At 72.3% G+C, this 57671-nt stretch carries 44 protein-coding genes and 4 tRNA genes (1 of these 48 running past the window's edge); 31 read left to right on the top strand and 17 right to left on the bottom strand.

Going from position 1 to position 57671, the window contains the following annotated elements:
* A protein-coding gene (locus tag AB0C21_RS33835) for a sensor histidine kinase (RefSeq protein WP_500209766.1) crosses the window boundary here: on the bottom strand, window positions 1-2359 show its 5' portion. The gene continues 89 nt to the left of window position 1, outside the view; only the first 2359 of its 2448 coding nucleotides appear in the window; the start codon lies at window positions 2357-2359; its stop codon lies beyond the left edge, outside the window.
* Between the two features lie 480 nt (window positions 2360-2839).
* On the opposite strand from AB0C21_RS33835, the gene AB0C21_RS33830 reads away from it, so the two are divergent.
* Window positions 2840-4354: a M20/M25/M40 family metallo-hydrolase gene (locus AB0C21_RS33830; protein ID WP_500209764.1), complete on the top strand. Its 1515-nt coding sequence runs from the start codon at window positions 2840-2842 to the stop codon at window positions 4352-4354.
* Between the two features lie 98 nt (window positions 4355-4452).
* Here AB0C21_RS33830 and AB0C21_RS33825 read toward each other — a convergent pair whose 3' ends face one another.
* Window positions 4453-5283, bottom strand: coding sequence for an LLM class F420-dependent oxidoreductase (locus tag AB0C21_RS33825; RefSeq protein WP_149263263.1), 831 nt, complete (start codon window positions 5281-5283; stop codon window positions 4453-4455).
* A 61-nt stretch (window positions 5284-5344) separates the two neighbouring features.
* Here AB0C21_RS33825 and polA point away from each other — a divergent pair, with 61 nt between their 5' ends.
* The 3 genes from polA (at window position 5345) to AB0C21_RS33810 (ending at window position 10136) form a co-directional block, all read left to right on the top strand.
* Window positions 5345-7978, top strand: coding sequence for a DNA polymerase I (gene polA, locus AB0C21_RS33820; RefSeq protein WP_500209762.1), 2634 nt, complete (start codon window positions 5345-5347; stop codon window positions 7976-7978).
* A gap of 94 nt (window positions 7979-8072) precedes the next feature.
* Window positions 8073-8573, top strand: coding sequence for an inorganic diphosphatase (locus tag AB0C21_RS33815; RefSeq protein ID WP_500209761.1), 501 nt, complete (start codon window positions 8073-8075; stop codon window positions 8571-8573).
* Between the two features lie 12 nt (window positions 8574-8585).
* Window positions 8586-10136, top strand: coding sequence for an FAD-dependent monooxygenase (locus AB0C21_RS33810; RefSeq protein WP_500209760.1), 1551 nt, complete (start codon window positions 8586-8588; stop codon window positions 10134-10136).
* On the opposite strand, the gene AB0C21_RS33805 is transcribed toward AB0C21_RS33810, so the two are convergent.
* On the bottom strand, window positions 10130-11611 hold the full coding sequence (locus tag AB0C21_RS33805) for a phytoene desaturase family protein (RefSeq protein WP_500209759.1): 1482 nt from the start codon (window positions 11609-11611) through the stop codon (window positions 10130-10132). The two genes, AB0C21_RS33810 and AB0C21_RS33805, sit on opposite strands and share 7 nt — an antisense overlap.
* 79 nt (window positions 11612-11690) lie before the next feature.
* Here AB0C21_RS33805 and AB0C21_RS33800 point away from each other — a divergent pair, with 79 nt between their 5' ends.
* Entirely contained in the window at window positions 11691-14531 is a 2841-nt protein-coding gene (locus AB0C21_RS33800; RefSeq protein WP_500209758.1) for a hypothetical protein, read from the top strand.
* 15 nt (window positions 14532-14546) lie between these two features.
* Here AB0C21_RS33800 and AB0C21_RS33795 read toward each other — a convergent pair whose 3' ends face one another.
* Together AB0C21_RS33795 and AB0C21_RS33790 are read right to left on the bottom strand one after the other, a co-directional pair.
* Window positions 14547-16226 (bottom strand): ArnT family glycosyltransferase, encoded by a 1680-nt coding sequence (locus AB0C21_RS33795; RefSeq protein ID WP_500209756.1) that lies wholly within the window; start codon window positions 16224-16226, stop codon window positions 14547-14549.
* A gap of 74 nt (window positions 16227-16300) precedes the next feature.
* Window positions 16301-17962, bottom strand: coding sequence for an alkaline phosphatase family protein (locus tag AB0C21_RS33790; RefSeq protein WP_500209755.1), 1662 nt, complete (start codon window positions 17960-17962; stop codon window positions 16301-16303).
* 197 nt (window positions 17963-18159) lie between these two features.
* Here AB0C21_RS33790 and AB0C21_RS33785 point away from each other — a divergent pair, with 197 nt between their 5' ends.
* On the top strand, window positions 18160-18765 hold the full coding sequence (locus tag AB0C21_RS33785; RefSeq protein ID WP_500209754.1) for a dihydrofolate reductase family protein: 606 nt from the start codon (window positions 18160-18162) through the stop codon (window positions 18763-18765).
* On the opposite strand, the gene AB0C21_RS33780 is transcribed toward AB0C21_RS33785, so the two are convergent.
* A complete protein-coding gene (locus AB0C21_RS33780) occupies window positions 18725-18946 on the bottom strand; it encodes a class II fructose-bisphosphate aldolase (protein WP_500209753.1) in 222 nt (73 codons plus the stop codon). The genes AB0C21_RS33785 and AB0C21_RS33780 overlap by 41 nt on opposite strands.
* A gap of 576 nt (window positions 18947-19522) precedes the next feature.
* Between AB0C21_RS33780 and AB0C21_RS33775 the strand changes: the two genes are divergently transcribed.
* The 11 genes from AB0C21_RS33775 (at window position 19523) to AB0C21_RS33725 (ending at window position 33079) form a co-directional block, all read left to right on the top strand.
* Entirely contained in the window at window positions 19523-20284 is a 762-nt protein-coding gene (locus tag AB0C21_RS33775; RefSeq protein ID WP_500209752.1) for a DeoR/GlpR family DNA-binding transcription regulator, read from the top strand.
* Complete coding sequence (locus AB0C21_RS33770) at window positions 20281-21654, top strand: 6-phospho-beta-glucosidase (RefSeq protein WP_500209750.1); 1374 nt, start codon at window positions 20281-20283, stop codon at window positions 21652-21654. The genes AB0C21_RS33775 and AB0C21_RS33770 overlap by 4 nt, the downstream gene beginning before the upstream one ends.
* On the top strand, window positions 21651-22847 hold the full coding sequence (locus tag AB0C21_RS33765) for a carbohydrate kinase family protein (RefSeq protein WP_500209748.1): 1197 nt from the start codon (window positions 21651-21653) through the stop codon (window positions 22845-22847). Before AB0C21_RS33770 ends, AB0C21_RS33765 begins: the two co-directional genes overlap by 4 nt.
* 61 nt (window positions 22848-22908) lie before the next feature.
* On the top strand, window positions 22909-24267 hold the full coding sequence (locus AB0C21_RS33760) for an extracellular solute-binding protein (RefSeq protein ID WP_500209746.1): 1359 nt from the start codon (window positions 22909-22911) through the stop codon (window positions 24265-24267).
* Between the two features lie 90 nt (window positions 24268-24357).
* On the top strand, window positions 24358-25329 hold the full coding sequence (locus AB0C21_RS33755) for a carbohydrate ABC transporter permease (protein WP_500209744.1): 972 nt from the start codon (window positions 24358-24360) through the stop codon (window positions 25327-25329).
* Complete coding sequence (locus tag AB0C21_RS33750; protein ID WP_149263274.1) at window positions 25326-26117, top strand: carbohydrate ABC transporter permease; 792 nt, start codon at window positions 25326-25328, stop codon at window positions 26115-26117. Before AB0C21_RS33755 ends, AB0C21_RS33750 begins: the two co-directional genes overlap by 4 nt.
* Window positions 26118-26136: 19 nt before the next feature.
* Window positions 26137-28827, top strand: coding sequence for a sugar-binding protein (locus AB0C21_RS33745; protein WP_500209742.1), 2691 nt, complete (start codon window positions 26137-26139; stop codon window positions 28825-28827).
* 151 nt (window positions 28828-28978) lie between these two features.
* Window positions 28979-30097, top strand: coding sequence for a S1 family peptidase (locus AB0C21_RS33740; protein ID WP_500209740.1), 1119 nt, complete (start codon window positions 28979-28981; stop codon window positions 30095-30097).
* Window positions 30098-30147: 50 nt separating this feature from the next.
* Entirely contained in the window at window positions 30148-30774 is a 627-nt protein-coding gene (locus AB0C21_RS33735; RefSeq protein ID WP_500209738.1) for a G5 domain-containing protein, read from the top strand.
* 94 nt (window positions 30775-30868) lie between these two features.
* A complete protein-coding gene (locus AB0C21_RS33730) occupies window positions 30869-31438 on the top strand; it encodes a TerD family protein (RefSeq protein WP_149263278.1) in 570 nt (189 codons plus the stop codon).
* Between the two features lie 6 nt (window positions 31439-31444).
* On the top strand, window positions 31445-33079 hold the full coding sequence (locus AB0C21_RS33725) for a TerD family protein (protein WP_500209736.1): 1635 nt from the start codon (window positions 31445-31447) through the stop codon (window positions 33077-33079).
* A gap of 15 nt (window positions 33080-33094) precedes the next feature.
* Here AB0C21_RS33725 and AB0C21_RS33720 read toward each other — a convergent pair whose 3' ends face one another.
* The 5 genes from AB0C21_RS33720 to AB0C21_RS33700 all read right to left on the bottom strand — a co-directional run bounded on the left by AB0C21_RS33720 (window position 33095) and on the right by AB0C21_RS33700 (window position 35595).
* Window positions 33095-33751, bottom strand: a complete 657-nt coding sequence (locus AB0C21_RS33720; protein WP_500209734.1) for a hypothetical protein — start codon at window positions 33749-33751, stop codon at window positions 33095-33097.
* 40 nt (window positions 33752-33791) lie between these two features.
* Window positions 33792-34580, bottom strand: a complete 789-nt coding sequence (locus tag AB0C21_RS33715; RefSeq protein WP_500209733.1) for an ArsR/SmtB family transcription factor — start codon at window positions 34578-34580, stop codon at window positions 33792-33794.
* 727 nt (window positions 34581-35307) lie between these two features.
* Window positions 35308-35379: transfer RNA gene (locus AB0C21_RS33710), tRNA-Val, on the bottom strand.
* Window positions 35380-35411: 32 nt separating this feature from the next.
* Window positions 35412-35482 (bottom strand) — tRNA-Cys (locus tag AB0C21_RS33705).
* 41 nt (window positions 35483-35523) lie between these two features.
* Window positions 35524-35595, bottom strand: a tRNA-Gly gene (locus AB0C21_RS33700).
* A gap of 124 nt (window positions 35596-35719) precedes the next feature.
* Here AB0C21_RS33700 and AB0C21_RS33695 point away from each other — a divergent pair.
* The 9 genes from AB0C21_RS33695 to AB0C21_RS33655 all read left to right on the top strand — a co-directional run bounded on the left by AB0C21_RS33695 (window position 35720) and on the right by AB0C21_RS33655 (window position 46537).
* The gene (locus AB0C21_RS33695) at window positions 35720-36424 is read left to right on the top strand and encodes an ArsR/SmtB family transcription factor (RefSeq protein WP_500209732.1); all 705 of its coding nucleotides are present in this window, start codon (window positions 35720-35722) and stop codon (window positions 36422-36424) included.
* A 20-nt stretch (window positions 36425-36444) separates the two neighbouring features.
* Entirely contained in the window at window positions 36445-37437 is a 993-nt protein-coding gene (locus AB0C21_RS33690) for a chorismate-binding protein (RefSeq protein ID WP_500209919.1), read from the top strand.
* The gene (locus AB0C21_RS33685; RefSeq protein WP_235037254.1) at window positions 37388-38224 is read left to right on the top strand and encodes an aminotransferase class IV; all 837 of its coding nucleotides are present in this window, start codon (window positions 37388-37390) and stop codon (window positions 38222-38224) included. Before AB0C21_RS33690 ends, AB0C21_RS33685 begins: the two co-directional genes overlap by 50 nt.
* A gap of 81 nt (window positions 38225-38305) precedes the next feature.
* Window positions 38306-39730 carry an extracellular solute-binding protein gene (locus AB0C21_RS33680; protein WP_500209731.1) on the top strand — a complete coding sequence of 475 codons (1425 nt, stop codon included), beginning with the start codon at window positions 38306-38308 and terminating at the stop codon, window positions 39728-39730.
* The gene (locus tag AB0C21_RS33675) at window positions 39702-40682 is read left to right on the top strand and encodes a carbohydrate ABC transporter permease (RefSeq protein WP_500209730.1); all 981 of its coding nucleotides are present in this window, start codon (window positions 39702-39704) and stop codon (window positions 40680-40682) included. Before AB0C21_RS33680 ends, AB0C21_RS33675 begins: the two co-directional genes overlap by 29 nt.
* Window positions 40679-41506 (top strand): carbohydrate ABC transporter permease, encoded by an 828-nt coding sequence (locus tag AB0C21_RS33670; protein ID WP_141584916.1) that lies wholly within the window; start codon window positions 40679-40681, stop codon window positions 41504-41506. Before AB0C21_RS33675 ends, AB0C21_RS33670 begins: the two co-directional genes overlap by 4 nt.
* The gene (locus tag AB0C21_RS33665) at window positions 41506-42633 is read left to right on the top strand and encodes an ABC transporter ATP-binding protein (protein ID WP_500209729.1); all 1128 of its coding nucleotides are present in this window, start codon (window positions 41506-41508) and stop codon (window positions 42631-42633) included. Before AB0C21_RS33670 ends, AB0C21_RS33665 begins: the two co-directional genes overlap by 1 nt.
* Window positions 42630-43826, top strand: a complete 1197-nt coding sequence (locus tag AB0C21_RS33660; protein ID WP_500209727.1) for a CehA/McbA family metallohydrolase — start codon at window positions 42630-42632, stop codon at window positions 43824-43826. Before AB0C21_RS33665 ends, AB0C21_RS33660 begins: the two co-directional genes overlap by 4 nt.
* Window positions 43817-46537 (top strand): glycoside hydrolase family 38 N-terminal domain-containing protein, encoded by a 2721-nt coding sequence (locus AB0C21_RS33655; RefSeq protein ID WP_500209726.1) that lies wholly within the window; start codon window positions 43817-43819, stop codon window positions 46535-46537. Before AB0C21_RS33660 ends, AB0C21_RS33655 begins: the two co-directional genes overlap by 10 nt.
* Here AB0C21_RS33655 and ppgK read toward each other — a convergent pair.
* From ppgK to AB0C21_RS33640, 3 genes are read right to left on the bottom strand one after another with little or no spacing between them, the layout of a single operon-like run.
* Window positions 46534-47298 (bottom strand): polyphosphate--glucose phosphotransferase, encoded by a 765-nt coding sequence (ppgK, locus tag AB0C21_RS33650; protein ID WP_500209724.1) that lies wholly within the window; start codon window positions 47296-47298, stop codon window positions 46534-46536. The genes AB0C21_RS33655 and ppgK overlap by 4 nt on opposite strands.
* A gap of 28 nt (window positions 47299-47326) precedes the next feature.
* Window positions 47327-47647 (bottom strand): DMT family transporter, encoded by a 321-nt coding sequence (locus tag AB0C21_RS33645; RefSeq protein WP_149263291.1) that lies wholly within the window; start codon window positions 47645-47647, stop codon window positions 47327-47329.
* Window positions 47647-48390, bottom strand: coding sequence for an SDR family oxidoreductase (locus AB0C21_RS33640; protein WP_500209723.1), 744 nt, complete (start codon window positions 48388-48390; stop codon window positions 47647-47649). The genes AB0C21_RS33645 and AB0C21_RS33640 overlap by 1 nt, the downstream gene beginning before the upstream one ends.
* 108 nt (window positions 48391-48498) lie before the next feature.
* On the opposite strand from AB0C21_RS33640, the gene AB0C21_RS33635 reads away from it, so the two are divergent.
* Window positions 48499-49098 (top strand): TetR/AcrR family transcriptional regulator, encoded by a 600-nt coding sequence (locus AB0C21_RS33635; RefSeq protein ID WP_500209722.1) that lies wholly within the window; start codon window positions 48499-48501, stop codon window positions 49096-49098.
* A 50-nt stretch (window positions 49099-49148) separates the two neighbouring features.
* Window positions 49149-50552, top strand: a complete 1404-nt coding sequence (sthA, locus tag AB0C21_RS33630; protein ID WP_149263294.1) for a Si-specific NAD(P)(+) transhydrogenase — start codon at window positions 49149-49151, stop codon at window positions 50550-50552.
* Here sthA and AB0C21_RS33625 read toward each other — a convergent pair.
* Window positions 50549-50962 carry an SsgA family sporulation/cell division regulator gene (locus AB0C21_RS33625; protein WP_149263295.1) on the bottom strand — a complete coding sequence of 138 codons (414 nt, stop codon included), beginning with the start codon at window positions 50960-50962 and terminating at the stop codon, window positions 50549-50551. The genes sthA and AB0C21_RS33625 overlap by 4 nt on opposite strands.
* Window positions 50963-51249: 287 nt before the next feature.
* Between AB0C21_RS33625 and AB0C21_RS33620 the strand changes: the two genes are divergently transcribed.
* Window positions 51250-51666, top strand: a complete 417-nt coding sequence (locus tag AB0C21_RS33620) for a TIGR02611 family protein (protein ID WP_500209720.1) — start codon at window positions 51250-51252, stop codon at window positions 51664-51666.
* Between the two features lie 73 nt (window positions 51667-51739).
* Window positions 51740-51811: transfer RNA gene (locus AB0C21_RS33615), tRNA-Val, on the top strand.
* A gap of 188 nt (window positions 51812-51999) precedes the next feature.
* On the opposite strand, the gene AB0C21_RS33610 is transcribed toward AB0C21_RS33615, so the two are convergent.
* Window positions 52000-53421 (bottom strand): tyrosine-type recombinase/integrase, encoded by a 1422-nt coding sequence (locus AB0C21_RS33610; protein ID WP_500209718.1) that lies wholly within the window; start codon window positions 53419-53421, stop codon window positions 52000-52002.
* A gap of 31 nt (window positions 53422-53452) precedes the next feature.
* Window positions 53453-53644, bottom strand: a complete 192-nt coding sequence (locus AB0C21_RS33605) for a helix-turn-helix domain-containing protein (protein ID WP_500209917.1) — start codon at window positions 53642-53644, stop codon at window positions 53453-53455.
* Window positions 53645-55309: 1665 nt separating this feature from the next.
* Here AB0C21_RS33605 and AB0C21_RS33600 point away from each other — a divergent pair.
* Window positions 55310-57604: an NACHT domain-containing protein gene (locus AB0C21_RS33600; RefSeq protein WP_500209716.1), complete on the top strand. Its 2295-nt coding sequence runs from the start codon at window positions 55310-55312 to the stop codon at window positions 57602-57604.
* Window positions 57605-57671: the final 67 nt, after the last annotated feature.

The following is a 57671-nucleotide window of genomic DNA, read 5'->3' as shown; positions in this document are numbered from 1 at the left end:
TCAGGTCGCGGCTGAGCTCCGGGCTCGGTTCTTCGAAGTCGTCCTCGCCCGCCGGGGCGGGCTGGGCGTGCCGCGGCGCGGACCGCCCGCGCAGCTGCGGGGCCAGGGAGCCCTGCCGGACCCGGCGCGGGAGCCGTCCCGTGACCTCGCTGTCCTCCACTCCGCCCGGCTCCGGTCCGGCGCCGTTCGGCGGCTCCCGGTCCGCGAACGGCCGCGCCTGGTCGAGGTGCGGGTCGAGGAGCGGCTCGGGCGGCGGCGCCGGCGGCGGCACGGGGCCCCGCCCGGCGGGCAGCCCGGCGGGCTCGCCGGACGCCCGGTCCTGGACGATCCGGCCGGGCAGCGCCGGACGCGACGGACGGCCGAGCCGTGCCGGGCCCATGCCCGCGGACGCCGCCGACCCGACCGGCTGCGGCGCACCGGCGTGGCCGCGCCCCATGTGCCAGTCGTCGTCGAAGACGACCAGCGCGTGCGGCACGAGGACGATCGCGGTCGTCCCGCCGTACGGGGACGGCTGCAGCGACACCTGGATCCCGTGCCGGGCGGCGAGGCGCGCGACGACGAACAGGCCGAGCCGCTCGGTGTCGACCAGGTCGAACTCCACGGCGCTGGCGAGCCGCCGGTTCAGCTCCTCCAGCTCGTCGGCCTCCAGGCCGACGCCGCGGTCGACGACCTCCACGGCCAGCCCGTTGGCCACGGACTCGATCTTGACTGTGACCTCGGTGGCCGGCGGGGAGAACGACGCCGCGTTCTCGATCAGCTCGGCGAGCAGGTGGATGACGTCGGCGACGACGTCGCCGGTGACCGCGGCCGACGACGCGCCGGTCACCTCCACCCGCGTGTAGTCCTCCACCTCGGCGATCGCGGCGCGCACCACGTCCTCCGCGGCGACCGGATGGTCCCAGGCGCGGACGGTCGGCGACCCGGACAGGATGACCAGGCCCTCGGCGTGCCGCCGCATGCGGGTGGTGAGGTGGTCGAGGCGGAACAGGTCGTCCAGCTCCTCGGGGCTGGACGCGCGCCGCTCCATCTGGTCCAGCAGCCGCAGCTGCCGGTGCAGCAGCGACTGGCTGCGCCACGACAGGTTGACGAAGACCCGGTTGATGCTGGCGCGCAGCTCGGCCTCGCCGACCGCGGTGCTGACGGCCGTCCGCTGGACGGCGTCGAACGCGTCGGCGACCAGGGCGATCTCCCGCGTGCGCCCCGGCTCCGGGCGCGGCGCGTCCGCGTCGACGTCGACCTTCTCGCCGCGCCGCAGCCGGGCCACGACCGCGGGCAGCCGCTCGTGCGCGAGCCGCTGCGCCGACGCCTGCAGGTCGCGCAGCTCCTGCGCGAGCCGCCGGGCGAACAGCACCGGCACCGCGACCGAGGCGGCCACGATCAGCAGGCCCACGACGCAGGCCAGGAAGAAGCGCAGCATGATCTGCTGTCCGGCGGGCCCGACGAGCTCGTCGTTCAGGACGTCGCCGGCGCGGGAGGAGGCCTTCTGCCACAGCGGCGTCAGCTCCTGCGTGACCGCCCGCCACTCCCGGACGCCCGGGCTGAGGCCCTGCCAGCGGATCTGGCTCTCCATCGAGGTGAAGCTGCCGTAGGCGGAGGACGTGGCGACCCCCTCCATGACCCGGGAGATCTCGCCCGTCACCTCGGCGCGGGCGAGCGAGAGGAACTCCTCCCGGTTGCCGGCCCAGCCCGCGAAGGCCATGCGCTCGGCCGCGTTCAGCCGGTGCGCGCCGACCGCGGACAGCAGGGCGTCCTCGCGCAGCATGAAGTCGCTCGCCCACGAGAAGTGCATGATCCCGGAGCTCTGCCGGTAGACGGAGGTGTCGTCGACGCTGACGAACGTCGACAGCAGCCGGAACGTCGTGTCGGAGAAGCCGCTGTAGGCGTCGATGGCCTGCACCGTGCTGGCCGCGCCCTGGGTGATCTGGGTCCGCAGCGGCTCGAGCTGGTCGAGGCTGGCGCTCAGCGCCTTCATGCGCTCCCAGATCTCCGGGCTCATCGCGTCCCTGAGGTCGGACTTGAAGGCCGACGAGCGGAAGGCCGCCACGGCGGCGTCGGTCCTGCCCGCCACGCCCTCGTAGGCCCGGGCGTTGGCGCCGGTCCGCGCCTTCAGCACGACGACGGCGGCGGCGCGCTCGCGCTGGAGCGTCCCGATGACGGCGCCGGCGGGCAGCCCGATGTCCTTGTACATCCGCGTGAAGTCGGTCCGCTGCAGCGCGGCGGACAGCGTCGTCCCGGCCGAGAACGCCCACAGCGCCACCAGCGCGGCGAGCGGGATGGCGAGCAGCATCGCGATCCGCCGCCCGACCGGCCGCGTACGCGCCCGCTCATGGGAGCCATGAACCTGCTCGGGCTTCGTCACCGGCCCACACTCCTGATCGTCCTCGATCCCGGTCGTCCCCGACCGACCTGGCGGCACCGGAGCATACTTAGTTCGATTTGCCGGGTACCAGTGGTCTCACCTGCGGCGACTTGTGACCTCTCGCGTGCACCGCGTGAACCGGGGCGCCCGGGCGTCCCCGCGGCCGGCCCCGCGCGCACGCGCCGCCGGGGCCCGCGGCGCGTGCGCACCGCTCGCCTCCTGCGCGATGTCGCCGCAGGTCAGCGTGGAGATCCGAAAATAAATGATCTTGTTTTCCGGATGTTTCCCGGGGCTTAATGATCAACTTGGCGGAGCTCGGTGGACCGGTCCCTGGGAAACCGGCGGGGACGCGGCGGGCGTGGGACCGCCGTGAAAAACGAGGCCAATATTGGCCGTTTCGATGCAGAGTCGTGTCTTGTTGCAAAAAATGACGCATGTCAGGCTTCGGCTTACTTTGTCCCCCACCAACGGAGACCGAGCATGCGCAGAGCCGCGCTAGCCGTCCTCGCCGGGTTGTCGCTCGCCGCCACCACCGTGGCCGCGGTGCCCTCCCAAGCCGCCGGGCCGGCCCAGTCCAAGCTGGCCAAGCTGGTCACGCTGAAGAACGTCCGGCACCACCAGCTGAACCTGCAGAAGATCGCGGATGCCAACGGCGGCAACCGGGCCGCGGGGCTCCCCGGGAACAAGATCACCATCAAGTACATCGCGGACCAGCTCAAGCGGGCCGGATACACCCCGACGGTCCAGGAGTTCGAGTTCGACTACTGGGAGGAGCGGTCGGAGCCTGTCCTCGCCGAGACCGCGCCCGATCCGAAGACCTTCGCGCCGCACAGCGACTTCGAGACGCTCCAGTACTCCGGGTCGGGCGACGTCACCGCCGCGGCCACGCCCGTCGACCCGGAGGCCACCGGGGACGGCAGCGGCTGCGAGGCCGGCGACTTCGCCGGATTCCCGAAGGGCCACATAGCGCTGATCCAGCGCGGCGGCTGCTTCTTCTCCCTGAAGACCGACAACGCCATCGCCGCCGGCGCGTCCGCCGTCGTCATCTACCAGCTGCCCGACCAGCCGGGCCCGGTCGGCGGGACGCTGACCAAGCCCTACGGCATCCCGGTGGTCGGCCCCACGAACGCGGTCGGCAAGGCCCTGGTCCAGCAGGCGCAGAACGGCGGCGTCACGCTCCGCGTGAAGACCGACACCCTGAACGACCGGCGCAAGGCCGCCAACGTCGTCGCCGACACCAAGCGCGGCAGGGCCGACAACGTCGTGGTGGTGGGCGCGCACAACGACAGCGTCACCGCCGGACCGGGCATCAACGACGACGGCTCGGGCACCGCGACGCTGCTGGAGATGGCCAAGCAGATCAACAAGCTCGGCTCCAAGGTGCACAACAAGGTGCGGTTCGCCTTCTGGGGCGCCGAGGAGGAGGGCCTGCTCGGCTCGCAGTACTACGTCGACAACCTCCCGGAGGCCGAGCGCGCCAAGGTCGCCCTGATGCTCGACTTCGACATGCTCGCCTCGCCCAACTACGTGAACTTCGTCTACGACGGCGACAACAGCGCGGGCGAGAACAACGTGGAGGCCCCCGCGGGCTCCGGTGCGATCGAGAAGGCGTTCACCGACTACTTCGCCAAGCGCAAGCTCGCCACCGACCCGACGCCGTTCAACGGGCGTTCTGACTACGACGCCTTCATCTCCGTCGGCATCCCCGCCGGCGGCCTGTTCACCGGCGCCGAGGGCATCAAGACCCCCGAGCAGGCGAAGGTGTACGGCGGCACCGCGGGCCTCGCCTACGACCCGTGCTACCACCAGGCCTGCGACACCTACGACAACGTGGACCTGAAGGGCTTCGACCAGATGATCGACGCCACCTCCGCCGTCACCGAGCTGTTCGCGCACAGCACCCTGACGGTCAACGGCAACGAGCTCGCCCGCCGGCAGGCGCAGCCCAGGAAGCGCTTGGTGCCCGACGAGATCGGCAACCACGCGACCCGGTAGGACTCCGGCAGGACCGCTCACCCCGAGGGACGCGCCCCGCGCAGGGCGCGTCCCTCACCTTGTGCGGCCCCCGCCACGGCCCCTGGTCGGAAACCAGGTCAGAGCATCACGTCGGCGATCGCCCGCAGCGCGGGACGGGGGTCGCCGCCCGGCTCGGTCAGCACCTGGACGGCGACGCTGTCCGCCCCCGCGTCCAGGTGCGCGGTCAGCCGCTCGGTCACCGCCGCCGCGTCGCCGTGCGCGACCAGGGCGTCCACGAGCGCGTCGCTGCCGCCGCCGGCGAAGTCGTCGCCGGTGAACCCCAGCCGCTCGAAGCTGGCGACGTAGTTGCGCAGGCCGAGGTAGCGGCCCAGGGTCTCCCGGGCGATCGCGCGGGCGCGCACCGGATCGGGTTCGAGCACGACCTTCTGCTCCGGCGCGAGCAGCGGGCCCGCCCCCAGGACCTCCCGCGCCGACCTGGTGTGCTCGGGCGTGGTCAGGTACGGGTGGGCGCCCGCGGCGCGCTCGGCCGCCAGCCGCAGCACCTTCGGCCCCAGCGCGGCGAGGACCCGCCCTTCCGCCGGGACGTTCCCGGCGTCCAGCCGGTCGAGGTAGTCCACGATCGTCTCGTACGGGCTGCGGTACTCCTGGTCCCGCTCCCGGTGGCCGATGCCGGCGCCGAGCAGGAAGCGGCCGCCGTGCGCGTCGTTCAGCCGGTGGTAGCCCGCGGCGGCCTCCTCTGCCGGCGTGCTCCACATGTTCACGATGCCGGTGGCGACCACGATGCGGTCGGTCGCGGCGAGGACGCGCCCGGCGATGTCCGGATCGCCGGGCGAGGCGCCGATCCAGATCGCGCCGTAGCCGAGCTCCTCGACGTCTCTGGCCAGTTCCGGGTCCAGGAGCGGCCAGGGGCACCAGATCCCGAGCCGGCCCAGTTCGATCTTGGTCATGCCGGTGCCAACACCCCGGCGGGCGGTTTCATGCCCCGGCCCCGGTGCCAGGATGTGACGCATGACCGACCGGCCCCGCCTGCTGCTCCTGGACGGCCACTCGCTGGCCTACCGGGCCTTCTACGCGCTGCCGGTCGAGAACTTCAGCACCGCCTCCGGGCAGCCGACCAACGTCGTGTACGGGTTCGCGAACATGCTCGCCAACGTCCTGCGGGACGAGCGCCCCACGCACGCGGCCGTCGCGTTCGACGTCTCCCGGCAGACGTTCCGCACCGAGGCGTTCCCCGACTACAAGGCGACCAGGGCGCGGTCGCCGGGCGAGTTCGGCAGCCAGCTCCCGATCCTGGACCGGCTGCTCGCCGCGATGAGCGTGCCGGTGCTGCGCGCCCCCGGCTACGAGGCCGACGACGTCATCGCGACGCTGGCGGCGGCCGCGGAGGCCGGCGGCATGGACGTGCTGATCGTCACCGGCGACCGGGACGTGCTCCAGCTCGTCAGCGACCGCGTCACCGTCCTGTACTACTACCGGACGGCGTCGGAGATGATCCGGTACACGCCCGGCGCGGTCCGGGAGAGGTACGGGCTGACCCCGGCCCAGTACCCCGACTTCGCGGCGCTGCGCGGCGACCCGTCCGACAACCTTCCGAGCATCCCCGGGATCGGGGAGAAGACGGCCGCCAGGTGGGTCCGCGAGTTCGGGTCGCTCGACGCCCTGCTGGAGCGCGCCGGCGAGGTGAAGGGCAAGGCGGGGGAGAAGCTGCGGGCCGCGGCCGGAACGGTCCGGCTGAACCGGCGGCTCACCGAGCTCGTCCGCGACCTCGACCTCCCGGTGGCGCCCGCCGACCTGCGGCGGCGCCCGTACGACCTGGCCGCCTTCACAACCCTGCTCGACGAGCTGGAGTTCCGCAACGCCAGCCTACGCCAGCGCCTGTTCGCCGCCGACCCCGGCGGCGGCCGTCCCCCGGAGGAGGACGGGCCGGAGCCGATCCTGGGGCGGGAGCTGGAGCCGGGCGAGCTGCCCGGCTGGCTCGACGCCCACGCGACCGGCCTGACCGGGCTCGCCGCCGACTACACGTGGGCGCGCGGCGCGGGCGGCATTCACCGGATCGCGCTGGCCGCCGGCGACGGGCACGCGGCGTCGTTCGAGCCCGCCGCGCTCACCGCGGAGGACGTGCGGGCCTTCGCCGCCTGGCTGGCCGACCCGGACCGGCCCAAGGCGCTGCACGACGTGAAGTCGCTGCTGCGCGTCCTCGGCGAGCACGGCCTGCGCCTCGACGGGATCGCCACCGACACCGCGATGGCCGCCTACCTCCTGCTGCCCGGCCTCGCGGCCTACGCGATCGCCGACCTGGCGGGCCGCCACCTCGGGCGGCGCCCGTCCGAAGAGGGCGCGGCCGGGCTGATGCAGAGCGCCCGCGCCGTCCTCGACCTGGCCGGGGTGTTCGCCGCCGACCTGGCGTCCACGGGCATGGACGAGGTCCTGCGGGACGTCGAGCTGCCGCTGTCGCGCCTGCTCGCCCGCGCCGAGCGCGCCGGGGTGCACGTGGACGCCGGCCTCCTGCACGAGCTGGAACGGCACTTCGCGGACGCCATGGAGCGGGCCGCCGACGAGGCCGCCGGGATCGCCGGACGCCGCTTCAACCCCGGTTCGACCAAGCAGCTCCAGGAGGTGCTGTTCGGCGAGCTCGACCTGCCCCGGACCAAGAAGATCAAGTCGGGGTACTCCACCGACCTGGACGCGCTGACCTGGCTCGCCACCCGGACCGACAACGGCCTGCCGCAGGTCCTGCTGCGCCACCGCGACCAGGCGCGGCTGCGCTCCACGGTCGCCGGGCTCATCCGGGAGATCGGCGCGGACGGCCGCATCCACACGAGCTTCCAGCAGACCGTCGCCGCGACCGGCCGGCTCAGCTCCACCGAGCCGAACCTCCAGGTCATCCCCGTCCGGACGGAGGACGGGCGGCGCATCCGCCGCGCCTTCACGCCCGGCGAGGGCTACGAGTCGCTGATGACGGCCGACTACGGCCAGCTCGAACTGCGCGTCATGGCGCACCTGTCGCAGGACCCGACCCTGCTGGCGGCGTTCGAGTCCGGCGAGGACCTGCACACCACGATGGCCGCGCAGGTCTTCGGGGCCGCCCCGGGAGCCGTCACCCCGGACATGCGCCGCAAGATCAAGGCGATGTCGTACGGGCTGGCGTACGGGCTGTCGGCGTTCGGCCTGGCCAAGCAGCTCGGCATCGCGGTGGCCGAGGCGCGCCCGCTGATGGACGCCTACTTCGAGCGGCTCGGCGGCGTCCGCGACTACCTCGACCACGTCGTCGCCGAGGCCAGGGCCACCGGCTACACCCGCACGGTCCTCGGCCGCCGCCGCTACCTGCCCCACCTGAACAGCGAGAACCGGCAGCGCCGCGAGACCGCCGAGCGGATGGCGCTGAACGCCCCGGTGCAGGGCTCCGCCGCCGACATCGTCAAGATCGCGATGCTGCGGGTGGACGAGGCGCTCACCGCGGCCGGGCTCGCCAGCCGCCTGCTGCTCCAGGTGCACGACGAGATCGTCCTGGAGGTGGCGCCCGGCGAGGAGGGCGCGGTGCGGGAGATCGTCCGGACCGGGATGACGACCGCCTACCCGCTCACGGTCGGCCTGGAGGTCGCCATCGGCTCCGGCGCCGACTGGAACGCCGCCGCGCACTGAGGCGACCGCCTCCCGGCGCCCGTCCGCCGAAACCTGCTGCCGCCCGAGGTGGCGGCCCGACTTGTGGGGTAGTGCTCCCTTTGGGGAGGGATGCATGGAGATCGACATGATCGTCGAGATCCCCCGGGGATCGCGCAACAAGTACGAGATGGACCACCGGCTCGGCCGCATCCGGCTCGACCGGATGCTGTTCACCTCGACGCAGTACCCGGTGGACTACGGCTACATCCCGGACACCCGCGCGGAGGACGGCGACCCGCTGGACGCGATGGTGCTGCTGGAGGAGCCCACCTTCCCCGGCTGCGTGGTCCGGGTGCGCAGCGTCGGGGTGTTCTGGATGCACGACGAGGGCGGTCCCGACGCCAAGATCCTCACCGTGCCGGCCGGGGACGTCCGCTACGCGGGGATCCGCGACCTGCGGGACGTCCACGAGCACATCCTCGACGAGATCGCGCACTTCTTCGACATCTACAAGAGCCTGGAGCCCGGCAAGGGCACCGACGTGCGCGGCTGGCAGGACCGGCGCGTCGCCGACCAGACCATCGAGCGGGCCGCCGAGAACGCGCGGGAGGTGGCCGGGAACGCCGCGACGTGATCGGGTGGAGCCGTGAGCGACAGCGAACCGGTCGTCGTCGTGGGCGCGGGGCCCGTCGGCCTCGTCACGGCGCTGCTGCTGGCCCGGCACGGCGTGCCGGCCGTGGTGCTGGAGGCCGCCGCCCGCCGCGACCCGTCCGGGTCCCGGGCGATCTGCTTCCAGCGCGACGTCCTCGACGTGCTCGACCGGGTCGGGTGCGCCGAGCCGATGATCGCGCGCGGCGTGACCTGGACGACCGGCCGCACCTACCACCGCGGCGACGAGCTGTTCGCCGTCACCTTCCCCGACGCCGGGCGCGGCGCGGTGCCGCCCTGGATCAACATCTCCCAGGCGGAGGTCGAGGCGCGGCTCCGTGACCTCGCGGCCGCGGAACCGCTCGTCGACGTCCGGTACGGGCACCGCGTCAGCCGCGTGCGCCAGGACGAGGACGGCGTCGAGGCCCGCGCCGAAGGCGGGGGCGCGGTGCGCGGCACCCACCTGGTCGGCGCGGACGGCGGGCGCAGCGCCGTCCGGGAGTTGCTCGGCATCGGCTTCCCCGGCCGCACCTTCGCCGACCGGTTCCTCATCTGCGACATCCGGGCCGACCTGCCGTTCCCGAGCGAGCGGCGGTTCTACTTCGACCCGGAGTGGAACCCGGGGCGCCAGGTCCTGGTCCACCAGTGCCCGGACCGGACGTGGCGCATCGACTGGCAGGTCCCCGCCGACCTCGACCTCGACGCCGAGCGGAGGTCGGGCGCGCTGGACGCCCGCATCCGCAGGATCACCGGCGGCGCCCCGTACGAGATCCTGTGGGCGACCGTGTACCGGTTCCACGAGCGGTGCGCGGCGGCGTTCGCGTCCGGCCGCGCGTTCCTGGCCGGGGACGCGGCCCACCTCTACGCGCCGTTCGGCGCCCGCGGCCTGAACTCCGGCATCCAGGACGCGGAGAACCTCGCCTGGAAGCTCGCGTTCGTCCGGCGCGGCCTGGCCCCGCACGGGCTGCTGCACAGCTACGACACCGAGCGCCGGGCGGCGGCCGAGGAGAACCTGCGGGTGACGACGCGGACGATGGAGTTCCTCGTCCCGCAGACCCCGGACCAGCGGGCCCGCCGCCTGGCGGCCCTGGAGGCGGCCCGGACGCACCCGGACCCCCGAACGATCATCGACTCGGGCAGGCTCGCCGAGCCGTTCTGGTACCTGGACTCGCCGCTGACCACGCCCGCCGGGGCGGGGGAGGACTTCCCGCGCGGCCCCGGAGCCGTCCGGCCGCCGGTGCCGGGCGTCCTCTGCCCGGACGGCCTCTGCGTCGTGGACGGCGAGCCGACCCGCCTGCGCCGCCTGTTCGGCACGCGGTTCGTGGTCCTCACGCAGGGCGAGCGCGGCGGGGGACTGCCGACCGACGTCCCGCACCGAGTTCACGCGCTGGACGGCATCGACGCCGGCGGGGTGCTGCGGACGGCACTGCGCGCCGGCCCCGACACAGTGCACGTCGTCCGCCCGGACGGCCACCTGGCCGCCGTCCTGCCGTCCTACGACCCGGAGGCCGTGGCCGCGGCCCTGCACCGGGCCTGCGGGCGCTACTGACCGGCGTCCAGGACGGCGCGGGCCGCGTTGTGGCCCGGGATGCCGCTGACGCCGCCGCCCCGCCGGGCGCCCGCACCGCACAGCAGCACGCGCGGGTGCTCGGTCTCGACGCCCCACCGCCCGCGTTCCTCCGCCGCCTCTGCGAACGGCCACGACAGGTCGCGGTGGAAGATGTGGCCGCCGGGGAGGCCGACCTCGTCCTCCAGGTCGACGGGCGTCTTCGCCTCCAGGCACGGCGTGCCGTCCGGTGCGCGCAGGAGGCAGTCCTCGATCGGCTCGGCGAGCACCGAGTCGAAGGAGGCCAGCGTCGCGCGCAGCGCCGCGGCGCGCGCGCCTTCGGGATCCGCCCGGAACAGCCGCGCCGGCATGTGCAGGCCGAACAGCGTCAGCGTGTGCGCCCCGGCCTCCCGCAGTTCCGGGCCGAGGATGGACGGGTCGGTCAGCGAGTGGCAGTACACCTCGGCGGGCGGGACGGCCGGGACGCGGCCCTCGCGGGCGTCCCGGTAGGCCGCGTCGAGCTGCCGCCGGCCCTCGTTGATGTGGAAGGTGCCCGCGAACGCCTCCTCCGGCCGGACGGACGGGTCGCGCAGCCGCGGGAGCCGCGAGAGCACCATGTTCACCTTCAGCTGCGACCCCTCGGCCGAGCGCTCCCGGGGCATGTTGACCAGCACCCATCTGGCCGAGACGGCGTGCTCTTCGCCTTCGGCGTCCCGGAACGTCACCTCCCCGGCCGGGTCGACGTGCAGGACCTCCATCCCGGACCGCAGCTCCGCCCCGGCCGCGCGGGCGGCGTCGGCGAGCGCCCCGGTGACCGCGCCCATGCCGCCGACCGGCACGTTCCAGTCGCCGGTGCCGTCGCCGATGACGTGGTAGAGGAAGCAGCGGTTGGCCAGGAGCGCCGGGTCCGAGGTGTCCGCGAACGTGCCGATCAGCGCGTCGGTGAGGACGACGCCGCGCACGGTGTCGGCCGTGAAGCGCTCGTCCACGACGTCGCCGATGGGCCGCTCGAACAGGTCGCGCCAGGCCTCCTCGTCGTCCACCGCCTTCCGCAGCTCCGCGCGGTCGCGCAGCGGCTCCAGCAGGGTCGGCGCGACGCGTTCGGCGACGTGTCCGGCCATCGCGTAGAAGCGGCGCCAGGCGTCGGCGTCGGCCCCCAGGGACGCCGCCGTCCGCGCGGGGTCCCCGTTGTCGACCAGCAGCCCGCCGCCGCCGACCGGCGTGTACGAGGAGAACCGCCGCCCGCGCAGCTCGATGCCCAGGCCGAGGTCCCGGACGATCCGCGACGGCAGCAGGCTCACCAGGTAGGAGTACCGCGAGACGCGTGCGTCCACGCCGGGGAAGATCCGCGCCGAGACCGCCAGCCCGCCGAAGTGCCCGAGCCGTTCCAGCACCAGCACGCGCTTCCCGGCGCGTGCCAGGTAGGCGGCCGCGACCAGCCCGTTGTGCCCGCCGCCCGCGATGACCACGTCGTACATGACCACAGAAAACCACACCGATCGCCGGACGCGCGGAAATCCGTTGGCGGGTGCGGCCGCCGGGAGGATCATGGGGCGGGTGAAGATCCGGCTTTCTGGGGGAGTGGTGGCGTCCGGGCGCCATGCCTGGATCGCCCGTCCCGCCGGCCCGGTCCGGCTGCTGGACGGGGCGGACGCGCGGCCGGGGACCCCCGTCGCGCTCGGCCCCGAGGACGCCCCGGCCGAGGATGTGGCGGACGCCGTCCGGTCGCTCTCGCTGCTGGTCGCGGACGGGGGCGCCGCTGCGGCCGGCGCGGGCGTCGACCTCGGCGGCGGGTTCCGTTCCGCGCGCCTGGAGGGGGCGCGCGGGGACCAGCGGGACGCGGTCCTGGCCGCGCTCCGCGCGGTCGGCCTCGGCGGCGCGCACCGCCTCGGCGACCGGGCCGGGGTGCTGGTCGCGCTCTTCGGCTTCGCGGTCACCAGGCGGGTCGGCGCGGCGGCGGCGCGCGCCATCGAGGACGGGCGCTGGGCGGCGCTGCACCTGGCGTCGGCCGCCAGCGACGTCCTCGGCCCCGAGCAGCTCGAACGGGTGCTCGCCCTGGAGGCGCCCGAGGGCGTCGACCTCACCCCCGGCGGTCCGCCGTCCGTGCTCGCGCGGTACCTGCGGCAGGTGTTCGAGGAGCTGCCCCCGCCGCGCAGGCTCGCGCTGCTCCTGGACCTGTGGGAGCGGGTCGCCGAGCGCCGGATCGGGCTCGCCCGGCGGGACGCGCGGCTGGCGACGCAGAGCCGCCGCGACCGGTTCGGCGACCTGCGCGACCGCCGCCGCCACGACGAGGACGAGCGGATCGTGGCGCGGCTGCGGGCCTACCTCGGGGTCGCGGAGCCCTCGCTCGCCGACGCCGCGCGCTGGATCCCCGACAAGTGGTACTGGCACGAGAGGCTCGCCCACCTCCTGCAGGACGCTCTCGGCGCCACCGCGCTGCTCCGGACCGCCGCGGCCGTCGCCGACCACGGGCTGGAGGACGGCCTTGAGCGGTCGGCTCCGGTGCTGCGCGCGGCCGCAGCCCTGACGACCGACGGGGCCGCCGGGCAGGCCGCGCGACGGGTCCCCGGGCTGACCGGCCTCCCGGTGCGTCCCGCCGCCTACGTCCGCGACCTCGTGCGCAAGCTCGACGTGGACGGACCGAAGGACACCAGGTTCGCCGGCTACGTCAGGCCGCGCCTGGCCTGCGCCCGCGACTTCGCGCTCGTCGTCAGCGATGACCTCGGACGGCTGATGCGCCAGCTGGTCGGGGCGCGCGACGACGTGCTGCGCGAATGGTCGCCCGACCTGCGGAGCTGGCGCGAGGCGGCCGGGTACGGGCGCCCGCCGGCCGAGTGGGCCGGAATCCCGCGGTGGACGGCGCCGATGCTGGGGGACGCGGAGCCGCTCCACCGCAGGCTCGCGCCCGGGGACGACCCGGCGGCCGTGGAGACCGGCGCCGACCTCCTCTGGTACGCGGACCTGCTCGACGCCCTCGCCCGCCTGTACGGGCACGAGTTCGCGCAGCCCACGCCCGGCACCGGCGAGCCGTGGTTCGACCACGACCCGCCGCCGGCGGCCGAGCCGCTGACCCCGCGCCTCGACTCGATCACCGGTGCCGTCTCCGGCGCGGCGCAGCTGGTCGCCCTCGGCGGCGTCCCGCCCCGGGCGCCCCGCACGTGGGCGGCCTTCACCGCGGGCCTGATGTCGGCCACCGCGATCGCCGAGGCGCTCACCGGCGACTTCGCCGTCCCGGCGCCGCTCGCCGCGCTGGACGGCGCGGCCATCCCCGGGACCGACGTCCGGCTCAAGATCGCCCGTAGCGCCCGCGATGTCGCCGAATGGGCGGACTACATGGGCAACTGCATCGCCGGGCCGGCCTACGTCGAGGAGGCCAGGACGGGCCGGATCGCGCTCGCGGGCCTCTACGACGCCGACGGCCTGCTGATCGCCAACGCGGAGCTCACTCCGCGCCGGCCCGCGTCCCGGGGCTGGCGGGTCAGCGAGATCGCCGCGAGGTTCAACGACACGCCGGACGAGGAGCTCGAACAGCGGTTCGGCGAGTGGACGGCCGCGATCCCCGGCGCCGTCAAGGACGAGACCGCGCCGGTGCCGGAGGAGCTCCCGCCGGTGCGCCCCGCCCGGCGGCGCGCCGCGCCCCGCCTCGTCGAGGAGGTCGGCCCCGTCCTCGGCGAGCTCGCGGGCCGGTCGTGGACGCGGGCCGCCCCGGCGCTCGGCGCCGTCGCCGCCGTGGCCGGTACCGGGCCGGACGCCGCGCTCGTCCGGCTGCGCCGCTTCGGCGGCGGTCCGCAGCTGACCGGGGCCGTCCGCCGCGCGCTGGACGAGGGCGCCGTCGATCTCGCCGGGCTCTGGACGGCCTCGGGCCACCGCCCCCTGCGCACCGCGCTCGACGCCCTCGACCCGGCGCTGCGCGACCGCTACGACCAGCTTCCGCTCCTGCTCGGCGAGCCCCCGCTGCCGAAGGTGCTGCGCAGGCTCGTCAAGCTCCCCGCCGTCGCCGACGCCTACTCCCTCGACCTGGTCGCGCGCCGCATCCGCCGCGCGCTCGGCGTGCTCGCCCTCCAGGACGATCCGGTCATCGCCCGCGCGCTCGCCAAGCCGACGACCGAGCCGATCCTGTGCGCGCTCGCCGTCGCCGTCACCTGCGCCGCACCGGACGTCGGCCTCGTCCCCGTGATGCCGCCGCGTACCACGAGCGTCCCCGGCTACCCGGCCACGGCCCTTGAGGACGAGGAGGGGCCCTGGCAGCGGGCCATGCCCGCCGCGCGCGAACTGGGCGCCGACACCACCGTGTTCTGGGACGAGATCGCCGAGCACGGCCTCCGCGTCCCGGCGTCCTGGCTCGCGCACGGCGGCTGGGCGGCGCTCTGGTCCCGCGCCCACACTCGCCGCCGCTGACCGGCGGGCCGCGGGCTACGGCCCCTGGGCGGGCCGGCGGAAGATCGTGATGGAGTGCCCGACCTCGTCGATCGGCTCGCTGGAGCGGACCAGCGGCATCAGCCGGGGGTCGTTCTTCACGAGCCAGCTGTCGGACACCACCAGCAGGCCGTGCACCCTGCCGGGCGGCGCGGTGAGCGGGTCGCCCGCGCGGATGCCGTAGTAGGACGGGACGCCGCTGCCCTTGTAGACGAGCCAGACCGGCTCGCCCGGATACCGCTCCCGCAGCCGGTCGGCGAGCCGCCCGAGGTCCTGGCCCCAGTCGACGTTGGAGTCGTGCAGGCGCAGATGGGTCTTCGACGGTCCGCCGAACGCCTCGTTGGAGTACGGCAGGTAGTAGGGGAAGGTCCGCAGCGAGCTGACCGCGACGAACAGCAGCAGCGCGCCCGTCGCGGCCCTGGCCCACCGCCACCGGACGAGCACCACCCCGCCCGCCGCCACCGCCAGGAAGATCGGGACGAAGATCGCGTAGCGGACGCCGAGGTCGCGCGACCCCGTCATCGCCGCCGCCAGCAGCACGGCCGTCGGCGTGAGAAGGTACGGCGCGGCCGGGCGCAGCCGGGGCAGCGCCGCCACGGCGGCGACGCCCGCCGCCCACAGCGCCAGCATGCCCAGCGGCGTCTTCACCAGGAGCGCGGCCGGCAGGTAGTACCAGCGGGAGCCGTGGTAGACGTCGCCGAGCAGGAAGCCCGTCCAGCGCATCTCCTCGAATCCGAACTGGGCCCGCATCCCGTCCTGGAAGGGCCGGGGGAACGGCAGCCAGCCGGCGGCGAGCCCGCGCAGACCGCCGGCGGTCGGCAGCTCGGCGGGCGCCGCCCAGCGCAGCCGCGGATCCACCGCGAGGTAGCTCGCCCACACCACCGCGACGGCCAGGACCCCGACTCCGGCCGCCGACAGCACGGCCGTCAGCACGGGGCGGCGCGACGGGCGGAACGTCCGGACCGACACCGCCGCCAGGACCACGAGCACCGGCACGGCGGGCAGCGCGCTCATCTTCGTCGCCACCGCCGCCCCGAGCGCCAACCCGGCGAGCGGCAGGTACGGCCGCGGCTTCACCCTCGCGCGCCAGAGCAGCCACACCGACGTCAGCAGGAGGCCGGCCGTCGGGACGTCGAGCGTGGCCAGCGACCCGTGCGCGATGACGTCGGGGGAGAAGGCGTACAGGGCCAGGGCCGCGAGGCCGCCGGCGGGTCCGGCGAGGTCGCGGGCGAACGCGAAGACGACCAGCCCGAACAGCAGGGTCAGCGCGATGACGGGCAGGCGCCCGGCGAGCAGCACCCGCTGCGGGTCGTTGCCCCACCGGTACAGGAACTGCCTGCCGAACCTGTAGTCGCTCCCAGCGAAGGAGGGGCGGAGGTGCGGAGCGGCGAGCACCGCCCCGGCCCCGATGACCAGCTTGCCGAGCGGCGGATGCTCGGCGTTGCGGCTCAGGTCGTGGGCGCGCAGGTAGGCGACGCCCGCACTGATGTAGACGGGCTCGTCGACGGTCGGGCTCTGCCGGACCGCGGTGGCGGCCATCGCGGCGCCCATCTGGGCCAGCAGCGCCGCCACGACCACTGCGAGCAGCCATCGCCGGTGCGCCGCGCGGAACCGGCCCGGCTCCTTCTCGGCCGCGGACTCCGCGGGCCGTCCGGGCTCCGCGGACAGCGAGGTCACGCCGCCGCCTTCGGGCCGCGCAGGACGTCGGTCATCCTCCTCCCCTCCCCGGAGACCGCCTCCCCGATCCGCCGTCAGCCTCCGAACGCGGTCAAGAAACGGTCGCGGAACGCGCTCATCGGCCACACCGGGGTGCCGCGGCCCGGACGCAGGCCGTCCTGCCAGCCCCACCCGGAGATCCTGTCGATGACGGCGCGGTCCTTCGCCACGATGGTGATCGGGACGTCCCGGCTCGCGCCCGGCCCGGTGATGAGCGGCGCGGGCTGGTGGTCGCCGAGGAAGACCAGCACGGTGTCGTCGTCCCCGTAGGTCTCCAGGAAGGACACGAGCGTGTTCAGCGTGTACTCGATGGACTTGCGGTACTCGTCGCGGATCCGGCCGGCCGGCGGCCAGGGCGCGTCGTAGCCCTTGCCCATCCCGTTGAAGACCGAGCCGTCCCCGACCCGGTCCCACGGCACGGGCCGCGGGATGGACGCCCACGGGGCGTGGCTCGACACCAGCGCCGTCTCCGCCATCACCGGCGCCCGGTCCTTCCTCGCCAGCTCGGTGCGCTGGAGCGTCGACAGGGTGTACTGGTCGGGCATGGTGGCGAAGCTGAAGCGCGGGCCGCGGTAGCCGAGGTTCCGGTCGTCGTAGACCTTGTCGTAGCCGTAGAAGGACGCCTCGGGCCAGGCCCGGGTGATCGCCGGCATGAGCGCGACCGTCCGGGAGTCCGCGCGGTGGAACGCCCCGTTCAGCGTCAGCCGGTCGCTGTTCACCAGCGCGCGGTACCGCTGCTGGTTGTTGACCCACAGGCCGGACAGCAGGGTCGCGTGCGCCAGCCAGCTGCCGCCGCCCGCCGTCGAGGACGTGAGCCACCCGCTGCGCGCCGAGAACCCCGCCTCGCGGAGCCGCCGCGACCCCTGGTCGAGGACGGCGCCGACCTGCGGCGCGTACTGCGGGCTCTCCACCGCCGACCGCCCGTAGCTCTCCACGAACGCCAGGACGACGTCCTTGCCCCGCAGCCCCGTCAGCAGCCTGTCGGGCGGCGTGTCCCGGAACCCGTCCACGGCGGCGGCCTTCGCGAACTCCTTCCGGTCGTTCAGGCTCGTCCGCACCTGCCGCGCGTGGTCGTACGCGAGGACGGCCGCGCTCCTGGACGCCACGGGCAGGCCGTGGACGAGCTGCGCGCCGAGCGCGGCGCAGGCGATCCAGACCGTCCCCAGCACCACGGCGGTCCACGACGCCGGACGGCGGTGCCGGACGGCCACCCGGCTCAGCCGCAGCGTCGACAGCGCCGTCAGCGCGACCACGCCGACCGCGAGCGCCACCGCGAGGACCACGGCCGCGACCGCCCCCGCCTGCCCGGACGACTCCTTGACGAACTCCACCCCCGGCCCCAGCAGCGGCCAGTCGAGCACCAGGTCGAACGGCCGGACGAGGACCGCGTCGAACCCGATGTCCAGCACCTTCAGCACGAGCAGCAGCCCGAGGACGGCTCCGCCCGCCCCCGCCGCGTACCGCCTGGCCCGCGCCGGGAGGACGAGGATCAGCGCCACGCCGACCACGCCCTCGATCGGGACGCGCGCGAACGCCCCGGGGGTCAGGCGGGCGAACTCGGCCGGCGTGACCAGCGCGACCAGCACGAGCAGGAACGCCGCGCCGGTCACCGCCCGCGCCGCGACCCGCCGCCACCTCGGCCGCCCGCCCGCCTCCGGGGCGCCGGCCGGCACGTCCTCGTCTGTGCTCCGCTCCAAGCGGCTGTCAACGGTCAGCTCGTCCTCCCAGGTCCGGTCCCCCCGCCGCGCACGCGACACCCCAAAGCACGTCCGTTGCGTGCCCACGGGTTCAAAAAGATTCCACCTTCGTGCCCGACGATGTCGAGGACGCGGACCCGGCTCCGATCCACTGGTGAAAGGCGCCGCAGGGGCGCCCGCCAGAGGAGGCACCGGCCATGAGCAAGGTCACCTGTGACATCGGAATCTCCGTCGACGGCTTCGTCGCCGGTCCGAACCAGCGCCTGGAGGAGCCGCTCGGCGACGGCGCCGAGCGGCTGCACCGCTGGATGTTCGAGGAGCCGGAGGCCAACGCCGAGGTGATCGAGAAGATCACCATGGCCGGGGCCTACATCATGGGGCGCAACATGTTCGGCCCCGACCGCGGCCCGACGTGGAACCCGGACTGGAGCGGCTGGTGGGGCGAGGAGCCGCCCTACCACGCGCCGGTGTTCGTGCTGACCCACCACCCGCGCGAGAGCATTCCGATGAAGGGCGGCACGACGTTCCACTTCGTCGCCGACGGGATCGAGTCGGCGATGGCCCAGGCCCGGCAGGCCGCGGGGGACGGGGACGTCTCGGTCGCCGGGGGGGCGAGCACCGTGAACCAGTACCTCGCGGCGGGCCTGATCGACGAGCTCCGCCTGCACATCGCGCCCCTCGTCCTCGGGGAGGGCGAGCGGCTGTTCGAGGGCGTCGGCGACCTGGCGCTGGAGCCCGTCGAGACGTCCCGGACGCCTCTCGTCACCCACGTGACCTACCGCGTCGGCGGCCCGCGCCGATGACCTCCAGCAGGCGGGCGACCTCGGCGGTGCCGGCCACGTTCGCCTCGTGGGGGAGGGCCGACGCGTCGAACATCACCGGCCCGAACCCGAGGCCGACCGCCTCGCGCACGAGGTCCGCCGAGGTGGCGTGGTCCAGGTGGACGGCGACCGGGACGGCAGCGGCGCGGGCGACCGCCGGCACCGCCCGCCCGATCGGGGCGAGCGAGCCGTGGTAGGCGACGCAGTATCGCTGACCCGGAGCACCACGGGCGCGCCCGCCCGCTCCGCGCCGGCGGCGTGAACGCGGCGGGCACGCCGAGGGAGCCGAGCCCCTCCTTGATGCGCGCCCGCAGCACCCCGCCGGTCTCCGCCACCTCCGCGCCGAGGTCGCCGAACATCCACACCGCCCGGCCGGGGCCGGTGACGCTGATCGGCCCGTGCCGGTCCCCCGTGGGGTGTTCCGGGTGGGCTCTGAGGGAGCGGCGCGGACGGCGGGCTCGCGGGCGGCGCTTACTTCACGACGTGATTCAAGAACGAAAATATTCGCGTCGGAGGATCGTGCGAGCGCTGGGTTGACCGTGTTTCCTGACAGTGCCCGAGCCGCGCCGGCCGCTGCGGCCCCGATGTCTGTGGAACGTTCCGATCCCTCGACAGCGGGGGCTGACTTCACCGCCGTCCTGACTGGATCCGCGCACGTCAGAGAAGCGAATGACGGACTTCGAGCAGGTTTCCGCCAGGGTGATGACGGATGTCGAGCAGTGGTGTTACGTTCCACCGCGTGACATCGAGCATGCGACGGGCGCAGATCGTTTCGTCCCTGCGCGCCAAGGGGGCCGCCTCGGTCCGGGAACTGGCCGAGACGCTGCAGGTCAGCGAGTCCACGATCCGCCGCGATCTCGACGTGCTCGACCGCAACGGCGAGCTGCTGCGCACCTACGGGGGAGCGGCGCTGTCCCCGCGCCCGGCCGCACCGGAGATCTCCTTCGCCGCGTCGGCCGAGCACGACAGCGCCGAGAAGGCGGCGGTCGCCGAGCGGGCGGCCGCGCTGGTCGAGGACGACATGGTCGTGGTGCTCGACATCGGTACCAGCACCCGGCTCCTCGCCCGGCACCTGCGCGGCCGGCCCGTCACCGTCATCACCGCCAACATGGCCGTGCTCGACGAGCTGCGCGACGACGACGCCGTCCGGCTGTGCCTGCTCGGCGGCGTCCTGCGGCGCAACTACCTCTCGCTCGTCGGGTCGCTCACCGAGACCGCGCTCCGCCAGGTCCGCGCGGACCTGGTGTTCCTGAGCTGCACGGGGGTGCGGCCGGACGGCCACGTCATGGACGACATGGAGGTCGAGACGCCGATCAAGCAGGCGATGCTGGAGTCCGCGGACCGGGTGGTGCTGGTCGCCTCCGAGGCCAAGTTCCCCGGCACCGGCTCGCTGCGGGTGTGCTCGCTCGACCGGATCGACGCGCTGGTCACGACGGCGGGGGCCGACCCCCGGACTCTGGAGGTCTGCCGCGAGGCGGGCGGGAAGGTGTACATCGCATGAAGCTGGCCATTCTCGGCGGTGGCGGGTTCCGGGTGCCGTACGTGTACCAGGCCCTGCTGCGCGACCCCGGCTCCCCGCGCATCGAGGAGGTCTGGCTCCAGGACTCCGATCCCGGCCGCCTCGCGGGCATGGCCGCGGTCCTCGCGGCGCTCGCGGACGGCACCGGGGACGCGCCCCGCGTGTTCACCAGCACCGGGCTGGACGAGGCGCTGGAGGGCGCCGACTTCGTCTTCTCCGCCGTCCGGGTGGGCGGCCTGCGGGGGCGGGTGTGCGACGAGCGCGTCGCGCTGGACCTGAACGTCCTCGGCCAGGAGACCACCGGCCCCGGCGGGATCGCCTACGGGCTGCGCACCATCCCCGTGATGCTCGACATCGCGCATCGCGTGAAGGCCCTCGCGCCGGACGCCTACGTCATCAACTTCACCAACCCCGCCGGGATGATCACCGAGGCGATGCAGGGCGTGCTCGGCGACCGGGTGCTCGGCATCTGCGACACCCCCTCGGGCCTCGGTATGCGGGTCGCCGCCGCGCTCGGCCTCGACCCGGACCGCGTCCAGATGGACTACGTCGGCCTGAACCACCTCGGCTGGATGCGCCGCGTCCTGCACGACGGCGTGGACGTCCTGCCCCGCCTGCTCGCCGACGACGACCTGCTCGGGGCGCTGGAGGAGGGCGTGGTCTTCGGCCGCGAGTGGCTGCGCGACCTCGGCCTGATCCCCAACGAGTATCTCTTCTATTACTACTTCAACCGGGAGGCGGTCCGCGCCACCCTGGACGCGCCGCAGACGCGCGGCGAGTTCCTGCTCAAGCAGCAGGAGGCGTTCTACGAGCGGATCGCGGCGGCCTCCGGCGGCGCGGCCATGGAGATGTGGCGCGAGACCGTCGCCTCCCGCAGCGCGAGCTACATGGCCGAGATGAAGGGCGCGCCGACCGGCGAGGCGCTCGACGACCACTCCGGGATCGACCCGGCCGACGAGGGCTACGCCAGGGTCGCGCTGAACGTGATGGCCGCGATCAGCCGCGACGAGCCCGCCAGCATGATCCTCAACGTGCGGAACGGCTCGACCGTCGCCGCGCTCCCTCCGGACGCGGTCGTCGAGGTGCCCGTCACCGTCGACGCCGGCGGCGTCCACCCGCACCCCCTCGATCAGCCCGACCTGCACCAGGCCGGACTGATGCAGCAGGTCAAGGCCGTCGAGCGGCTGACCATCGGCGCGGCCGTGACCGGCTCGCGGACCGACGCCGCCAAGGCCTTCGCCCTGCACCCCCTGGTCGACTCGGCGCGGATCGGCCGGCAGCTGCTCGACGGCTACATCGACCGGATCCCCGAGGTCGCCGCCGTCTTCTCCCGTGAGGAGTCGTCGTCATGACAGTGGAAACCCTGGACGGCAGCCCGCCGGTGGACCGCCCGGCGCCCGGCGGCGCCGCGGCCCCGGGGCAGCCGCCCGAGCCGTCCATGGCCGACCCCTGCACCGAGCGCGTCCCGGCGGGCGCGCTGCTGCGGGGCGGCGAGGCCCCCGGCCCAGCCCCCGAACTGGACGTCTTCCTGAGCGGCCAGGTCTTCATGGACATGATCTTCACCGGGCTGCCGGGGCTGCCGCCGCCCGGGACCGAGGTGTTCACCGAGGGGCTCGGCTCGGCGCCCGGCGGCGCCGCCAACATCGCGGTGGCGATGAGCCGGCTCGGCCTGCGGGTCGGGCTCGCGGCCCCGTTCGGCGACGACATGTTCGGCTCCTACCTGTGGCGGACGCTCGCCGAGCAGGAGGGCATCGACCTCGGGCACTCCCGCCGGATCAAAGGCTGGCCGACCCCGGTGACGGTGTCGCTGGCCTACGACTCCGACCGCAGCATGGTCACCTACGCCATGCCCCTGCCGGACCTCGATCCGGGCGAGACGGGCGACGCGGAGGCGGTGCTCGGCTCCCCGCCGCCGGCCGCGCGCGCCTGCTTCATCGACATCGAGCATCCGGTGCCGGGCTGGGCGAAGGAGATGCGGCGGTCGGGCGCCGCGGTGTTCGCCGACATCGGCTGGGACGCCACCGAGACGTGGTCCAGCGAGGTCCTCGACCGGCTGGAGCACGTGGACGTGTTCCTGCCGAACGCGGTGGAGGCCATGGCCTACACCCGCACGAGCACGCCGGAGGACGCGGCCCGCGTCCTGTCCGAGCGGGTCCCCGTCGTCGTCGTGAAGCGCGGCGGCGCGGGCGCCATCGCGATCGACTCCGCGACGGGGGAGGTCGCCGAGACCGACGCGCTGCCGGTGCGGCCGCTCGACGCGACCGGCGCCGGCGACGTGTTCGGCGCCGGGTTCCTGTTCGGCACGCTCGCCGGGCTCCCGCTGCCGGAGCGGCTGCGCTTCGCCAACCTGTGCGCGGGCCTGTCGGTCCGGCACCGCAGCGGATCGCTCGGCGCGCCGTGCTGGGGGGAGATCGCCGCGTTCGGTGAGTCCGGCGAGGTGCCCGAGTCCGTCCTCGAACCGTACGCCTTCGTCGTGGACTTCATCCCCGACTCGGCGACCGACACCGTCGTCAGGGCCGAGCCCACCCTCCGGGCCGACCACTAGCGCGCCGTCCCCCGACCGGCGCGCACACAGCAGTCCAGGAACGAATAAGGGAGCCGCAGGAATGCCGACACTGACGAGGCGAGGGGCGGCCGCGGCGGTCGCGGCCCTCGCGACCGTGCTAGCCGCGGCGTGCGCACCGGGCTCGTCCGGCGACGAGCCGGAGAGCAAGGCGCCCGCCGCGGTGAACACCGACGTGGCCAAGGCCGGGAACGTGACCCTGACCGTCTGGGACCAGGAGGTCCAGGGCGGTCAGAAGAAGCAGATCGAGGAACTCAACAAGCGGTTCCAGGCCAAGTACCCCAACGTGAAGATCAACCGGGTGTCGCGGTCGTTCAGCGACCTGCAGAAGACGCTCCGGCTCGCGTTGTCGGGAAGCAACCCGCCCGACGTCGTCGAGGCCAACCAGGGCTACGGGTCCATGGCGCAGTACGTCAAGGCCGGGATGCTCCTCCCGCTCGACTCCTACGACCAGGTCTACGGGTGGCGCAAGCGCTATCCCAAGGGCCTGACGGACCTGAACAGCGTCACCAAGGACGGCAAGCTCATCGGGTCCGGCAACCTGTACGGCATCTCGCTGAACGGTGAGATCGTCGGCCTGTACTACAACAAGGAGAAGCTGGCGAAGCTCGGCGTCCAGCCGCCGAAGACCTGGGCGGAGTTCGACCAGGCGCTCGCCACGGCGAAGGGCAAGGGCGAGGTTCCGATCGCGTTCGGCAACCTGGAGAAGCTGCCCGCGATGCAGCTCTACGGCATCCTCCAGGACGGCGCGACCGACAAGGAGGCCGTCCGCAAGCTCGTGTTCGGCAGCGGCGGCTCCTGGACGGACGCCCCGAACGTCCAGGCGGCGCAGAAGCTCGCCGACTGGTCGAAGAAGGGCTACCTCACCAAGGACGCCAACGCCGTCAAGTGGGACGACACCCCGGTGAACTTCGCCAAGGGCGACGGCGTGTTCATGTTCGGCGGCACGTGGTGGGCGTCCGAGCTGAACGACAAGATGAAGGACAAGGTCGGCTTCATGCTGCCGCCCGCGGCGCAGGCCGGCGCGCCGACGGCCACGATGGGCGGCGAGAGCCTGCCCTGGTCGATCACCTCGAAGAGCAAGAACCCGGACGTCGCCGCCGCCTACATCAACTTCATCACCTCCCCCGAGGCGATGGACGTCTCCGTCGAGACCGGCAACCTCCCGGCGCTCGCGGCGCCCTCCAAGCAGCCGGCCGAGCCGCTGCTGAAGGAGATCTCGACGGCCTGGGCCGAGCTGAGCAAGAACGACGGCATCACCCCCTACATCGACTACGCGACGCCGACCTTCGCCGACGCGTTCGGGGGGCCGCTCCAGGAGCTCGTCGCCGGACGCAAGCCCGCCGACGAGGTCATGAAGGCGGCGCAGGACGACTACTCCGCCTTCCAGAAGAAGAAGTAGGCGTCGGGCCCGCACGCCCTCCGGCCGCGCCCCACCCGCGGCGCGGCCGGAGGCGGGCGGCGCCGTGACGCACGACCAAGGAGCCCGCACATGACGACCGTCGCGCGGCGAAAGACCTCGAAGACCGGGCGCGAGGCCTCCGGCCCCCGGGCGGCGCGGCCGGAGGGCCGGTCCGCCTCCGTCCCTCCGGGGGAGCCCGGCCGGATCGGCTGGCTGTACGCCCTGCCGGCCCTGCTGGTCTACGGGATGTTCCTGCTCTGGCCGCTGGCGCGGGGAGCGCAGTTCTCCCTCTACCACTGGGACGGCCTGGGCGAGGCGACGTGGGCGGGGTTCTCCAACTACACCGCCACCTGGTCGGACCCGTCGCTGCGCGGTGCGTTCGGGCACCTGCTCGTCCTCGTGCTCTTCTACTCCGTGCTGCCGTGCTGCATCGCGTTCGTGCTGGTCGGCGCCATGTCGCGGACGAAGATCCGCGGCCTGACGTTCTTCCGGACGGTGCTGTTCCTGCCGCAGGTCGTCGCGATGGTGGCGGTCGCCGTGGCATGGCGGTGGGTGTACTCCACCGACGGCCCGGTCAACACCGTCCTCGGCTGGCTGCACGCCATCGGCCTGCCGGACTGGCGGCACGGCTGGCTCGGCGACTTCACCTTCGCGCTGCCCGCGATCGGGGTCGTCGGGACGTGGGTGGGGATCGGCCTGGCGATGGTGCTGTTCCTCGCCGGGGTGCAGAAGATCCCGCGGGAGCTGTACGAGGCCGCGCGGATCGACGGCGCCGGGGCCGTCCGGGAGTTCCTCGCCGTCACCCTGCCGGGGCTGCGGCGCGAGCTGGCGGTGGCGCTCACCCTGACCACCATCATGGCGGTCCGCAACTTCGACCTCATCTACATGGCCACCTCGGGCGGGCCCGGCGACGCGACGAAGGTCCCCGCCTACGAGGTCTACAACCGCACGTTCAACACCGGTGAGGTCGGCCTCGGCTGCGCGATCGGCGTCACGCTGGCGGTGCTGGCGTTCGCCGTCACGGCCGGCGTCCGCCGCCTCGTGGAAGGGAAGGGCGCATGAACGTCCGGGCGGAACGGTTCGCCAACCACGCGATCCTGGTCCTCTTCTCGGTCATCGCGGTGTTCCCCATGATCGGGATCGTCGCGCAGGCGCTCCAGCTGCCGCACGCGGACCTGTCCACCTTCGGCACCGCGTGGCGCGAGGGGCACTTCGCGACCTACCTGCGGAACAGCGTCATCGTCACCGCCGTCACCGTCGTCGCGGCCGGGGTCCTGTCGATCATGGCGGGGTACGCGCTCGGCACCATGCGGTTCCGCGGCTCCGGCGCGCTGTTCCTGGTGTTCGTCGCCGGGCTGACCATCCCGACCGAGGCCATCGTCGTGCCGCTGTACTTCGACCTGCGCTCGGCGGGGCTCGACAACACCTACGCCGGCCTCATCCTCCCGCAGGTGGCCATGTCGGTGGCCTTCGGCACGTTCTGGATGCGCGCGTACTTCCGCAGCGTCCCGCGCTCGCTGCTGGAGGCCGCGCGCATCGACGGCGCGTCCAGCTGGACGACGCTGTGGCGCGTGCTGGTGCCGGTCGGCCGCCCGGCCATCCTCACCATGCTGCTGCTCACCACCATGTGGACCTGGAACGAGTTCCTGCTCCCGCTGGTGATCGTCAACTCCGACGAGGCGCTGCGCACCGCGCCGCTCGGGCTGTCCTTCTTCCAGGGCACCCACAAGACCGACTACTCGCTGCTCATGGCGGGCGCGCTGATCATCGCCGCGCCCATCGTGATCGTTTATGTCTTCCTGCAGCGCCAGTTCATCGCAGGAATGCTCTCGGGGGCCATCAAGGAGTAGGGAAAGAACAGGAGAGTTCATGCGAAGACTCGCCCTACCCGCAGTCCTGTCCGCCGCACTCGCGGCCATGTCCGTCGCCTTCACGGCCCCGCCCGCACAGGCGGCGAGCCCCGGCGGCGCCGATTCGTCCGACGGCCGGCTCGACGTCCTGTTCGTCGGGGCGCACCCCGACGACGAGGCCGGCGCGCTGTCGACCCTCGGCCAGTGGAACGAGTACGACAAGGCGAAGGTCGGCGTCCTCACCGTCACCCGCGGCGAGGGCGGCGGCAACGCCTCCGGCACCGAGGAGGGCCCGGCGCTCGGGCTGCTCCGCGAGAACGAGGAGCGCCGCGCCGTCGGCAAGGCCGGCGTCACCGACATCCACTACCTGGACAAGGTCGACTTCTACTACACGGTGAGCACGCCGCTCACCGCCGAGACCTGGGACCACGACAAGACCCTGGAGAAGGTCGTCCGGCTCGTCCGCGAGACGCGGCCGAAGGTGATCGTCACCATGGTCCCCGCGCCCCTCCCGGGCCAGCACGGCAACCACCAGGAGGCCGCGCGGCTCGCGACCGAGGCCTACTTCGCCGCCGCCGACCCGAAGTCCTACCCCGCGCAGCTGAGCCGCGAGGGGCTGGGCACCTGGGCGCCCGGACGCCTGTTCCAGACCGGCGGGGCGTCGGGGCCCGCCGGCTCCGGCTGCGCCGCCCAGGGGACGCCGTCCGCCGCGGCGTCGCTCACCTACGGGGTGTGGGGAGGCCGCGCGTCCGCGCGCAACGGGGGCAAGACGTGGGCGCAGGTGGAGCGCGAGGCCCAGCGGACGTACGTCAGCCAGGGCTGGGGCGGCTTCCCGGACGTCCCGTCCGACCCGGCCCAGATCGGGTGCGACTACTACCGGCAGATCCACAGCCGGGTCCCGTTCACGCTCGGGAACACCGACCCGGCCGCGATGCTGGAGGGCGCGCTGCTGCCCGCCAAGGGCGGCCTCCCGCTCGGCAGCCGGTTCTCGCTGACGACGGACGCGTTCGGCGTCACCGCGGGGCGGTCCTTCGAGGTGACCGCGCACGCGAGCTCGCCGAAGCGGCTGGGGGCGGCGAAGGCGACGCTCTCGGTCCCGGCCGGTTGGAACGTGACAGGCTCCGGTGACCTGGGGTCGGTCGGCCAGGACGAGCGGACGGCGACCTTCACCGTCACGCCGCCGTCCGGCGTCAAGGCCGGCCGCGCGCAGATCTCGGCGACACTGTCCGCCGGGGCCGCCAAGGGCCAGACCGCCACGTCGGTCGAGGTCCGGCCCGCCGTCACCGGCGTGCTGGAGCCGCTGCCCCGCGTGTCGGACTTCGACACCTGGGCGGACAAGACGGGCGTCCCGGCACTGACCGGGCAGGTGAAGCGGGTGCTCACGCTGGCGTCCGGCGCGTCCCGCCAGGTGCGCGTGGACCTGTCCAACACGACCGCCTCGGCGCAGACCGGCACGGTCAAGCTGGGCCTCCCCGCGGGCTTCACCGCCGACGCCGCGTCCAAGCCCTACACCCTCGACGCGGGCAAGACCGGTTCGGCCGTCTTCACCGTCACCAACACCGACACGTCGCTGCCCACCTCCAACGAGGGCGGCAACGGCGGCGACTACGACCTGACCATCACCACGACCTCCTCCTCGGGCGAGGACGACGTCCAGAACGGAGCCCTGGAACTGGTCCCCACGGCCGAGCTCCCGAAGGCGGCGGCCGCTCCGGCGGTCGACGGCAAGGAGTCGTCCGGCGAGTACCCGGGGCCCGAGCTGAACCTGTCCCGGCGCTGGGAGGGGTCGGCGTGCGAGTCCGCCGACGACTGCTCGGCCACCGGCAAGGTCACCTGGACCGACAAGGCGCTGCACGTGCTGGTCAAGGTCCGCGACGACAAGCAGGGCACGGTCCTCGGCGCCGACGACTGCAAGCGGCACTGGCGCACCGACTCGGTCGAGATCGGGATCGACCCGCGCGGCGACTCGGAGAACACCTCCACCACGTTCAAGACCGGCATCTTCCCCAAGATGTCGGACGGGAAGCCGTGCTTCGAGCGCGACGCGGACGCGCGCCAGGGCCCGGGTGAGGAGACCGCGCCCGGCATGCGGGTCGCCTCCACGGTCGCCGACCCCTACGACGGGTACGTCATCGAGGCGGAGATCCCCTTCACGGCGCTGCCGACCGCGGTGGACCCGCGGCGCATGGGCCTGAACGTCTTCGTCTACGACTCCGACACCCAGGACAAGACCGGCCAGACCCGGATCGGCTGGTCGACCTGGAACGGCGTCCAGGGCGACCCGTACCGGTGGGGCCTCGTGTCCCTGCCCGGCCACACCCCGCCGGCGGGGATGCCGACCACGCCTCCGCCGCCGGTCATGCCGACGGACGCGACGCGGTCGGTGAACGCCCCCGAGTCGATCATCCAGGCGGTGCGCACGGGCGTCCCGCTGGCCGCGGGGCCCGCGGCGCCGCGCTCGGACACCGCGAGCATCGCCGGGCGGCCGTCGGTCTCCGGCGGCTCGACCACCGTCAAGCTGTTCGCGACGGGGCCCGGCACCGCGCACGTCCACGTGTGGGACGGCAAGCTGCTCGGCACGAAGGAGGTCGAGATCCGCAAGGCCGGGCTCACCACCGTGACCGTGCCGGGCGCATCCGGCACCCTCACGATGGCCTTCGAGGCCGCGAGGGGAGGGACGGCGAGCGGCGCCGTCCGCCTGACGGGCTGAGGTGACACCGCCGGGCCGGGGGAGCGGATCCGCCCCCCGGCCCGGCGGCATTTCCACCGGGCCGCGTTGAACTCCGTCCCGCCGGGGCGCGTACCCCCACGCGTAGATCGACACCCCGGAACCGGGAGGGTTCATGAGGCGCCGGAAGAGCGTGAGGAACAGTCGGCTGCGCACCGCGGTCACCACGACCGCGGTGGCGGCCGGATCCGCCGGCCTCCTGGCCGGCTCGCTGTACGTCGTGCACGCCCAGGGGCGGTCCGGCGGGCAGGAGGCGAGACTCGCGGGCGACGCCCAGGCCGGCCGCAGGACCGCCGCGCCCGCCACCGGGCAGGCGGCCGCGCGGGCCGCCAGGATCGCCGACCGGCTCGGCGACCGCACGACCGGCGCCTACGTCGACTCGTCGGGACGCCCCGTCGTCACGGTCACCAACGCCACCGACGCCGCCGCCGTGCGCGCGGCCGGCGCCGTCCCGAAGATGACGCGGCGCAGCCCGGCGACGCTCAAGCGGATGACAGGCGCGCTGCAACGCGCGGTGGCGGACATCCCCGGCACCGGCTGGGCCGTCGACCCCGCGACGTCGAAGGTCACGGTGTGGACCGACGACACGGTCACCGGCGCGCGGATGGAAGCCGTCCAGCGCACCACCGGCCGGATGGGGGCGGCGGTCCGGATGGTCCGCATCCCGGGCAGGCTGCAGACGTTCGCCCTCGGCGGCGACGCCATCTTCGGCCAGGGCGCGCGCTGCTCGCTCGGCTTCAACGTCAAGCGAGCCCAGCAGGACTTCTTCATCACCGCCGGGCACTGCGGCAACGAGATCCAGAACTGGGCCGCGGACCAGCAGGGCGCCGAGGCCCTCGGCACGACCGTGGAGAGCGACTTCCCCGGCAACGACTTCGCGCTCGTCCAGACCGAGCAGGGCGCCGCGGGGCAGAGCGCGGTGAACCTCTACAACGGCCAGGCCCAGCAGATCACCGAGGCCGGCGAGGCCGTGGTCGGCCAGCGCGTGCTCCGCAGCGGCAGCACGACCGGCGTCCACTCCGGCAGCGTCACCGCCACGAACGCCACCGTGAACTTCGCCGAGGGCACCGTCACCGGCATGATCCAGACGACGGTGTGCGCGGAGCCGGGCGACAGCGGCGGCCCCCTCTTCGCCGGGAGCACCGCCCTCGGCCTCACCTCGGGCGGTTCGGGCGACTGCCAGAGCGGCGGCGTCACGTTCTTCCAGCCCGTCACCGAGGCCCTCCAAGTCTTCGGTGCCCAAATCGGTTGACAGCCGTGTCGAAGAATCCCAGGCCGGATCCGGCCTGGGATTCTAGACGGGTGTCATTGACGAGGATTAAGCACAAGGCGCACGATTTCTCCCTACGCATGGGGGAATTCATGAAGCGCGCCTTACTTGTTGTGCTGGCATCCGCCGCGCTCCTGCCGCTCGGCGCCTGCCAGGCAAAGGACGCCCCGGTCGAGGCGAGCCCGTCGAAGGCCGCGTCGAGCGCGCCCCCGTCCACCGGCGCGAGCACGGGCGCCGCGGCCACTCCGACGGCGACGAAACGCACGGTCACGGAAAGACGGAAGATCCCGTTCAAGACGAGAAAAGTGACCGATGCGACCCTGGTCAAAGGGACGACAAAGGTGCGGATTCGCGGGGCCTCCGGTATCAGGACCCTCACCTATGAGGTCACCATCACCAATGGCGTCGAGACGGACCGGAAACTGATTCGCGCGGTGGTCACCAGGCGCGCGGTCACCCGCGTCGTCGCCGTGGGCACGAAGCGGGCGCGGCGGTGCGACCCCAACTACACCGGCGCGTGCGTGCCGATCGCGAGCGACGTCGACTGCGCGGGCGGCAGCGGCGACGGTCCCGGCTACGTGGCAGGTCCCGTCCGCGTCGTGGGCAGCGACATCTACGACCTCGACCGTGACGGGGACGGCATCGCCTGCGACACCTGAGCCCTGAACCGGATGACAACGAGCGGATCGGCTGAAAAGCTGAGCGCGCACCGTTTTCGGGGTGCCTTCAGGGACAGCGAGGAGGCGACGGTACGTGACCGTCTCAATGGTGAAAGGCCAGCGGATATCGCTGGAGAAGCCCGGCGGTGCGCTCAGCATGGTCCGCATGGGCCTCGGGTGGGACGCGGTGAAGAAGAAGGGCTTCTTCGGCTCCCGTGAGCGGGAGATCGACCTCGACGCGTCCTGCGTCCTGTTCGCCGACGGGAACCTCGCCGACGTCGTCTACTTCGGCAAGCTCGTCAGCGACGACGGCTCGGTCCGGCACACCGGCGACAACCTCACCGGGGCGGGCGACGGAGACGACGAGTCGGTCATCGTCGACCTGGCCAGGCTGCCCGTGCACGTCACCTCGCTGGTGTTCACCGTCAGCTCCTTCAACGGGCAGACGTTCAACGAGGTGGAGAACGCCTTCTGCCGGCTCGTCAACGAGATGGACGGCAGTGAGCTGGCCCGCTACACGCTGACCGGCGGCGGCGCGCACACCGCCATGGTGATGGCCCGCCTCTACCGGCACGGCGACGCCTGGAAGATGAACGCGATCGGCGAGCCGTGCCACGGCCGCACCTTCCAGGACATGCTGCCGACGATCATCGGTCTCGCCTGACCGCCGATGGCCGAACTCTCGCCCGGCGCCAACGCCGCGCTGCCCGCCCGCCGCGTGGTCGCCACCGCGTCCTGCGCCGTCCCCGTCGACGTCAGCGCCCTCGTCGTGGGGCCCGACCTGCGGGTGCGCTCCGACGCCGACCTGGTGTTCTACAACGCGCCCGAGGCGCCGGGCGTGCGCTGGTCCGGCGACGGCCGCCAGCGCGTCGACGTCGACCTCGACGCGGTCGCCGCCGACGCCGCGGCGGTGCTGATCGCGGTCAGCCTGACCGGCGCGACCACCTTCGGCACGATGCCGCCGCCCCGGCTCGACCTCACCACCGGCACCGGCGAGCCGCTCGTCGCGTTCACCGTCCCGGGCCTGGGCCCGGAGCGGGCCATCATCGGGCTCGAGCTCTACCGCCGCGACGGCCGCTGGAAGGTGCGGGCCGTCGGCCAGGGCTACGCCGGCGGCCTGGCGGAGCTGCTGGAGGCGCACGGCATCGAGGTCGACGACCCCGGCGAACCGGAGCCCGCCCCCGCCGTCGGCCCGCCCCAGCAGCACGCGAGCCCGCCGCCCCCGATACCGCCCTCCACGGTGCCGCCGCCCGCAGGCCCGCCCCCGGCGGATTCGCGCCCCCCGGCCCCGCCGCCCGCCAGCGAGGTCGGTTACGTCGAGCGCTGCTGGCTCGTCTGGGAGGACGCCAGCCGGTCGCTGGCGGCCTTCCACTCGTCCACCGAGCACGCGCTCGTCCTCCGCAACGAGGAGATCGCCGGACGCAAGCCGCCCGGCGGCTTCCAGCGGCTCATGGAGGCGGCCAACGAGCGGCTCCGCGCCGACACCGCGCAGCTCCGCGACGAGCTGGCCCGGGTGGAGCCGCAGGTCACCCCCGAGGTCGCGCCCTTCGACGCGCCGTCCTGGCTCACCTGGCAGCCCCGCGCCGACCTGGCCGAGGGCATGCTGCTGGGCCGCCTGTCCGCCGCCGAGCTGCCCGGCCTGCAGGTGCCGCTCGTCCTGCGGCTGCCGTGGCGGCGCGCCATGTGGATCTCGCAGGGCGTCATGCCGGGCGACTCGGCCGCCTACGCGTGGTCGCTGGTGACGCGGTTCCTGGCGGCCGTTCCGCCGGGCGTCGTGGGCCTGGAGGTCATCGACGCCGCGGGCCTGTCGGGCGCCGGCTGGCTGCACGGCTTCGACCCCGCCACGACCGCCCGCCTGCTGGGCGGCGGCGTGGCGATCGGCACGGGCGCCGCCGAGCGCATGCGCCGCCTCCTCGACCTGGTCGACCTGCGCCGGATCGGCGGCGACGACGGCCCGGCCGCCGGCCCGCCGCTGCGGCTGGTCGTCGTCCTCGACGCGGGCGCCGCGCTCGACGGCGAGCAGTCGCACCACCTCCTGCGCCTGGTCGAGGACGGCCCGCTGGCCGGCGTCCCGGTGATCCTGGTGGAGACCGACACGCCCGCGACGGAGTCCGTGCGCGCGATGCGCGTCCGGCAGTCCTGCAACGACCTCCCGTCGAGCGCGAACTCCATCGCCGACTCGTGGGTGGGCGCCGAATGGACGCTGACCCCCGACGTGCTCCCGGACACCCAAGGCGGCACCAGACCCCCGGCCCTCTTCACCCACGTCCTGGGCGTCCACGCCCGCGCCAGCACGACGCCCTAGTCCGAACCAGGTCGCTCAGATCCAGCCCATCTCGGAGGGCTGGGGGAAGCCCCGATAGAGGACGCCGTAGGCGGTGAGCATGGCGAAGGCAGGCGCGAAGGCGGGGAGCAGGACGCGGCCGAGGCAGTGCCGAGTCCGCCAGCCGTAGACGGTGAAGGCGCCGGCGACGGCGATGCCCATCAAGCCGGTGGTCCCTTCAATGGAATTGGTGGTCCACGTAAGAGAAACGCCGAGAGCGAGCGGGAGATAGAGCGGGCTACTCGGCGGAGGGGTGCGAGCGAGCCCGATGGCAAGGGCCGCGAAGACGAGGGCAGTTCCGGCGTACCAGAGATAGTGGCCGACGGTCTCGTCCCAGAGGTGGGCGGTGGGCCCGGGGTCGGCGTTGTAGACGGAATTGGCCGCGAGGTGGATGCCGTGGCCTTCGGTATAGGTGATGGCGCCCACGAGGAAAAGCGCCCACGCGCGGGGGCGCGCGTGGGCGCAGTGAAGGGTGGCAGCGGCGGCGAGCAGCACGGTGTAGGGCGTGAGGATGTCGATCCAGTCGGCCCAGCGGGTGTGCCCGACGCCGCCGAGCGGGGCGAGGGCGAACCCCTGGTGATGGACGACCGTGTAGAGGGCGGCGGTGGCGACGAGCCATCGCCGAGGGTGTGAGCGTCCCGGGGTGATGATCACCCCCGGCAATGTAGACCTTTCACCGCCCGGGCCCGCCGGCTCAGGCGTGCGTGCCGGACATCTCCCAGGGCGCCTGCGGCAGGACGTCACCGGTCTCCAGCAGCGACTTGAGGTTCGCCAGGACGGCCGGCCACCCCTCCGAGATGCCGTTGAGCATCTCCGTGTTAGGGAGGTTCTCGTGGGTCACGGTGAGGCGGACGATGTCGTGGTGGGGCTCGACGAGGAAGGTGACGACCGACGGGTCCCGAGGAGGCTCGACGTCGGCGGAGTCCTCGAAGGTGATGACCAGGCGCGTCGGCGGCTCCGCCTCGAGTACGCGCCCGACGACGTCGACCGCGCCCGACCCGTCCGTGCGCCGGTGCTCCCAGTCAGAGCCCGGCTGCCAGTCCGAGATGTTGGCGTGTCCCCAGTACCGCGCCGTCAGGTCCGCGTCGGTGAGGGCGCGCCACACCTGCTCCGCCCCGGCGCGGATGTAGGTGACGTAGACGTAGGTGGGCACGGCAGTGGTCTCAACAGTCATGGCGTACTCCTCTGCTCGGTCTCTGATGGCGCTGAGCGCTCGCAGGCGCGGCCTGTCGAACTCGGAGATCCAGCGCTCCTCGATCTCGTGGATCGGTGCCGGATTGAGGTAGTGGAGCCGTTCCCGCCCCCGCCGCACGACGGTCACGAGCCCGGCCCCCACCAGCACGTCCAGATGCTGCGTCGCCGACTGCCGCGCCATGTCCAACCGCTCGCACAACTCCCGCAGCGTCTGCCCGTTCCGCTCCCGCAACCGATCGAGCAGCAGCCGCCGCGTAGGGTCCGCCAGCGCCCTGAACACCGAGTCCATCGCTCCTGCATCACCATCCACACCCTCATTATGCAGGCATCCACCTGCATATCGTCAAGCAAGCCACCCCCCAACACGCTGACCTGCGAAAACTCGGAACCCCGTCCCACAGCGCGCCACCTTCGGACCGCCGACCGGACCACCCCCGAAGGAGAGAAGCCGCACCCCGCCACCCGACCGATGCCCATGCCCCGGGGGCCGATTAGAAGCCCCCACGGCAACACGAGACCGATGGCCGACGGGAGAAAGGTCACATTGGCACCCAAGGCGCCGCCATGGCCTGCAAAAGCCGATGCCGCGCCGACAGAGATAGTGACGATCACCTCACACCGGCTGGCTACCCCCCTCAATCGCCGGGCATCAAGAGCAGGTCGTCTGCCCTGAGAGAGGCGCGAACATTGGTCAGACAGGAGGTTGGCCGCAGAATCCGTGTCGGGAAGGGCTCGCCGTAACCTGTGTCAGCGGACCGCGCACCGCAAGCCGTACGGCCTTGCCCAGGTGAAGTGGCCCAGAGAGCAGCGAAGGCCCGAGGCCTGAGGGAACCCCTGATGACGTCCGGAAAGCCCAACCCCGCACCGCGAGGAGTGTGTGAGAAAGCCCAGCCCCGCACGCAGGGGGCGTGGGGGACGGAGTCCCCCACATCGGGGGTCTGGGGGTCGCCCCCCAGGAAAGCATTGCGGGCCACCGGGGAAGGCGCCGAAGGCGCCGACCACAATGACCCGACTCGTGGGCGATACTGGGATTGAACCAGTGGCCTCTACCGTGTCAAGGTAGCGCTCTCCCACTGAGCTAATCGCCCTTGTCCGTGACCTCCGGGGAGGTACGGGGTTGAGGTGGAGACGGGATTTGAACCCGTGTACACGGCTTTGCAGGCCGTTGCCTCGCCTCTCGGCCACTCCACCAGAAGGAGACCTTCTGGGTCATAGCCTGAAAGGCCCCTCAGAGCGGAAGACGGGATTTGAACCCGCGACCCTCACCTTGGCAAGGTGATGCTCTACCCCTGAGCCACTTCCGCTTGCGCCCTGCGGCGACGGGGAAAAGATTAGCGCGTCCGGGACGGTTCCGCGAACCGGTTTCCCGCGGGGCGGTGGGCGGACGCTTCGACGCTGGTCGAAGGGTGGGTCGCCTAGGCTCGGTGCATGGGCTCGGAACAGGTCGTGAGTGTGGACTTCGCGCCGGTGGCGGCTCTGCTGGCAGACCGGGCGCGGGCCGCGATGCTGACGGCGCTGCTGGACGGTCGTCCGCTGGCGGCGGGGGAGCTGGCGAGGACGGCCGGGGTGAGCGCCCAGACGGCGAGCGCGCATCTGTCGCGGCTGCTGGACGGCGGGTTCGTGACGGTCGTGAAGCAGGGGCGGCACCGGTACTACCGGCTGCGCGGGAGCGAGGTCGCGCAGGTGATCGAGGCGCTGTCGCGGATCAGTCCGCCGGTGCGGGTGAACAGCCTGCGGCAGTCGCGGGACGCGCGGCGCCTGCATGAGGCGCGGACGTGCTACGACCATCTCGCCGGCATCGCCGGGGTGACGCTGTTCGCGGCGCTGGTGGACGGCGGTCTGATCGAGGCGACGGACGGTGACGCCTACGAGGTGACGGAGAAGGGCGAGGAGCGGCTGCAGGGCCTGGGCCTGGATCTGGAGGAGCTGCGGAGGACGCGGCGCAGGTTCGCGTGGCAATGCCTCGACTGGACGGAGCGGCGGCCGCATCTGAACGGGGCGCTGGGCGCGGGGCTGACCACCCGGATGATCGAGCTCGGCTGGTTCGAGCGGGGAAGCACGCGGCGGGCGCTGGTCGTGACCGACGCCGGGCTGGCGGGTCTGGCCGACTCGTTCGGGTGCGTGCTGGGGTGAGCTTCGCCTATGCCGGGGGGATGCTGGCCACCGGTCTCGCCGATGTGACCTCCGACCTGGGGGCGCTGGATTCGCGCGGCTGGTGGGCGGTCGTGGTGACCTACGAGGGCAAGGCCACGTGCGCCCGGTTCGAGTCGGTGAGGCCCGCGCCGCATCCGGAGGGGGCGTGGGCCGCGCCGGGGGAGTGGACGAGTTCCCTGGACGAGGCCGCCTACGTCGCGGGTGTCGAGCGCATCCGCGGGGCGATCGCGGACGGTGTCGTCTACCAGGCGAACCTCTGCCGCGTGCTGTCCGCGGAGTTGCCCGCCGGGGCCGACATCGCCGGGCTGGGGGAGAGGCTCGCCAAGCGGCATCCGGCGCCGTACGCGATGACGCTGAAGGTTCCGGGCCTGGAGGTCGCCTCCGCGTCGCCCGAGCTGTATCTGCGGCGGGACGGCGAGGTGGTCGAGTCCCGTCCGATCAAGGGGACGGGCCGCACGGCGGACGATCTCCTGCCCAAGGACCGCGCCGAGAACGTCATGATCGTCGACCTGGTCCGCAACGACCTCGGACGGGTCGCGGAGACCGGCTCGGTGAGCGTGCCGGAGCTGTGCGCGCTGGAGGAGCATCCGGGGCTCGTCCATCTGGTGTCGTCCGTCCGGGCGCGGCTCGCGGGGGGCGGCTGGCCGGAGCTGGTCGCCGCGACGTTTCCTCCCGGTTCGGTGACCGGCGCCCCGAAGTCGAGCGCGCTGAGGCTGCTGGAAGAGCTCGAACCCGTCCCCCGGGGGCCGTACTGTGGGGCCATCGGCTGGGTGGACGCGGACTCCCGGCGCGGCGCCCTCGCCGTGGGCATCCGGACCTTCTGGGCGGAGGACGGCCTCCTGCGGTTCGGTACCGGCGCCGGCATCACCTGGGGGTCCGACCCACACCGCGAGTGGCGCGAGACCGAGCTGAAGGCGGCTCGGCTTTTGGAGGTGGCGGCAGGTGACGGAGCGGGCCAGGATCTGGCTGAACGGGGAACTGCTCGACCCTGAGCGGGCGACGGTGTCGGTCTTCGACCACGGCATGCTCGTCGGGGACGGGATCTTCGAGACCGTGAAGGCGGCGCACGGGGAGCCGTTCGCGCTGACCCGGCATCTGCGCAGGCTGGCCCGTTCGGCGGCCGGCCTGGGCCTGCCCGAGCCCGACCACGACGCGCTCGCGCAGGGCACCCTGGAGGTGCTCGCCGCCGCCCCGAAGTGGCCGCTGGCCCGCATCCGCATCACCTACACCAGCGGTCCTGGCCCGCTCGGCTCCGCGCGCGGAGACGTGGGCCCGACGGTGTCGATCATCGTCGGCCCGCAGGACCCGTTCCCGCCGACGACCGACGTGACGGTCGTGCCGTGGCCGCGCAACGAGCGGGGCGCGCTGGCGGGCCTCAAGACCACGTCCTATGCGGAGAACGCCCTGGCGCTCTCCTACGCCCAGGAGCGCGGCGGCGGTGAGGCGATCTTCGGCAACCTCGCCGGGAACCTGTGCGAGGGGACGGGGAGCAACATCTTCGTCGTGTTCGGCGGGCGGCTCGTGACGCCGCCGCTGTCGTCCGGCTGCCTGGCCGGGGTGACGCGCGCGCTGACGCTGGAGTGGTGCGGCGGCGAGGAGGAGGACGTCGCGCTGGAGGACCTGTACCGGGCGGACGAGGCGTTCCTGACGTCCACGACCAGGGACGTCCAGCCGATCCGGGCCGTGGACGGAACGGTGCTCCCGGCGGCCCCCGGCCCCATCACCGCGAAGGCCATGGAGGCGTTCGCGGCCAGGTCCGCCGAGCTGATGGACCCCTGAACCAAGAAAACGATCTCCGGAGTCTTTACGTGATCGAATTCTTCGGTCACGTTATGTGGTGACGCTTGTAGGAGGTCACCCATGGTCTTCTCCAGTAGGGACTTCTCCAGGAGGCGGATCGGCGCGGCGGCCGCGCTCGTGCTGGCGGGCGCGGCGCTCGCCGGGTGCGGCGGCGGATCCTCGGCGGACCCGGACCGCGGCAAGGACGCCAAGAGCTTCTCCCTGACGATCACCCGCAACGCCATCGAGGGCGGCAAGAACACCGAAGAGGCCGAGTGGATCACCAGGACGGTGATCCCGAAGTTCGTCGCGGCACAGAAGGCCAAGGGCGTCACCGCGAAGGTGACGTTCCGCGGGCAGGGCGTCGACGACGAGGCGTACAAGACGAAGCTGGCGCTCGACCTGAAGTCGCGCTCGGGCGCCGACATCATGGACATCGACGGCATCTGGGTGGGCGAGTTCGCCCAGGCCGGCTACCTGCTGCCGCTCAAGAAGGCGGTCGGGGCCCCCGCGGACGCGTGGGACGGCTGGTCGAAGATCCCTGGATCGGTCCAACGGCTGGCGATGTTCGACGGCGAGCGCTACGGCGTCCCGCCCGCGACCGACGGCCGCGTCATCTTCTTCAACAAGAAGCTGTTCGGCCAGGCGGGGCTGCCCGCCGACTGGCAGCCGAAGAGCTGGCAGGACGTCATCGCGGCCGGGCGCGCCCTGAAGAGGCTCCCGGGCGTGACGCCGATCCAGCTGAACGCGGGCACCGCCATGGGCGAGGCCACCAGCATGCAGGGGGCGCTGCCGCTGCTGGCCGGAGCCGGCGCCGAGATCTACGCGGACGGCAGGTGGACGGGCGGCGGCCAGGCGCTCAAGCAGGTCCTCGGCCTGTACGCGCAGGTCTACGGCCGCGAGGGCCTCGGCGACCCCAAGCTCCAGCAGGAGGCGAAGGGGCGCGACAAGTCGTTCGAGGAGTTCGCCGCGGGCAAGATCGGGATCCTGTTCGAGGGCGACTACTTCTGGCGGGACGTCCTCAACCCGAAGACGGGCGTCGCGAAGATGAAGACGCGCGACCAGGACGTCGGCTACGCGCTGATCCCCGCGCTCTCCCCGGGGCGGGGGCTGCGCGGGCAGTCGTTCGTGAGCATGTCGGGCGGCGCGGTGACCGTCCTCAACCCGAACACCAAGTACCCGCAGCAGGCGTTCGAACTGCTCGCCTTCATGAACTCCCCGGAGATGGTCAAGGCGCGGACGGCCGGCACCCCCGAGATCACGTCCAGGACGGACGTGAACAAGGAGATCCTCGCGGGCGACCCGTTCCTGACGTTCGTGTCGGAGAAGGTCCTGCCCGTCACGTCCTACCGTCCGGGGCTCTCGGCCTACCCGCAGGTGTCGACGGCCTTGCAGGAGGCCACCGCGAGCGTGGTGTCGGGCAAGAGCCCGGACCAGGCGGCCGCCGAGTACACAAAGAAACTGGAGGGGATCGTCGGTGGCGCCGCCCACGTCACCCCGCGCTGACGCCCCGCCCGCGGCCGCGCCGTCCCCCGGGGACGACGCGGCCGGGCTGGGCCGGGGGCGCGCCGCCGCCTTCGTCGCGCCCGCGCTGGTCCTCGTCGCGGTGTTCCTGGTGTTCCCCGCCCTCTGGACGCTCTACCTGGGCACGACCGACTACCGGCTCACCGGCATCGCCGCCAGCGAGCCGCGGTTCGTCGGGGCGGGCAACTACCGGGACGTGCTCGGCGACGGGGACTTCCACCGGTCGCTGTGGCTGACGCTCCAGTTCGTCCTCGGGTCGGCGGTGATCGGGCAGACCGTGCTCGGCTTCGCGATCGCGTGGGTGATGCGCGACCGGTCCGGCCCGGTCAGGCGCCTGGTCGAGGGGCTGGTGCTGCTGGCCTGGATCCTGCCGTCCTCGGTCATCGCGTTCCTGTGGATCGCGCTGCTCGACCGCGACGGCGGCACCCTCAACGCCGTGCTCGGCACGCCGGGCACGGCGTGGCTGCTCGACCATCCGATGGCGTGCATCGTGGTCTTCAACGTCTGGCGCGGGACCGCGTTCTCGATGATGCTCTACGGCGCGGCGATCGGGAACGTTCCACCGTCCCATCTGGAGACGGCGCGGCTCGCGGGCGCCTCCACGTGGCAGACGCTCCGCGACGCGGTGCTCCCGCGCATCCGGGGGCACGTGCTGACGAGCCTGCTGCTGGTCAGCCTGTGGACCTTCAACGACTTCACCCCCTTCCTGATCACCGCCGGCGGCCCGGACGGGCGCTCGGAGATCATGTCGGTGTACGTGTACCGGACGGCGCTCGGCGACGGCCGGCTCGGCTTCGGCGCCGCCATCTCCCTGGTCATGATCCTGGTCAACCTGGTGATCGCGCTGCTCTACCTGCGGGCGCTGCGCGACCGCGCCCGCAAGGGGGAGGCCCGCACGGCAAGGGACGGCGCGGCGGAGGGGGCGGCCGCGTGAACGACACCGTCCGCGAGCTGCTGCGCCGCATCGGCCTGGCCGTGTTCGTCTCGGCCGTCCTCGGGTTCTTCGCGCTGCCGCTGCTCTGGCTCGCCTTCGCCCCGTTCGACGCGAACCCGGGCATCGCGGCGTCGCTGCCCGAGTTCACCCTGCACAACTTCCGGGTCCTGATGGACAACCCGTACGCGCTCGCCTCGCTGCGCAACTCGGTGCTGCTGGCCGCCGGGACGGCCGCGCTCGTCGTCACGACCGCGTCGCTGGCCGCGTACGCGCTGAGCCGGGTCCGGGTCCCCGGCCGGGACCTGCTGCTCTACGTCCTGCTCCTGCTGTCGTCGATCATCACCGGGACGGCCGCGATGGTGCCGGTCTTCCTGCTCGCCTTCAACCTGCACCTGATCGACTCGCGGCTCGGCGTGGTCCTGGTGCTGACCGGCGGGCTGCTGCCGGCGGCGATCTTCCTGCTGAAGGACTTCACCGACGCCACGCCCACGTCCTACGAGGAGGCCGCGCGGGTGTTCGGGGCCTCGCCGCTTCAGGTCCTGCGGCACGTGGTCGTCCCGGTCATCCGGCCGGGGCTCGCCACCGTGGCGGTCTGGACGGTCGCGCAGGTGTGGGGCGACTTCCTCATGCCGTTCCTGCTGCTGCGCAATCCGGACAAGGCCCCCGCCTCGGTGATCATGTACACGTTCTACACCGAGGGCGGCCAGCCGGACCTGCCGCTGATCTCCACGTTCTCGCTGCTGTACTCCCTGCCGGTCGTGCTCATGTACCTCTTCGTCAGCCGCCGGTACGGCTTCCGCTTCCACGGAGGGATCAAGCGCTGATGGCGTCCATCACCATTCGGGAGCTGGCGAAGGTCTATCCGGGCGGCGTCCGGGCCCTGGACGCGCTCGACCTGGACGTCGGAACGGGCGAGTTCTTCGCGCTGCTGGGCCCGTCCGGCTGCGGGAAGACGACGCTGCTGCGCACGATCGCCGGGCTGGAGGCGGCCACGGGCGGGACGATCAGCCTCGACGAGAAGGACGTGACGCGGCTCCAGCCGGGCCGGCGCGACGTCGGCATGGTGTTCCAGGACTACGCGCTCTTCCCGCACATGACCGTCATGGACAACATCGCCTACCCGCTGCGCGTCAGGAAGCAGAGCCGCGCCGTCCGGTACAAGCGCGCGGCCGAGGCCGTCCGGGAGCTCGGGCTCACGGGGATGGAGGGGCGGCGCCCCGGGGAGCTGTCGGGCGGCCAGCAGCAGCGGGTCGCGCTGGCCCGCGCCGTGGTGGCCGACCCGCGGGTCCTCCTGCTGGACGAGCCGCTGTCCAACCTGGACGCGCGGCTCCGCCTGGAGGCCCGCACCTTCCTGAAGAGGTTCCAGCAGCGCGTCGCGGTCACGACGGTGTTCGTCACGCACGACCAGGCGGAGGCCCTGGCGCTCGCCGACCGGATCGCGGTCATGGAGTCGGGGCGGATCCGGCAGATCGGGACGCCCGGGGAGGTGTTCCGGCGTCCGGCGAACCTGTTCGTGGCCTCGTTCATCGGCTCGACCCCCATGAACCTGCTGCCCGGCACGGTCCGGGGCGGGGCCGTCGCGGTCGGCGGCATCGAGCTGCCCGTCCCGGAGGAGGCGCGCGGCCTCGTGCTGGACGGGCAGGAGGTCGTGTGCGGGGTACGTCCCGAATACATGGATTTCAGTACCGAGCCGGTGGACGGGGCGTTCGGCGGGAGGGTCTCGGTCGTGGAGAACCTCGGCGGGGCCTCCCTCGTGACCCTGGACGTCGGCGGCGAGACGGTGCGGGCCGTGGCGGGGGAGGACTTCGAGGCCCACTCCCACGCGGAGGGATGGGCGCTGCCGCGTCCCGGCCGCGTCCTGCTCTACCGCGACGGCGAGCTGGTGACCGGCGGAGGCGGCGAGGCCGGGCCGGCGGCGAAGCCCCTGGCCGAGGAGGGGAGGCGTGGATGACCGTGCACCGCGGGCGGTGGACCTTGGAAGACCGTCTGGAGCAGGGCCTGCGCGAACTCCCCTTCGAGGTGCCGCCGGGCACCGCGTCGGTCACGGTCGGGCTCTCCTTCGACGGCGGGGTGATCGACCTGGGATGCCACGGGCCGGACGGGTTCCGCGGCTGGTCCGGCGGGGCGCGCCGCCGGTTCACGATCGCGGCCGGCTGGGCGACGCCCGGCTACCTCCCCGGTGAGCTCGAACCCGGCGTCTGGCACGTCTGGCTCGGGCTGCACCGCATCCCGCCCGACGGCGTCCCGTACGAGGTCACCGTCACCACCTCGGGGTCGATCCCAGACCGTCCGGACCATCCGCCGCCCCCACGACCGGAACGGCCACCGCGCCGGGAGCTCCCCGCCCCGCACGGGATGCGGTGGCTCGCCGGCGACCTGCACTCGCACACCGTCCACAGCGACGGCACGCTCACCGTCCCCGAGCTGGCCTGCCTCGCCGCCGCCCGCGGCCTCGACTTCCTCGCCGTGACGGACCACAACACCGTCAGCCACCACCCCGAGCTGCCCGCCGCCGGGGCGCACGCCGGGATCCTGCTGCTGCCCGCCCAGGAGGTCACCACCGACCTCGGCCACGCGAACGTCTTCGGCGGCACCGGCTGGATCGACTTCCGGAGGCCGAGCGCCGACTGGGCCGCCACCGCCGCCGCGCGCGGCGGCCTCATGTCCATCAACCATCCGCTGAGCGGCGACTGCGCCTGGCGCCGCCCGCTGCCCGCCGAGCACCGGCCGCGCTTCGCCGAGATGTGGCACTCGTCCTGGTGGGACCGCCGCTGGGGCGCCCCGCTGGCCTGGGCGGACGTGTGGCGGCCCGAGGGGGTCGTCCCCCTGGGCGGCAGCGACTTCCACGACCCGGCGCAGGAGAAGACTCTCGGCGAGCCCGTCACCTGGGTCCTCGCCGAAGGGGAGGACGTGATGGGCGGGCTCGCCGCCGGGCGGACGTCGGTGTCCGCCGGGCCGGACGCGCCGGTCCTGCTGCGGCTCGGCGACGAGCTCGCCGCCATCGGCGCGGACGGGACCGTGCTGGTCCGGCCGGACGGGCGGCGGGCCGCCGTCCGGGGCGACCGCGTCCGGATGCCCGCGGACACGGCGGGCATGCACCGCCTGGAGACCCACGAGAACGAGGTGATCGCACTGTGCGGGTAGAACGCCGGGCCGAGGACTCCGAGATCGTCGTCGTGCCGCACACCCACTGGGACCGCGAGTGGTACCTGCCGTTCCAGCGCTTCCGGCTCCGCCTGGTGTCGCTGCTGGACGGCGTCATCGACGGCATGGAGGCCGATCCCCGCTGGCACTTCACGCTGGACGGGCAGATGGCCGCCGTCGACGACTACCTGGAGATCCGTCCCGAGCGGCGGGACCGGCTGGCCGCGCTCGTCCGGGAGGGCAGGCTCGCCGTCGGGCCCTGGCAGATCCTGCACGACGAGTTCCTGTGCTCGGGGGAGAACATCGTCCGGAACCTGGAGCTCGGGCTGCGCCGCGCGGAGGAGCTGGGCGCCGCCATGATGGTCGGCTACCTGCCCGACCAGTTCGGGCACTGCGCGCAGACGCCGCAGATCCTCAGGCTCGCGGGGATCGAGCACGCCTGCGTGTGGCGCGGCGTCCCGGACCGGGTCCGCACCCGCGCGTTCGCCTGGGAGGCGCCGGACGGGTCCGCGATCCGCACCCAGTACCTCCCCGAGGGCGGCTACGGCAACGCCGCGTCGATGTTCGAGGAGTTCGAGGACGGCGCGTCGCTGCTGACCGGCCGCGTCGCCGGGTTCGCCGAGTCGATGGGCCGCTGGTACCCGGGCGGCGGCGCCCTGCTGGCCATGTACGGGGCCGACCACACCGCGCCCGCCGCCGACCTCGCCGACCGGGTCGCCTCCGCCGGGCTCGCGATGCGCCTCGACACCCTCGCCGGGTACTTCGCGGGCGAGGACCCGTCCGTGGACGGCCTGCCGCGCGTGCGGGGCGAGCTGCGCTCCCACGCACGCGCCAACATCCTGCCCGGCGTGCTGTCGGCCCGCGTCCGGCTCAAGCAGCTGATGGGACGCGCCGAACGCCTCGTGGAGCGGTACGCCGAGCCGCTGACCGCGCTCTGGTACACCGGCGACGCGCAGCGCTTCCTCGACCTGGCGTGGCGGAACCTCATCGAGGTGAGCTGCCATGACTCGGTCACCGGCTGCGGCAGCGACGAGACCGCCGAGCAGGTCGCGGCGCGCATGGCCGAGGCCGAGCAGCTCGGCCGCGCGGTCTGCGACCTCGTCACCGCCGAACGCGCCGGGAAGGTGCCGCTCGGCTCGCACCTGGTGTTCAACCCGACCCCCGCCGCGCGGACCGGCCTCGTCACCCTGGACATCCCCTGCGAAGGGGAGCCCGGGCTGGAGACGGGGGACGGGCGGCCGGTCCCCGTCCAGACGCTCGACACCGCCCCCACCGTGCTGGACGACGCCGTCCACCCGGCCTCCGAGCTGCCCATCCTGCTGGAGCGGGTGTACGGGCGGGTGCTGTTCGGGCAGGAGATCCGCGACTGGTCGGTGTCCCGGGAGGACCGCGCCCTCACCTTCCACGTGACGGCCCGCGCCGACGTCCCGTTCGACATCGGCGAGGTGCGGGAGGCGCTGCGCGGTGCGGACGGCGACTGGCGCGTCCGGATCCTGGCCGACCCGCGCCGCACGGTCGCCGCGCTGGTGGAGGCGCCGGCCCTCGGGCTGACCGCCGTCCGGCCCGCCGCCCCGGGCGGGGCCCCGGAAGCGCCGGTGAGGGCCGAGGGGAGCGTCCTGGACAACGGGCTGCTGCGCGCCGACGTCCGCGACGACGGCACGCTCCAGCTGCGCACCCCGTCCGGCCACGTCGTCGAGGGGGTCGGCCGCGTCGTGGACGGCGGCGATCTGGGCGACTCCTACAACTACGCGCCGCCCGCCGAGGACCGGATCGTCGGCGACCCCCGGACGGTGGACGTCCGGCCCGTGTGGGAAGGGCCGCTCGTCGCCGCGCTCGACATCGTCCGGACCTACCGGTGGCCCGCCTCCGGGGACGTCCCCGGCGACGCCCGGTCCACCGCCGAAGAGGACGTGACCGTGACCACCCGCGCCGAGCTGCGCGCCGGGGAGCCCTTCCTGCGGCTGCGCGTCACGTTCGACAACCGGTGCGACGACCATCGCGTCCGGCTCCACATGTCACTGCCGCGCCAGGCCGGCTCGTCCTTCGCCGAGGGCCAGTTCGCGATCGTCGAGCGGGGGCTCACGGCCGAGGGCGGCTTCGGGGAGCGCCCCGTGCCGACGTTCCCCGCGTCCGGCTTCGTCGCCGCGGGCGGCCTCGCCGTCCTGCTGGAGCACGCCACCGAGTACGAGGTCCTCGGCGGGCGGGAGATGGCGCTGACGCTGCTGCGCTCGATCGGCTACCTGTCGCGGGACCGCAACGCCTACCGCGACCAGCCCGCCGGGCCGCAGCTCCCGACGCCGCAGGCCCAGTGCCGGGGCGAGCGCACGGTCGGCCTCGCGGTCATGCCGTACTCCGGCGAAGCGCCAGGAACCGAGGTACTCCAGGCGGCCGAGGCATACCGCCACGACCTGCTCACCGCCGCCGGTTACGGACGGGCCGCCACGCCCGTCCCGGCCTCCCGGGAGGGCGTCTCGATCACGGGCGACGGCGTGGCCATGACCTCCATGCGCCTCCGCGACGGCTGGATCGAGACCCGGATGGTCGCCCAGTGCGCCCACCCCACCACCGCCGTCCTGCGGGGCGACCTCGCCGAGGCGACCCGCGTCGACCTGCGCGGACGCCCCGGCATCCCGCTCGACGTCCACGAGGGGACGGTCGCGCTGGCGCTGCGGCCCTGGGAGATCGCCACCGTCCGTCTCAGGAGGTCCTAGCGTGCGGCCTCCAGGGGATGCGCGGCCTCCGCCGCCATCGCCGCCCCCACGATCCCGGCGTTGTTCACCAGCCGCGCCGGGACGATCTCCGCCCGGACGCCCTCGATCAGCGGGATGAAGCGCTCGGACTTCCTGCTCACCCCGCCGCCCACGATGATCAGCGACGGGGAGATCAGCGCCTCCAGGTGCCGCATGTACACGCTGAGCCGCTTCGCCCACTTCTTCCAGCCGAGGCCCTGCTCGTCCCGCGCCTTCGCCGACGCGCGGATCTCCGCGTCCTCCCCGTCGATCTGGAGGTGCCCGAACTCGGTGTTGGGGACGAGGACCCCGTCGGTGAACAGCGCGCTGCCGATGCCCGTCCCCAGCGTGAGCACGACGACCGTGCCGTGCCGGCCGCGTCCCGCGCCGAGCCGCATCTCCGCGATCCCGGCCGCGTCCGCGTCGTTGAGCAGCGTGATCTCGCGCCCGGTCGCGTCCGCGATCAGCGCCCGCGCCTCCAGCCCGAGCCAGCGCCTGGACACGTTCGCCGCCGACATCGTCACGCCGTCGATCACCACGCCGGGATAGGTGACCCCGACGGGCCCCTCCCACCCGAAGTGCTCCACGACCTCCGCGACCACCTTCGCGACCGCCTTGGGCCTGGACGGCCGCGGCGTGTCCACCCGGAACCGCTCCCGCGTGAACGAGCCGTCCGACAGGTCGACCGCGGCCCCCTTGATCCCCGAGCCGCCGATGTCGATCCCCAGCATCTCCCTCGCCATGCCCCCACTCTGCCCGATCTTGCCCCGGCTAAGAGCCCTCCAGGACCTGCAGCCCGACCACGCCGACGACGATCAGGGCGAGGAACGCCAGCCGCGCCGGCGACGCGCTCTCACCGAACGCGACCATGCCGACGAGCGCGACGCCGAGCGCCCCGAGGCCGACGAAGACCGCGTACGCCGTCCCGACTGGCAGGGTCCGCAGGGACAGCGACAGCACCACGACGCTGAGCAGCGCCACCGACAGCCCGATCACGGTCGGCCAGAGCCGCGTCAGGCCGTCCGACTGCTTCAGCGCCGTCGCCCACACCAGCTCCGTCAACCCCGCGATCAGCAGGAAAACCCACGCCATCAGGCCGCATACCCCCCGTCCACGGCGATCGCCGCACCGGTGACATAGTCCCCGCCCGGGCCCGCCAGATGCGCGACCATCGCGGCGATCTCCTCGGCGCGCCCGTACCGGCCGAGCGCCGTGAACCCGCGCTCGAACTCGGCGTCAGGGGAGTCGGCGGGGTTCATCTCGGTGTCGGTCGAGCCCGGCTGCACCACGTTCGCGGTGATCCCGCGCGGCCCGAGATCGCGGGCCAGGCCCCGGGTGAGCCCGGTGAGCGCCGACTTGCTCATCGCGTACAGCGTCCAGCCGGCATAGGGGACGCGCTCGGCGAGGCTGCTGCCGATGCTGATGATGCGCCCGCCCGGCCCGAGATGGCGGGCCGCCGCCTGCGCCGCGACGAACGCCGCCCGCACATGGATCGCCAGGGTCCGGTCGAGTTCTTCGACCGATACGTCCTCCAACGGCCCGTAGGGCGCGATCCCGGCGTTGTTGACCAGGATGTCGAGCCGACCCAGTTCCGCCGCCGCCCGGTCGACGGCCGCGGCGACCGCCCCCGGATCCGCCGCGTCGGCGGCGATCGCCAGCCCGCGCCCGCCCGCCGCCTCGATGTCGCGGACGACGCCGGCGGCCCGCTCCGGGGCCCGCACGTAGGTCACCGCGACGTCGGCGCCGTGCCGCGCCAGCCGCCGCGCGATCGCCGCCCCGATCCCGCGCCCGCCTCCCGTCACCAGCGCCGCCCGTCCCGCCAGATCCGCTGTCATCCCGACTCCCGTCCACTAACCGGAGAAAGTTCCGTTTGGTGAGCTTAACCGGAGAACTTTCCGGATACAAACCCGTTACGCTGGTGTGCCGTGCCTAGAGGGGGCTGGATGCGGGAGTTGCCCGTGGTCGGGCGGCCGCCCGCCGAGCGCGCGGACGCGGCGCACAACCGCCGCCGCATCCTGCGCGCCGCCGCGGAGGTGATCGCCACCCGCGGGCCCGAGGCCGTCTCCATGGACGAGGTCGCGCGGGCCGCCGGCGTCGGCGTCGGCACCGTCTACCGCCGCTTCGGCGACCGGGCCCGGCTCGTCTACGCCGTGATCGACGACCGCGAGCGCGACTTCCAGGCCGCCTTCATCCAGGGCCCGCCGCCGCTCGGCCCGGGCGCCGCCCCCGCCGAGCGCGTCCGCGCCTTCCTGCACGCCCTGGCCGACCGCACCGAGGCCCAGGCCGACCTGCTGCTGATGGCCGAGTCCGACCCGCCCGACGCCCGCTTCCGCGACGGCTCGTACGGGCTCTACCACCGGCACCTGGCGATGCTGCTGGGCGAGATCCGCCCGGACCTCGACACCGCCTACCTGGCCGACGCCCTCCTCGCCCCCCTCGCCGCGAACCTGTTCCTCTACCAGCGCCGCACGCGCGGCATGCCCCTCGACCGCGTCAAGTCCGGCCTGGACGCGCTCGCCGCCGGCCTCCTGGGGTCGGGATAGATCCGGCGAAAGCCCTTATCAGTACGGTGCTGGACCGTCAGACTGGGGGAGTGAACGACTTCGATCTCCTCGTCCTCGGCTCCGGACCCGGCGGGCAGCGCGCGGCCATCGCCGCCGCCAAGCTCGGCCGCAAAGTCGGCATCGTCGACCGCCGCGACATGATGGGCGGCGTCTGCATCAACACCGGGACGATCCCGTCCAAGACGCTCCGCGAGGCCGTCCTCTACCTGACCGGGCTCAACCAGCGCGAGCTGTACGGGCAGAGCTACCGGGTCAAGGAAGAGATCACCATCGCCGACCTCGGCATGCGCACCCAGCACGTCATCGGCCGCGAGACCGACGTCGTCCGCAGCCAGCTCGCCCGCAACCACGTCACGGTGCTCTCCGGCACCGGCCGCTTCCTGGAGCCCGACACGATCGCCGTCAGCGGCGCCGGCGACCGCGAGCAGAAGGTCACCGCCGACCGCATCGTGATCGCCACGGGCACCTGCCCGGCCCGGCCCGACACCGTCGACTTCGACGACCGGACGATCATCGACTCCGACGGCATCATCCACATGGACCGCATCCCCGAGACCATGGTCGTCGTCGGCGCCGGCGTGATCGGCATCGAGTACGCCTCGATGTTCGCCGCGCTCGGCACCAAGGTCACCGTCGTCGAGCGGCGCGAACGCATGCTCGACTTCTGCGACCTGGAGATCGTCGAGGCCCTCAAGTACCACCTGCGCGACCTGGCCGTCACGTTCCGGTTCCGCGAGAGCGTCGCGTCCGTCGAGCGGACGGGCGGCGGCGCGATCACCGTCCTGGAGAGCGGCAAGCGGATCCCCGCCGACACCGTCATGTACTCCGCCGGGCGTCACGGCATGACCGGCGACCTGTGCCTGGAGGCCGCGGGCCTCACCGCCGACCGGCGCGGCCGGATCAAGGTCGACGAGCACTACCGCACCGAGGTCCCGCACATCTACGCGGTCGGGGACGTGATCGGGTTCCCCTCCCTCGCGGCCACCTCGATGGAGCAGGGCCGCCTCGCCGCCCACCACGCCTGCGACGAGCCGGTCTCGCAGATCCACGAGACCCAGCCCATCGGCATCTACACCATCCCCGAGATCAGCTTCGTCGGCCGCACCGAGGACGCCCTGACCGAGGCCAAGGTCCCCTTCGAGGTCGGCGTGTCCCGCTACCGCGAGCTCGCCCGCGGCCAGATCATCGGGGACTCCTACGGGATGCTGAAACTCCTCGTCTCACCGGAGGACCGGCGGCTCCTCGGCGTCCACGTGTTCGGCACCGGCGCCACCGAGCTCGTCCACATCGGCCAGACGGTCATGGGCTGCGGCGGCACGATCGACTACCTGGTCAACGCCGTCTTCAACTACCCCACCCTCGCCGAGTCCTACAAGGTCGCCGCCCTGGACGCGATGAACAAGATGCGCCACATCGCGCGGCTGTCCGGCTAGGACGGCCAGAGCAGGTTCTCCAGCTCGGCGTCGATGTCGATGAACTCGCTCTCCTCACCGGCCGGCACCGCCTGGTACGTCCGGTGGAGGAAGTCGGCGAGCGGGGAGAGCGGCACCTCGAACAGCGCGTCCCCGAACGGGGAGGACAGCGCGATGTTCAGCGTGCCGTCGTCCTCGCCCGGCCAGACCTCGACGTCCCCGTCCCCGACCTTGCGCACGATGCCGACCGTGAGCAGCTCCCGAGCGAAGATCCACTCGACCGGCTCGTCGTCGCCCACGTAGAAGGCCATCCGGATGGCGTACGGGTCATCGGCCGCGTACTCCAGCCCGGCCAGCAGGGGGACGGTCGTGCTGTCGGGGACGACGAGACGGAGGCCCAGCTCTGCTGAGACGGTGGTACTGCTGTTCATGGCCATTCCCTCTTACGTCGGTCCCGCTGGCTCACGGGTGCTCCGGTGAGCGGTTCTCCTCCTCACCGACATCCCCGCGATCTATGACGCCTAACTGCCTGAACTCGGCCGAACATTCCGGCGTCCCCGGCCTTTGTGATCCATCTCACCCTAGCAAAACCCGCGTCTGACCTGCGCAAAAGCGGATCATTCGAAACTTTCCTTCGCCCTCACCTGCCCGCCCCGCAGGCCGATCCGCATGCTCCCCGGCGCCCCCGACGGCCCATCCGCTGCCTTAGAGTAAATCCGTGGCAATAAATCATGAAAAGGAAGCGGAGCCCCGCCTCTTCCACCGCCTCCGCGCCCGGATCCGCCGCAACCCCCTCCTCAACACCGCCTGGCGCGCCGGCGTCTTCCTCACCGGCGCCGCCGTCCTCGTCGGCGGCCTGGTCATGATGGTGACCCCGGGCCCCGGCCTCCTAGGCATCGTCATCGGCCTGGCCATCCTCGGCACCGAGTTCGCCTGGGCCCAGCGAGCCCTCCACCGAGCCAAGACCGCCGCCGACCGCGCCAAGGAAAAGGCCTTCGACCCCCGAGCTCGCCGCCGCAACACCATCCTCGGCACCCTGACCGCCCTGGCCCTCGCCGCCGCCCTGACCGCCTACCTGGCCGTCTACGGCAAGACCCTCCCCTGGAACATAGAAGACCCCGCCTTCTGGACCTGACCCCCCGCGAAACCAGCGCGCGACCACCCCAGGACATGCGCTAGAGTTTCCGACGTCGGAACACGTTCCGCAGGGGCGATTAGCTCAGTGGGAGAGCGCTTCGTTCACACCGAAGAGGCCACTGGTTCGAACCCAGTATCGCCCACCCCTATGACACAGGCCCTCCCGCATACCTGCGGCAGGGCCTGATTGATCAACTGGGAGGATTTTGGGAGATCATCTCCCTCCCACCCAAACGAGGCCACAAGAACACCCCACTCTTGCTCACTCTGCGTAGTCACGCTGTGGGGGTGGGACGAGGCCTCATCCCACCCCCACCAGCATGACGGGCCGCTAAGCGCTCAAGATCGAGACCGGGGCCTGAACCCGCCTCTGAGCGCCCTCCAGTAGCCCATTGAGTACGGGAACCGGCGAGCTCCCACTGAGCCGAAGCCGTTCCTGCAGCGAGATCTCCCAGCGCTTCTGCAGCTTGGCCTTCAGGTCGTCTCGCATGGTGTCCGAGACGTGGGAGTACACGCCCCGGATGCCAGGCAGCGTGTGTCCGAGCCGTTCGGCCTGGAGTACCTCCGGAATGGCGTCCTCCAGCATCCAGGTCTTGTGGCTGTGCCGCAGCCCGTGCGGCGTGAGCCCCTCGATGAGCGGCAGCCACACCGACGGCGAGTGCTCTTCGGTCACCACCCGGATCCCCTTGCCCCTGGGCGGCTGGAAAGGCTGCCCGGGGACGGCATCAGGCCACGGTGGAACCGGCGTCCCAGGCCATACCGTCGTGTCCGCCAGTACGCGCTTTCCGGTCTGCCGCGTGCCCTTGGGGTATCGACCGTCCGCCGCGGGCTGGAACACCCGTCGGGCGTAATGAGAACGACGATGATGCGCACCCTCCGAGCTGAGGAACAGGTACTGCCCGCGCCCACCGCAGACAGGCGCCCGTCCCGGACAGGCGCAGCGGCCAGGCGTCCGAAGGCTCTGCTCCGAGACGAGCGCCGACAGAAAGGGCGGCAGATCGACCGGCCGGTGCGAATCGTCCTTCGGCGGCACCTTCTCCAGCCGCCCTGCCAGCTCCCTCAGCTGCCAGTCGACCTGGATCCGGTCGAGTCGGCACGCCGGCCGCTCCAGCCCGTGCACTTCACCCCACCGCATGCCGGTGTAGGCGGTCAGGACGATCAGGACGAAGTCGTCATCACGCCCGGACAGCAGCGCACACCGCTCGGCCAGCAGCAGGGTCTGCAGGGGAGTGGCCCAGACCTTCTCCGGCCCCCGCACCGCGATGGCCCGCCGCGCCCGCTTCCGCCCGCGCCCCCGCCGCTTGACGGCCACGTTGCTCGCGACCATCCCGCGTTCCTTGGCATCTCCAAGGATGGTGCCCAGCAGCGACCGGGCGTCGGCCGCGGTCCGGTGCGAGAACCCTCTGGTCCGTGTCCGCTTCTCCCAAGCCACGATCTCCTCGGGGCTGGTGAGGGTGTTGACCGGCCGGTTCCCGAACGCCGGAACGATGTGGTGATCGATCAGGTACCGGTACTTGGCCTCGGTGGTGGCCTCCAAATCCTGTCCCGACCACCACAGCTCGACCCAGTCGGCCAGTAACGCCGCCCCGTCACGAGGATCGTTCCAACTATGTCGCCGGATACCGGCTTCCTGCTCCTCACCCCAGTTCAGCGCGGCCTTCTTCGTCTCGAACCCCGACTGCGAGGCCGCGCTGCCATCCGGCCGCATGTACCGGACCCGCCACTTGTTCCCACGCTTTTCGGCATACGCCATGGCTTGCTCCTCCTCCTTGTTCTTCCGCGGCTCAGAACCGGCCGCGCTGCCGGCGGACCACCGGCTGCTTGGCACCGGCCGCGATGATCCCGGCGATGTCCTGATCGCTGAACCTCAGGTGCTTGCCGATGAAGGTGCACGGGATGACCCGCGCGCTGGCCTTCTTCCGCAGCCACGACTCGCGCACCTGCAACATCGCCGCCGCCTCGGCGGGCGTGTACAGCCGGACATCGGGACTGGACCTGTGTTCTGGACCGGCATCATGCCGCTGAGCGCTCGGCTCACCCTGCAAGGTCACACCTCGCTCTCGCCACCGGACCGCAGGAGGCGCGAGTACGCGCCCGCTCCCGCAGCCCCACGTCAGGGACCGAAAGCACCCTTCGCAAGAGATGGACGACCTTGACCCCAACTTTACACGGAGAGTAGTTAGGCGAGTACGTTCAGGAAGCGTGTCGTCAGAGTTGAACCGACACGCCCTCCGTCATCACGTCGGCTCACGTGGTGTCCGTGGTCTCCCCAAGCGCGATGGTCGGTCTCTCTACGATCGAGGCCACTTTTTACTCAGGGCGGGTCGGGGTCGGGGAGAAGGCCTGGCGGGATCTGCCGAGCAGTCGTAGGGCTGCCCGCTGGCGCCGGAAGGTGCGAAGTCGCCACAGACCACGTGCGAGTCCGGTCGCTCCCGTAGACGGACTGGCTGAGGCTCCCCCTTCGTCCCTGACGGAACCCGGGTGTTCGTCCGTGCGTATCGAGGGAGTTTGGGAGGCAGCACGCCGACTGCCATGATCTTCGGAGACGGACGCTGTGGGCGAGAAGGTCCTGATGGCCGGCGTACGGAACGTGGTCGCAGCGCAGGCACAGCCAGTACGAGCGGTGCCTATCCAACACGCCGGTCGGTCGGCAGAGGTGCTGATCCACTGCGGCTCACCGGTTCCAGCGCGGCAACGACGCCTGCGCCAGGCAGACCTCCGCCGAGCAGGTTCCCGGCCTGAGATTCCCGAGTACGGTTTGATCGACACGAGCTACCGCGAACAAGCCTGGGATGTGTTCCACGACCTGGCCGAACGCGCTCACGTTCCTGCACAGCAGGCCAGTCAGTGGTTCGAGGGCGATCGTAGGTTTTGAACGGACCATGCCAGGCCAACTCTCCGACATGTCCGGCTGGTGATTCAGGCTCGACGTTGAACGCCCGGCCAGCGGCGTAAGCGGACGTCTGCAGCGCGAGTTCGCGTGCGTTTGCGGGATAATCAGCTCGTCGGGGTGACCATCTCGGATGTCTGATCATCCTCGACTCAACTTCCGAATGTCAGCTGCTGAGATCCAACCTCAGAGACACACTGTCCGAGGCCTTTTGGTGGACAGTCATTCATCTCCGCGATTGTCCGCAGCCATCTATCTTTCTTTCGGATCCCACCGAACTCGGCTGAACTTACTGCGCGCGGTTGTGCATGCTGGATGCCTGGCCCTCCAGGCTCCGATGGTGGCCGACGTGGCCGCCTCCGCGCCACGCAGGATACAAGCTCGATCTCTCTCCTGAGACAAGTCCTAGGGGCGGACTCAAGAGGCAGCTCAGCCATGGCGGTTGCGGCCACAGTCCTTGGCCAATTTCGGTCCTACCCGTGCGTATCGCCTCCATCGCCTGACTGATTTCGCAAAGATAGGCGGAGGAAGCGGGAGGCGTGAAGCAATGACACGGTCATCGACAGGTGGGGCCGGAACCTCAGGGGGTGTCGGGCATGAGGATCGCTGCCTCGCCTGGTTCGCGGCGCACCTACTGACTGAGGATCGACTGCCTGGCTGGGCTTCCGGCCACCGCATTGTCGGCGTTGGCAGTCAAACGGCGCGGCCCGTTGACGACGTCGGCGCCGTCACAGACGCGGGCGGTTGGCTGATGGTCCAAGCGAAGAAGAGGCTGCTGCTCACCAGTGCTGAAGATGGCGCGCTAGCTGAGGCACTTCGGCAACTCGTGGACGCCGTGATCGGCGAGGTTCCTAGCTCACCGCCGAACCAGCACATTCCGCGGTCCCTCGACCGGGATCTCGACAGGGTGCTCTTGCTTGGTGATGAGCGCACGCCGGCAACCGTCAGGGATCACCTGGCTAGAGTGACGGATCGTCTACGTACCCATCCTGAGGCGGTTCCCCTAGAGGAAGCTGCCACCAACGGATCTGAGCGTGAGGCCCTCGGGGTGCTTCTCACCCATCTTCGGCGGCTGTGGCAGGAACGCGAGGGCAGGCCAGCCGATGACGCTGCCATGCGGCGACTCCTCAGCCCCCTCGTTGTCCATGCCCTGAACCTGCGCGACGATGGCGCGGAATATCAACGGGTTCAGGTGATGCTCAGCGACATGCTGGTCGACCAGGACCAGGCGCGCGATCTCTGGGAGGCGCTGGTCTCCATCGGCCACGAACTCGGTGAGAGCCAAAGATGGCTTGACCGCGACGCGCTAGTTGCCGAGCTTGAAAAACGCCCCTTCCGCCTCAGGCCGGTGACCCGGTTGCGAGAGGACATCGCTCGCCTGCGGCAGTCCGCAAGAACCAACATCGCGGTGCTCGGGAGTGCCCTCACCCTCACGACTCCCGAAGGGGGCCTAACGCTTGAGCGAGAAGTGGGGCCGACCCTGCGCGATGCGGATGGCAGCTTCGCGCTGACCGGTGAGCCTGGTACAGGCAAGACCGCACTCCTCTGCCAACTAGCCGCCGACCTGATCGATCAGGGAAACGACGTCGTACTTCTGAGCGCTGAGCAGTTGAGAGCTTCCGCTGGCCAGACCCGCACGGAGTTGAACCTCGAGCACGACCTCAAGGACATCTTGCTCGGCTGGCCGGGCACTCATCCCGGCAGGCTACTGCTGGATGGCCTGGACCAGACCCGTGGGGAAAATGCCTCGCAGTGGCTGCCAACGCTCGCCAAGCAGCTTGCAGGCAGTCGCTGGGAGATCGTTGCCACTGTCCGACGTTTCGACCTGCGCAACGGCCACAAATGGCGTGCGATGTTCCGCGGCGCACCTGTCGACCCCGCTCACTCTGATTCCTCGCTTCAGAACGTCCGCCACCTTCTGATCGAGGACCTACTGCCAGGGGAGATGGAGAGCCTTCTGCAAGAAAGCCCTGCGCTTGCGGACCTCCTCCGTGCCGCCGGAAGCAAAATGCAGCAACTCTTGAACAACCCGTTCAATCTGGAGATCGCCTCGCAATTGCTGGCTGACGGCGCCCTCCTTGACCCCGGCAACATTCGCAGCCGACTTGACTTGCTCGACCAATACTGGCGAATGCGGGTAGTCGAAGGTGGCAGGAATCCGTGGGAACGAGCCTCGGCACTCACGCAGGTTGTTGCACAGATGATCGCTGATCGCAGGCAGCAGGTAACTTACCTGCCTCACGCCGATTCCGATGCTCTGCAGGACTTGGTGAGCGACGGCGTTCTTCGTGACTTGCCGCAGGGGGTAGGCCTACCGCAGCCGCCGATCGCATTCAGCCATCCAGTACTTTTCGACTTCGCGGCCGGAATTTTGGCGCTCGGTGACACCTCCCGCGCAGAGAGCCTTGCGGAGAAATTGGACGCCGACCCCAACCTGGCCCTGCTCCTGCGGCCCAGTTTGGACTACCGGCTGGCCATCGCCTGGCGAAATGCTCCGACAAGACAGGAGTTCTGGCAACTCGCCCTCAGGCTCAATGCTGAGACATCAGGGCATCACCTAGCCGCCGCTGCAGCAGCCACCGCATGTAGCCGCGAACTTCGTTCACCTGATGAACTGGCTCATCTTGCGGAAGCATGTTTGGGCAACAGCACTGCTGCCGGAGCCCGCGAGAACCCAGAAAATAACGCTCGCCGCATGGCGTTCTTGGTCGCAGCCGCAATAGCCAACTCGGATTCACAAACCAGCCTTTTCGGAACATTCTCGCCATTCGTTGGAGATCTCGCCCGTGCGGCTCGCGCTACCGACGACACCGCCCTCGCGTTGGATGCCGCCCAGTTGCTCAGACGAGCGTCTGGCCCTGGAATTTCCTGGCCCGGCACGGAAGTGAGAGACCATTGGATTCAGGTCGTCGTCGACTGCATGACTGTGGCCTTGGAGGATGTCGACGATCCTGACCGAGCGCAAATTGGGAGGATGCTTGCCTGGCCTCTCGCTCGCGCACTCTCCCTCGACGGAACCCTGCCCTCAACCGGTCGTAGCAATTGATCTAGCGGTGGTGTAGTCCTGCTCGGCGAGTTGATCGTCGGGGGGAGCTGCCGTGGGGCTGGTTCGT

The organism is Spirillospora sp. NPDC049024 (assembly GCF_040649235.1).
GTDB lineage: Bacteria > Actinomycetota > Actinomycetes > Streptosporangiales > Streptosporangiaceae > Spirillospora.
Note: the sequence above shows the minus strand (reverse complement) of the source record. Positions and strands in the feature narration are given on the sequence as shown.

What these genes read in the sequence shown, in the direction of transcription:
- AB0C21_RS33805 (WP_500209759.1), bottom strand. Translation starts at nt 11,611, where the DNA reads ATGTACGACGTGGTCATCGCGGGCGGCGGGCACAACGGGCTGGTCGCG.
- AB0C21_RS33785 (WP_500209754.1), top strand. Translation starts at nt 18,160, where the DNA reads ATGAGCAAGGTCACCTGTGACATCGGAATCTCCGTCGACGGCTTCGTC.
- AB0C21_RS33690 (WP_500209919.1), top strand. Translation starts at nt 36,445, where the DNA reads ATGCTGGCCACCGGTCTCGCCGATGTGACCTCCGACCTGGGGGCGCTG.
- AB0C21_RS33755 (WP_500209744.1), top strand. Translation starts at nt 24,358, where the DNA reads ATGACGACCGTCGCGCGGCGAAAGACCTCGAAGACCGGGCGCGAGGCC.
- AB0C21_RS33665 (WP_500209729.1), top strand. Translation starts at nt 41,506, where the DNA reads ATGGCGTCCATCACCATTCGGGAGCTGGCGAAGGTCTATCCGGGCGGC.
- AB0C21_RS33750 (WP_149263274.1), top strand. Translation starts at nt 25,326, where the DNA reads ATGAACGTCCGGGCGGAACGGTTCGCCAACCACGCGATCCTGGTCCTC.
- polA (WP_500209762.1), top strand. Translation starts at nt 5,345, where the DNA reads ATGACCGACCGGCCCCGCCTGCTGCTCCTGGACGGCCACTCGCTGGCC.
- AB0C21_RS33610 (WP_500209718.1), bottom strand. Translation starts at nt 53,421, where the DNA reads ATGGCGTATGCCGAAAAGCGTGGGAACAAGTGGCGGGTCCGGTACATG.
- AB0C21_RS33760 (WP_500209746.1), top strand. Translation starts at nt 22,909, where the DNA reads ATGCCGACACTGACGAGGCGAGGGGCGGCCGCGGCGGTCGCGGCCCTC.
- AB0C21_RS33635 (WP_500209722.1), top strand. Translation starts at nt 48,499, where the DNA reads ATGCGGGAGTTGCCCGTGGTCGGGCGGCCGCCCGCCGAGCGCGCGGAC.
- AB0C21_RS33765 (WP_500209748.1), top strand. Translation starts at nt 21,651, where the DNA reads ATGACAGTGGAAACCCTGGACGGCAGCCCGCCGGTGGACCGCCCGGCG.
- AB0C21_RS33600 (WP_500209716.1), top strand. Translation starts at nt 55,310, where the DNA reads ATGGTCCAAGCGAAGAAGAGGCTGCTGCTCACCAGTGCTGAAGATGGC.
- AB0C21_RS33745 (WP_500209742.1), top strand. Translation starts at nt 26,137, where the DNA reads ATGCGAAGACTCGCCCTACCCGCAGTCCTGTCCGCCGCACTCGCGGCC.
- AB0C21_RS33680 (WP_500209731.1), top strand. Translation starts at nt 38,306, where the DNA reads ATGGTCTTCTCCAGTAGGGACTTCTCCAGGAGGCGGATCGGCGCGGCG.
- AB0C21_RS33695 (WP_500209732.1), top strand. Translation starts at nt 35,720, where the DNA reads ATGGGCTCGGAACAGGTCGTGAGTGTGGACTTCGCGCCGGTGGCGGCT.
- AB0C21_RS33625 (WP_149263295.1), bottom strand. Translation starts at nt 50,962, where the DNA reads ATGAACAGCAGTACCACCGTCTCAGCAGAGCTGGGCCTCCGTCTCGTC.
- AB0C21_RS33640 (WP_500209723.1), bottom strand. Translation starts at nt 48,390, where the DNA reads ATGACAGCGGATCTGGCGGGACGGGCGGCGCTGGTGACGGGAGGCGGG.
- AB0C21_RS33715 (WP_500209733.1), bottom strand. Translation starts at nt 34,580, where the DNA reads ATGGACTCGGTGTTCAGGGCGCTGGCGGACCCTACGCGGCGGCTGCTG.
- AB0C21_RS33725 (WP_500209736.1), top strand. Translation starts at nt 31,445, where the DNA reads ATGGCCGAACTCTCGCCCGGCGCCAACGCCGCGCTGCCCGCCCGCCGC.
- AB0C21_RS33825 (WP_149263263.1), bottom strand. Translation starts at nt 5,283, where the DNA reads ATGACCAAGATCGAACTGGGCCGGCTCGGGATCTGGTGCCCCTGGCCG.
- AB0C21_RS33660 (WP_500209727.1), top strand. Translation starts at nt 42,630, where the DNA reads ATGACCGTGCACCGCGGGCGGTGGACCTTGGAAGACCGTCTGGAGCAG.
- AB0C21_RS33770 (WP_500209750.1), top strand. Translation starts at nt 20,281, where the DNA reads ATGAAGCTGGCCATTCTCGGCGGTGGCGGGTTCCGGGTGCCGTACGTG.
- AB0C21_RS33815 (WP_500209761.1), top strand. Translation starts at nt 8,073, where the DNA reads ATGGAGATCGACATGATCGTCGAGATCCCCCGGGGATCGCGCAACAAG.
- ppgK (WP_500209724.1), bottom strand. Translation starts at nt 47,298, where the DNA reads ATGGCGAGGGAGATGCTGGGGATCGACATCGGCGGCTCGGGGATCAAG.
- AB0C21_RS33830 (WP_500209764.1), top strand. Translation starts at nt 2,840, where the DNA reads ATGCGCAGAGCCGCGCTAGCCGTCCTCGCCGGGTTGTCGCTCGCCGCC.
- AB0C21_RS33645 (WP_149263291.1), bottom strand. Translation starts at nt 47,647, where the DNA reads ATGGCGTGGGTTTTCCTGCTGATCGCGGGGTTGACGGAGCTGGTGTGG.